This window comes from Acinetobacter venetianus RAG-1 = CIP 110063 (assembly GCF_000368585.1).
Classification (GTDB): Bacteria; Pseudomonadota; Gammaproteobacteria; order Pseudomonadales; family Moraxellaceae; genus Acinetobacter; species Acinetobacter venetianus.
This window is the reverse complement of record NZ_KB849559.1, coordinates 1-57671: the sequence shown is the minus strand read 5'-3', so window position 1 is coordinate 57671 and position 57671 is coordinate 1. Positions and strand designations below refer to the sequence as shown.

Annotated in this window: 56 protein-coding genes, 2 tRNA genes and 3 rRNA genes; 30 read left to right on the top strand and 31 right to left on the bottom strand. The window is 40.1% G+C overall.

Annotation, left to right across the window (positions count from 1 at the left end; genetic code table 11):
• The first annotated feature begins 14 nt into the window (after positions 1 to 14).
• The 3 genes from F959_RS14930 (at position 15) to F959_RS14920 (ending at position 3122) form a co-directional block, all read left to right on the top strand.
• On the top strand, positions 15 to 890 hold the full coding sequence (locus F959_RS14930) for a hypothetical protein (protein WP_004881695.1): 876 nt from the start codon (positions 15 to 17) through the stop codon (positions 888 to 890).
• A 131-nt stretch (positions 891 to 1021) separates the two neighbouring features.
• Positions 1022 to 1402 (top strand): carboxymuconolactone decarboxylase family protein, encoded by a 381-nt coding sequence (locus tag F959_RS14925; protein WP_004881692.1) that lies wholly within the window; start codon positions 1022 to 1024, stop codon positions 1400 to 1402.
• A gap of 208 nt (positions 1403 to 1610) precedes the next feature.
• Entirely contained in the window at positions 1611 to 3122 is a 1512-nt protein-coding gene (locus F959_RS14920; RefSeq protein ID WP_004881690.1) for a hypothetical protein, read from the top strand.
• Positions 3123 to 3220: 98 nt separating this feature from the next.
• On the opposite strand, the gene arsH is transcribed toward F959_RS14920, so the two are convergent.
• From arsH to arsC, 5 genes are read right to left on the bottom strand one after another with little or no spacing between them, the layout of a single operon-like run.
• Positions 3221 to 3940 (bottom strand): arsenical resistance protein ArsH, encoded by a 720-nt coding sequence (gene arsH / locus F959_RS14915; RefSeq protein WP_004881687.1) that lies wholly within the window; start codon positions 3938 to 3940, stop codon positions 3221 to 3223.
• Complete coding sequence (arsB, locus tag F959_RS14910; protein WP_004881685.1) at positions 3927 to 4973, bottom strand: ACR3 family arsenite efflux transporter; 1047 nt, start codon at positions 4971 to 4973, stop codon at positions 3927 to 3929. The genes arsH and arsB overlap by 14 nt, the downstream gene beginning before the upstream one ends.
• Positions 4974 to 4985: 12 nt before the next feature.
• Entirely contained in the window at positions 4986 to 5459 is a 474-nt protein-coding gene (locus tag F959_RS14905; protein WP_004881683.1) for an arsenate reductase ArsC, read from the bottom strand.
• Positions 5460 to 5465: 6 nt separating this feature from the next.
• Positions 5466 to 5786, bottom strand: coding sequence for a metalloregulator ArsR/SmtB family transcription factor (locus F959_RS14900; protein WP_004881679.1), 321 nt, complete (start codon positions 5784 to 5786; stop codon positions 5466 to 5468).
• A gap of 29 nt (positions 5787 to 5815) precedes the next feature.
• Entirely contained in the window at positions 5816 to 6250 is a 435-nt protein-coding gene (gene arsC / locus F959_RS14895) for an arsenate reductase (glutaredoxin) (RefSeq protein WP_004881676.1), read from the bottom strand.
• Positions 6251 to 6504: 254 nt separating this feature from the next.
• On the opposite strand from arsC, the gene F959_RS14890 reads away from it, so the two are divergent.
• Positions 6505 to 7653: an alpha/beta fold hydrolase gene (locus tag F959_RS14890; protein WP_004881674.1), complete on the top strand. Its 1149-nt coding sequence runs from the start codon at positions 6505 to 6507 to the stop codon at positions 7651 to 7653.
• 80 nt (positions 7654 to 7733) lie between these two features.
• On the opposite strand, the gene F959_RS14885 is transcribed toward F959_RS14890, so the two are convergent.
• From F959_RS14885 to F959_RS14870, 4 genes are all read right to left on the bottom strand, one after another.
• Positions 7734 to 9797, bottom strand: a complete 2064-nt coding sequence (locus tag F959_RS14885; protein ID WP_004881673.1) for a putative bifunctional diguanylate cyclase/phosphodiesterase — start codon at positions 9795 to 9797, stop codon at positions 7734 to 7736.
• A 635-nt stretch (positions 9798 to 10432) separates the two neighbouring features.
• Positions 10433 to 11449, bottom strand: a complete 1017-nt coding sequence (gene ilvC, locus F959_RS14880; RefSeq protein ID WP_004881670.1) for a ketol-acid reductoisomerase — start codon at positions 11447 to 11449, stop codon at positions 10433 to 10435.
• 106 nt (positions 11450 to 11555) lie between these two features.
• Positions 11556 to 12047 (bottom strand): acetolactate synthase small subunit, encoded by a 492-nt coding sequence (ilvN, locus tag F959_RS14875; RefSeq protein ID WP_004637892.1) that lies wholly within the window; start codon positions 12045 to 12047, stop codon positions 11556 to 11558.
• Positions 12047 to 13771: an acetolactate synthase 3 large subunit gene (locus F959_RS14870; RefSeq protein WP_004881668.1), complete on the bottom strand. Its 1725-nt coding sequence runs from the start codon at positions 13769 to 13771 to the stop codon at positions 12047 to 12049. Before F959_RS14870 ends, ilvN begins: the two co-directional genes overlap by 1 nt.
• Positions 13772 to 14270: 499 nt before the next feature.
• On the opposite strand from F959_RS14870, the gene F959_RS14865 reads away from it, so the two are divergent.
• From F959_RS14865 to F959_RS14830, 8 genes are all read left to right on the top strand, one after another.
• Positions 14271 to 14627, top strand: a complete 357-nt coding sequence (locus tag F959_RS14865; protein WP_004881665.1) for a DUF4124 domain-containing protein — start codon at positions 14271 to 14273, stop codon at positions 14625 to 14627.
• Between the two features lie 152 nt (positions 14628 to 14779).
• On the top strand, positions 14780 to 17404 hold the full coding sequence (gene leuS / locus F959_RS14860; protein WP_004881663.1) for a leucine--tRNA ligase: 2625 nt from the start codon (positions 14780 to 14782) through the stop codon (positions 17402 to 17404).
• A gap of 155 nt (positions 17405 to 17559) precedes the next feature.
• Positions 17560 to 18069: an LPS-assembly lipoprotein LptE gene (locus F959_RS14855; RefSeq protein ID WP_004881660.1), complete on the top strand. Its 510-nt coding sequence runs from the start codon at positions 17560 to 17562 to the stop codon at positions 18067 to 18069.
• Positions 18070 to 18078: 9 nt separating this feature from the next.
• Positions 18079 to 19074, top strand: a complete 996-nt coding sequence (holA, locus tag F959_RS14850) for a DNA polymerase III subunit delta (RefSeq protein WP_004881658.1) — start codon at positions 18079 to 18081, stop codon at positions 19072 to 19074.
• A gap of 42 nt (positions 19075 to 19116) precedes the next feature.
• The gene (locus tag F959_RS14845) at positions 19117 to 19947 is read left to right on the top strand and encodes an SIR2 family NAD-dependent protein deacylase (RefSeq protein WP_004881657.1); all 831 of its coding nucleotides are present in this window, start codon (positions 19117 to 19119) and stop codon (positions 19945 to 19947) included.
• A 107-nt stretch (positions 19948 to 20054) separates the two neighbouring features.
• Positions 20055 to 21389 carry a MacA family efflux pump subunit gene (locus F959_RS14840; RefSeq protein WP_004881654.1) on the top strand — a complete coding sequence of 445 codons (1335 nt, stop codon included), beginning with the start codon at positions 20055 to 20057 and terminating at the stop codon, positions 21387 to 21389.
• Between the two features lies 1 nt (position 21390).
• Positions 21391 to 23382 carry a MacB family efflux pump subunit gene (locus tag F959_RS14835; protein ID WP_004881653.1) on the top strand — a complete coding sequence of 664 codons (1992 nt, stop codon included), beginning with the start codon at positions 21391 to 21393 and terminating at the stop codon, positions 23380 to 23382.
• Positions 23383 to 23641: 259 nt separating this feature from the next.
• Entirely contained in the window at positions 23642 to 25042 is a 1401-nt protein-coding gene (locus tag F959_RS14830) for an efflux transporter outer membrane subunit (RefSeq protein ID WP_004881651.1), read from the top strand.
• 18 nt (positions 25043 to 25060) lie between these two features.
• Here the strand turns inward: F959_RS14830 and F959_RS14825 are convergent, their stop codons facing one another.
• Positions 25061 to 25477, bottom strand: coding sequence for a hypothetical protein (locus tag F959_RS14825; protein ID WP_004881650.1), 417 nt, complete (start codon positions 25475 to 25477; stop codon positions 25061 to 25063).
• A 349-nt stretch (positions 25478 to 25826) separates the two neighbouring features.
• On the opposite strand from F959_RS14825, the gene F959_RS14820 reads away from it, so the two are divergent.
• Both F959_RS14820 and F959_RS14815 read left to right on the top strand, forming a co-directional pair.
• Positions 25827 to 26645, top strand: a complete 819-nt coding sequence (locus F959_RS14820; protein WP_004881648.1) for a TIR domain-containing protein — start codon at positions 25827 to 25829, stop codon at positions 26643 to 26645.
• Positions 26646 to 26751: 106 nt separating this feature from the next.
• Positions 26752 to 27213: a hypothetical protein gene (locus F959_RS14815; RefSeq protein WP_004881645.1), complete on the top strand. Its 462-nt coding sequence runs from the start codon at positions 26752 to 26754 to the stop codon at positions 27211 to 27213.
• Between the two features lie 194 nt (positions 27214 to 27407).
• Here the strand turns inward: F959_RS14815 and F959_RS14810 are convergent, their stop codons facing one another.
• The 3 genes from F959_RS14810 to orn form a co-directional block, all read right to left on the bottom strand.
• Complete coding sequence (locus tag F959_RS14810) at positions 27408 to 28211, bottom strand: enoyl-ACP reductase FabI (RefSeq protein WP_004881643.1); 804 nt, start codon at positions 28209 to 28211, stop codon at positions 27408 to 27410.
• Between the two features lie 137 nt (positions 28212 to 28348).
• Positions 28349 to 29083: a Bax inhibitor-1/YccA family protein gene (locus F959_RS14805; protein ID WP_004881641.1), complete on the bottom strand. Its 735-nt coding sequence runs from the start codon at positions 29081 to 29083 to the stop codon at positions 28349 to 28351.
• Between the two features lie 132 nt (positions 29084 to 29215).
• Positions 29216 to 29779: an oligoribonuclease gene (orn, locus tag F959_RS14800; protein ID WP_017196965.1), complete on the bottom strand. Its 564-nt coding sequence runs from the start codon at positions 29777 to 29779 to the stop codon at positions 29216 to 29218.
• 124 nt (positions 29780 to 29903) lie between these two features.
• On the opposite strand from orn, the gene rsgA reads away from it, so the two are divergent.
• The 4 genes from rsgA to secB all read left to right on the top strand — a co-directional run bounded on the left by rsgA (position 29904) and on the right by secB (position 32231).
• A complete protein-coding gene (gene rsgA, locus F959_RS14795; RefSeq protein WP_004881637.1) occupies positions 29904 to 30962 on the top strand; it encodes a ribosome small subunit-dependent GTPase A in 1059 nt (352 codons plus the stop codon).
• 94 nt (positions 30963 to 31056) lie between these two features.
• A complete protein-coding gene (locus tag F959_RS14790; protein WP_004881636.1) occupies positions 31057 to 31473 on the top strand; it encodes a rhodanese-like domain-containing protein in 417 nt (138 codons plus the stop codon).
• An 11-nt stretch (positions 31474 to 31484) separates the two neighbouring features.
• A complete protein-coding gene (gene grxC, locus F959_RS14785; protein ID WP_004774456.1) occupies positions 31485 to 31745 on the top strand; it encodes a glutaredoxin 3 in 261 nt (86 codons plus the stop codon).
• A 27-nt stretch (positions 31746 to 31772) separates the two neighbouring features.
• Positions 31773 to 32231: a protein-export chaperone SecB gene (gene secB, locus F959_RS14780; protein WP_004655889.1), complete on the top strand. Its 459-nt coding sequence runs from the start codon at positions 31773 to 31775 to the stop codon at positions 32229 to 32231.
• A gap of 53 nt (positions 32232 to 32284) precedes the next feature.
• Here the strand turns inward: secB and F959_RS14775 are convergent, their stop codons facing one another.
• The 6 genes from F959_RS14775 to coaBC form a co-directional block, all read right to left on the bottom strand.
• Positions 32285 to 32893 (bottom strand): alpha-ketoglutarate-dependent dioxygenase AlkB family protein, encoded by a 609-nt coding sequence (locus F959_RS14775; RefSeq protein WP_004881632.1) that lies wholly within the window; start codon positions 32891 to 32893, stop codon positions 32285 to 32287.
• A complete protein-coding gene (locus F959_RS14770; RefSeq protein ID WP_004881630.1) occupies positions 32880 to 33125 on the bottom strand; it encodes an Ada metal-binding domain-containing protein in 246 nt (81 codons plus the stop codon). Before F959_RS14770 ends, F959_RS14775 begins: the two co-directional genes overlap by 14 nt.
• Before the next feature lie 4 nt (positions 33126 to 33129).
• Positions 33130 to 33867 (bottom strand): 2OG-Fe(II) oxygenase, encoded by a 738-nt coding sequence (locus F959_RS14765; protein ID WP_004881627.1) that lies wholly within the window; start codon positions 33865 to 33867, stop codon positions 33130 to 33132.
• Positions 33854 to 34696, bottom strand: coding sequence for a methylated-DNA--[protein]-cysteine S-methyltransferase (locus F959_RS14760; RefSeq protein WP_004881625.1), 843 nt, complete (start codon positions 34694 to 34696; stop codon positions 33854 to 33856). The genes F959_RS14765 and F959_RS14760 overlap by 14 nt, the downstream gene beginning before the upstream one ends.
• A gap of 166 nt (positions 34697 to 34862) precedes the next feature.
• On the bottom strand, positions 34863 to 35240 hold the full coding sequence (locus tag F959_RS14755) for a cytochrome b562 (RefSeq protein WP_004881623.1): 378 nt from the start codon (positions 35238 to 35240) through the stop codon (positions 34863 to 34865).
• Between the two features lie 148 nt (positions 35241 to 35388).
• Complete coding sequence (gene coaBC / locus F959_RS14750; RefSeq protein ID WP_004881621.1) at positions 35389 to 36642, bottom strand: bifunctional phosphopantothenoylcysteine decarboxylase/phosphopantothenate--cysteine ligase CoaBC; 1254 nt, start codon at positions 36640 to 36642, stop codon at positions 35389 to 35391.
• A 110-nt stretch (positions 36643 to 36752) separates the two neighbouring features.
• Here coaBC and radC point away from each other — a divergent pair, with 110 nt between their 5' ends.
• Genes radC through F959_RS14730 form a run of 4 tightly spaced genes read left to right on the top strand, consistent with a single transcriptional unit; the run spans position 36753 to position 40359 of the window.
• Complete coding sequence (gene radC, locus F959_RS14745) at positions 36753 to 37493, top strand: RadC family protein (protein WP_004881619.1); 741 nt, start codon at positions 36753 to 36755, stop codon at positions 37491 to 37493.
• Positions 37494 to 37531: 38 nt separating this feature from the next.
• Positions 37532 to 38443: a bestrophin family protein gene (locus tag F959_RS14740; protein ID WP_004881618.1), complete on the top strand. Its 912-nt coding sequence runs from the start codon at positions 37532 to 37534 to the stop codon at positions 38441 to 38443.
• Positions 38444 to 38497: 54 nt separating this feature from the next.
• On the top strand, positions 38498 to 39244 hold the full coding sequence (locus F959_RS14735) for a hypothetical protein (protein WP_004881615.1): 747 nt from the start codon (positions 38498 to 38500) through the stop codon (positions 39242 to 39244).
• A gap of 11 nt (positions 39245 to 39255) precedes the next feature.
• Positions 39256 to 40359, top strand: a complete 1104-nt coding sequence (locus F959_RS14730; protein ID WP_004881614.1) for a hypothetical protein — start codon at positions 39256 to 39258, stop codon at positions 40357 to 40359.
• Positions 40360 to 40450: 91 nt separating this feature from the next.
• On the opposite strand, the gene F959_RS14725 is transcribed toward F959_RS14730, so the two are convergent.
• On the bottom strand, positions 40451 to 41314 hold the full coding sequence (locus F959_RS14725) for a PHP domain-containing protein (protein WP_004881612.1): 864 nt from the start codon (positions 41312 to 41314) through the stop codon (positions 40451 to 40453).
• A gap of 45 nt (positions 41315 to 41359) precedes the next feature.
• Between F959_RS14725 and F959_RS14720 the strand changes: the two genes are divergently transcribed.
• From F959_RS14720 to mnmC, 4 genes are read left to right on the top strand one after another with little or no spacing between them, the layout of a single operon-like run.
• Complete coding sequence (locus F959_RS14720) at positions 41360 to 41971, top strand: inner membrane-spanning protein YciB (RefSeq protein WP_004881611.1); 612 nt, start codon at positions 41360 to 41362, stop codon at positions 41969 to 41971.
• A 24-nt stretch (positions 41972 to 41995) separates the two neighbouring features.
• A complete protein-coding gene (locus F959_RS14715; protein WP_004881610.1) occupies positions 41996 to 42298 on the top strand; it encodes a YciI family protein in 303 nt (100 codons plus the stop codon).
• Between the two features lie 3 nt (positions 42299 to 42301).
• On the top strand, positions 42302 to 42763 hold the full coding sequence (locus tag F959_RS14710) for an SH3 domain-containing protein (RefSeq protein WP_004881607.1): 462 nt from the start codon (positions 42302 to 42304) through the stop codon (positions 42761 to 42763).
• An 18-nt stretch (positions 42764 to 42781) separates the two neighbouring features.
• Positions 42782 to 44683, top strand: a complete 1902-nt coding sequence (gene mnmC, locus F959_RS14705; protein WP_004881604.1) for a bifunctional tRNA (5-methylaminomethyl-2-thiouridine)(34)-methyltransferase MnmC2/FAD-dependent 5-carboxymethylaminomethyl-2-thiouridine(34) oxidoreductase MnmC1 — start codon at positions 42782 to 42784, stop codon at positions 44681 to 44683.
• A gap of 78 nt (positions 44684 to 44761) precedes the next feature.
• Here mnmC and F959_RS14700 read toward each other — a convergent pair whose 3' ends face one another.
• Entirely contained in the window at positions 44762 to 45076 is a 315-nt protein-coding gene (locus tag F959_RS14700; RefSeq protein WP_004881603.1) for a rhodanese-like domain-containing protein, read from the bottom strand.
• A 90-nt stretch (positions 45077 to 45166) separates the two neighbouring features.
• On the opposite strand from F959_RS14700, the gene F959_RS14695 reads away from it, so the two are divergent.
• The 3 genes from F959_RS14695 to F959_RS14685 all read left to right on the top strand — a co-directional run bounded on the left by F959_RS14695 (position 45167) and on the right by F959_RS14685 (position 46736).
• Positions 45167 to 45655, top strand: coding sequence for a YajQ family cyclic di-GMP-binding protein (locus tag F959_RS14695; RefSeq protein WP_004881601.1), 489 nt, complete (start codon positions 45167 to 45169; stop codon positions 45653 to 45655).
• 14 nt (positions 45656 to 45669) lie between these two features.
• Positions 45670 to 46167 carry a DUF4442 domain-containing protein gene (locus F959_RS14690; protein WP_004881600.1) on the top strand — a complete coding sequence of 166 codons (498 nt, stop codon included), beginning with the start codon at positions 45670 to 45672 and terminating at the stop codon, positions 46165 to 46167.
• Between the two features lie 71 nt (positions 46168 to 46238).
• On the top strand, positions 46239 to 46736 hold the full coding sequence (locus F959_RS14685; RefSeq protein WP_004881598.1) for a nuclear transport factor 2 family protein: 498 nt from the start codon (positions 46239 to 46241) through the stop codon (positions 46734 to 46736).
• Positions 46737 to 46788: 52 nt separating this feature from the next.
• Here F959_RS14685 and F959_RS14680 read toward each other — a convergent pair whose 3' ends face one another.
• The 4 genes from F959_RS14680 to F959_RS14665 all read right to left on the bottom strand — a co-directional run bounded on the left by F959_RS14680 (position 46789) and on the right by F959_RS14665 (position 49100).
• The gene (locus tag F959_RS14680; protein WP_004881596.1) at positions 46789 to 47268 is read right to left on the bottom strand and encodes a GAF domain-containing protein; all 480 of its coding nucleotides are present in this window, start codon (positions 47266 to 47268) and stop codon (positions 46789 to 46791) included.
• Positions 47269 to 47341: 73 nt separating this feature from the next.
• Entirely contained in the window at positions 47342 to 47764 is a 423-nt protein-coding gene (locus F959_RS14675) for an acyl-CoA thioesterase (RefSeq protein ID WP_004881593.1), read from the bottom strand.
• Between the two features lies 1 nt (position 47765).
• On the bottom strand, positions 47766 to 48203 hold the full coding sequence (gene trxC / locus F959_RS14670) for a thioredoxin TrxC (protein WP_004881592.1): 438 nt from the start codon (positions 48201 to 48203) through the stop codon (positions 47766 to 47768).
• Positions 48204 to 49100, bottom strand: a complete 897-nt coding sequence (locus tag F959_RS14665) for an alpha/beta hydrolase (protein WP_004881591.1) — start codon at positions 49098 to 49100, stop codon at positions 48204 to 48206. It lies immediately after the preceding gene.
• A 123-nt stretch (positions 49101 to 49223) separates the two neighbouring features.
• On the opposite strand from F959_RS14665, the gene F959_RS14660 reads away from it, so the two are divergent.
• Positions 49224 to 49559: a protein tyrosine phosphatase family protein gene (locus F959_RS14660; RefSeq protein ID WP_004881589.1), complete on the top strand. Its 336-nt coding sequence runs from the start codon at positions 49224 to 49226 to the stop codon at positions 49557 to 49559.
• 59 nt (positions 49560 to 49618) lie between these two features.
• On the opposite strand, the gene F959_RS14655 is transcribed toward F959_RS14660, so the two are convergent.
• From F959_RS14655 to F959_RS14630, 6 genes are all read right to left on the bottom strand, one after another.
• On the bottom strand, positions 49619 to 51469 hold the full coding sequence (locus tag F959_RS14655; RefSeq protein WP_004881588.1) for a YfaP family protein: 1851 nt from the start codon (positions 51467 to 51469) through the stop codon (positions 49619 to 49621).
• 714 nt (positions 51470 to 52183) lie between these two features.
• Positions 52184 to 52298 (bottom strand): 5S ribosomal RNA (rrf, locus tag F959_RS14650).
• A gap of 157 nt (positions 52299 to 52455) precedes the next feature.
• Positions 52456 to 55347: ribosomal RNA gene (locus F959_RS14645) — 23S ribosomal RNA — on the bottom strand.
• Between the two features lie 329 nt (positions 55348 to 55676).
• A tRNA-Ala gene (locus F959_RS14640) sits at positions 55677 to 55752 on the bottom strand.
• Between the two features lie 71 nt (positions 55753 to 55823).
• Positions 55824 to 55900: transfer RNA gene (locus tag F959_RS14635), tRNA-Ile, on the bottom strand.
• A gap of 59 nt (positions 55901 to 55959) precedes the next feature.
• Positions 55960 to 57496 (bottom strand): 16S ribosomal RNA (locus F959_RS14630).
• The 16S, 23S and 5S rRNA genes sit together here with 2 tRNA genes alongside, the layout of an rRNA operon.
• Between the last annotated feature and the right edge of the window lie 175 nt (positions 57497 to 57671).

The window sequence follows — 57671 nt, the reverse complement described above, 5'->3', positions numbered from 1 at the left end:
AGGAGGAGAACATCATGTGGATTCAAAAACAAATCAACATTTCACAGCGTTCGTTTCTCTTTAGCATACTGGTTCATGCCCTATTACTATCATTCATATTAAAATCAGCACTTTATATAAAAATAGACACTCCCAAAGAAATGAAAGTAGTTTTAATCCCACTCCCTCAAGCATCTCAAAGTCATAAAGAAAATATCGTTTCTGCTAGTCGTACAGACAAGATAAATCCAACCAACGCTGAACCAAAAGACAATACAGTTGATCACACACTCAATGAAAATCCATCGGACTTGATGGATTCTGACACGAAGGAATTAACCAAACAATTAGACAATGATCCCCTCGCTGAAGCACGATATCGAGCTGAAAAAGCAGTCAAGGATGCAAAGATCATTGCTGATGAATACCGTAAAAATATAAGACCCATTGATGAGCATTCAATTGCTCAACTCGAGGGACTTTTGGAAAATGAAGATCCAAACACCGATCAAATTAATCATTTGTATAAAGTTGAAATTTTAACTGACAAAATAAATGATCAAAAATATGAGGAGCTCATCAATAAAGCAGCAATTTTTGAACCGAATGTAGAAGAAAGCAAATACTTAGTCGAATTAAGAAATAAATTGAATTTGCTTATTGAAGAAGATGTTTTAAAACAAGCAACAAGTGGAAATGCTTCTATCAAATTTACGATTGATCCCGAGAACTTAATCATTGTATTAGAGATTTTTACGACATCAAATGAAACAAAACAACGCTTACGGCGCAAATTAGGCACACTGAACTATGATGCCTTATTTATTAACTCTAATCTAAATGACAGACCATACTCGATATCATTCGAGCTAGATAATCTATTGACGTTAGATCACTTAAACCTGGATTGAAACCTGTCTAAAACGAAGATGATCTCGAATCAAACACCTCAGTCAGATCCACCTCTTTCGCGAATACAATCATTTGATACTATAAAGCACAGTTTATAAACGACTTCCCTTTAACCTATACGAGAAAAATGATGTCACAACAAGATTATGAAAATGGATTGAAAGTACGTACCGAAGTTATGGGCGAGACATTCGTAAAACGAGCACAAGACAATACTGTTCCGTTTACCCAGCCCTTACAAGACTGGATCAATGAACATGCTTGGGGTTCGACATGGCAACGTGAAGGTGTATTACCACGTAAATATCGCTCTCTCATCACCATTGCATTTTTAACGGCATTGAAAAGCCCAACTGAGTTGAAAGGTCATATTCGTGGCGCACTAAACAACGGTGCAAGTGTTGAGGAAATTCAGGAAGTTTTGTTACATAGCTTACCTTATTGTGGCGCACCAGCAACTCAAGAAGCCTTCCGAGCAGCGCTGGAAGTAATTAATGAGTATCAAGCTTAAGCTTAGATACAGCAACCGAATCCAATGCCATTTGTTAAATGCCTAATACGATTGATTAGGCATTTAGCTTTTACACAAAGGGAATTTATATCTAGTTTCAATTAAATATCAGTTTAGCGAGATTAATAAACTTTTTGCCATCTCCTTTCTCCCTGCAAATTACTAAGATGTAGAACATGACGAATAGAAAATGTAGTGGAGTAATGAATTGAGCAAGAAAACACAATCTGATCATCATGGTATACAGTTTCCAATTCCATCAGGAAAGAAGACACCAAGTACAACTCACACTGCTAAACAAATTCTGACCTCAGCACTACGAAGTGTAGATTCACCGTATGTATCCAAACTGATTGCAGAAAAAAACTGGCGCAAAAACTATCCTGTCTATTTTCAGGAATTGGTTGAAGCAGGAATTCAGTCTGTTCAGAATCCGACTCGAATTGCACAACATGGACTGGATACAGCTAAAGCATTATTTAGCTTCCATCGTGATGGCAACAGCGATGCATTAAATCATGCAATGCAAAATATTAAAGAACAGCCTTTTGAAAACTTTATCTTACAAGGTACTGGCAATCCCGAAGTAGAACCTTGGTACATTCCTTATCATGGGAAAAAATTACAAGGTGCTGAACTATTAAAACAAGTTGATTTATGGGAAAAGCAACAAGTTATTGAACCAAGCCATGCTCAGGCTTTACGTTTATTGCAACAACATCCTGAATGGTTTGATTTATCTAAACGGACAATGGTGCTGTTTGGTGCAGGTTCAGAGGCAGGTCCTTTAAGTTGGCTAGCAAAATGGCGTGCGAATATCATCGCAATTGATCTACCGCAAACTGCGATTTGGGAAAAAATCACCAATGTGGTGAAGCAAGGCAATGCAACCTTAATTGCACCACAAACCCAAACTGTCGATGGCGGACAAACACTAGGGGCAAATTTGCTCACCCAAACCCCAGAAGTTGCCAACTGGCTAAATACATTTAGCGAAACACTAGACCTCGCGGGTATCGCCTATTTAGATGGTGAAAAGCATGTTCGTGTATCTATCGCCATGATTAGTATCATGGAACAGGTAAGCCAGCAAAAACCAGATAGCAGCATCATGTTTATGCTGACCCCAACAGATATTTATGCGATTCCAAAATCGGTGGTGCAATCAATTGAGCAAAAAGTTAAACAACGCCCTTTGCTTGAGAAAGTCCTGACCAAATCTATTCACAAAATTTCTCTCACCAACTTCTTTAAAGCCAATTCAGAACAATTAATCGCCTCTGATAATGGACAACAATACGGAATATCAGATTGTATGGTGATCGAGCAAGGACCGAACTATGCCCTTGCGAAAAGATTACAACAATGGTTTGCAATTACTGCACGTGCCCGTGGTCAAAAGGCGGTGATTAATATCGCACCATCAACTACAACCCATTCCGTCACAAAGAATCCTATTCTGAAGGCTGCTTTTTCAGGCGCTGATTTATTTAATGTGGAAACATTTAGTCCTGAAACAACCAATGCAATCATGGCTGCATTGTGGATACATGATTTAAATAATCCTGAAAGTGCCGCAAATCCAGAAAGACCACTCGACCATCCACTCGAACTGATCATGGAAAATGCTAATCACGGCGGCTTGTGGCATGTGCCGTATTTGGCGAGAACTGCACTGCCATTTGCAGCAGCTTATGGCTGGGTCAGAGAAAAGCTCTAACGCTGAGAAATACAAAATAAAAGCGGAAATCCTAACTTAAGATTTCCGCTTTTTTAAAAATGGCTCAATAATCATTATTGAACCATTCACAGTGATATTTACAAACTACGCTGATTGACACGCTTGGACAGTTCCTCAGCGGATTCTTTGCGCTCCGAATAGCGATCTGTAAAATATAGGCTTTGCCCACGCGTCAACAAAGTAAATTTATACAGCTCTTCCATCACATCAACGATTCGATCGTAATAAGAAGATGGTTTCATTCGGCCATCCTCTTCAAACTCTAAAAATGCTTTTGGAATTGACGACTGATTTGGGATGGTAATCATCCGCATCCAACGTCCTAAAATACGCATTTGATTCACGCTATTAAACGACTGCGAACCACCACTCACCTGCATGAGTGCCAAGGTCTTTCCTTGCGTTGCACGAATTGCACCGCCAGCCAGAGGAATCCAATCAATTTGTGACTTAAAAATTGAACTCATCGAACCATGACGTTCTGGCGAACACCACACCATGCCTTCAGACCACGACAATAATTCATGTAACTCTTTAACTTTTGGATGTTCTAAATCTGCATCTTCAGGCAATGGCAATCCTTTCGGGTGAAAGATTTTCACTTCAGCACCTAGATATTGCAAGATACGTCCAGCTTCCAACACAGCCAAACGACTGTATGATCTCTCTCGATTAGAACCATAAAGCAATAAAATACGAGGTGGATGATCAAGCTCTACCGCCTGAATTTGTTTAAATGCAGGTTTTGCTAAAAGCTCTACATCCAAATTTGGCAGATTAGAATCAATTGTGTTCATGTGCAAAATACTTCTTCTTTAACCAAAGCGAAACTGAAACTAATGCAATCAGCACAGGTACTTCAACCAAAGGGCCTATGACTGTTGTGAATGCCACAGGCGAAGCCAAGCCAAATGTTGCAATTGCAACAGCAAGGGCCAACTCAAAATTATTCCCAGCAGCCGTAAAAGATATCGCCGTTGTTCGTGGATAATTATTTCCCATCGACTTACTCATAAAAAAGCTAATAAAGAACATCACCACAAAGTAAATCGTCAATGGAATCGCAATACGCAGCACATCCATCGGCAGGCTTACTACATCAGCACCTTTAAGACTAAACATAGCAACGATAGTAAAAAGTAATGCTGCTAAGCTTAATGGGCTAATTTTCGGTAAGAATTGAGTTTGATACCATTCCGCTCCTTTTGCACTTATCAACACAAACCGTGTGATAAATCCAAGGAAAAATGGAATACCTAAATACACCAACACCGCATGAGTAATGGTCCAGAAATCAACTTGAATAACTTGCCCAGCAATACCAAAGTATGGCGGTAAAAAAGTCAGGAATAACCAAGCATAGGTACTAAAAAATAGAATCTGGAAAATACTATTGAATGCAACAAGAGCCGCGACATATTGGTTATCGCCACATGCTAAGCCATTCCATACCAATACCATCGCAATACAACGCGCTAACCCTATTAAAATTAACCCTGTCATATATTCTGGATAATTGTGTAGAAATACGATAGCCAAGGCGAACATCAATACAGGTGCAATAATCCAGTTTTGTACCAAAGATAAAGTTAGTGTTTTTTTATCTTTAAAAACTTCTGGCAAAGTCGCATAGTCAACTTTCGCCAGCGGTGGATACATCATTAAAATCAGTCCAATCGCAATTGGAAGATTGACCGAGTCATAACTCATCTGATCAAGTGCAATAGATGCCTGAGGAAAAAATACGCCAATTGCTACACCTAAACCCATCGCGATAAAAATCCACAGAGTAAGGTTTCGATCTAAAAAGGATAAACCTGATTTAGCCATATCTGTGTCCGCTTAATCGATGTGAGAAATTTGATTGATTGCATTGATCAATTCTGCTCGCGTCATGGCAGCAGTATTTAAGTCAAACAGTGCATCTAAACGACGATTAATATGATCAACCGTCACGCGGAACGCTTTTAGCTTTTCATCTTTAGGAACATCGAGATGTGAAGGATCAGCCAATCCCCAATGTGCTTTAATTGCTCCACCTAGATATAAAGGACAGGCTTCTTGTGCTGCTGAATCACAAACAGTAATCACTACATCAGGCTGATATTGCTCACAATCGTCTATCGTTTTGCTCCACAAGCCATCAGTAGAAAGGCCTAAACTTACTAATGTCTGAATCGTTAACGGATGGACTTGCCCAGAAGGTTTACTGCCTGCGCTATATGCTTTCCAGCCTTCTGATGCTCGGCTATTGAATAACACTTCAGATAAAATGCTACGGCAACTGTTGCCTGTACACAAAAACAGAAATTTCATAATGTTTTACTCACAATAGCTTTGCGTCGAACATGCTGGCAAAGTGGCTAAATGATTTGGTGAATGCTGTACGAGGACATTTAATATCTCGTAACACCATGCAGGTAATTGAGTCGAAAGACTGTAGTAAACCCACTGCCCTTGACGACGATCTTGCAACAATCCAGAAGAACGCAATAGCGCAAGATGACGCGAAATCTTCGGTTGGCTGAGTTGCAGCTTTTCAGTTAAATCACAAACGCACAGTTCTTTATTTTCAGTCACTAAGGTGACAATACTGAGACGTGTTTCATCAGCCAAACATTTAAAAAAACTCACCTGATCCATATCAAGCCTCTTATTTTTTAATACATTTTTTATTGAATACGCTGCCCATTTTCATCAACCACTTGCTCACCATCTTCTTTGGTGAATACCCCTTGTTGAGCAACCGGCAAAATATCCAATACGATTTCAGATGGCCGGCATAACCGTGTTCCAACTGAAGTCACGACAAATGGGCGATTGATCAAAATTGGATACTGCAACATAAAATCAATCAGTTGCTCATCTGACCAGTCTTCTTGCTCTAAATTCAAATCACGATAAGGATCAACATTGCAGCGAATAGCAGCTCGCACAGACAAATCAGCATCTTGAATCATTTGAATAAGCTCTGCTTTAGACGGTGGCGTTTGCAAATACTCAATAACTGTCGGCTCTACACCTGTATTACGAATCAGCCCCAACGTATTACGTGATGTACCACAGGCAGGGTTATGGTAAATTTTGATAGATTCTGTATTTGACATGATGGTCTTACTAGATAAATTTTTATATACTTATATTCGAATATCCATATATATGCAATATCATATATTCTATTTTTAGAAGTTTCTTATGCCATGCACACATTCAACAAAGTATTCTGAAAACCGAAAGAAAAACTCAAAATCGCGATAATTGATCATTTTGGAAAAGAAGTTAAGCATCTGAGTCACTGAGCTTATGCCTTTTTTCTTCTAATATGCCGCTACTAACATAGCAACCTCAGAGTTTTTGTTCGATGACTCAATTGCCAAAAGTTAAACAAGCTTTGCTTAACTCACTTACTGCTAAAAAAATCTTAAATAGTCGTGCTGGTCAGCAAACACGCCATATTCTCTCAAATGCAACTGACCGTGTCTTGCGCGGTCACCAACTGGCGCTTTCAGGGCAAACACCGTATGACGTGATTTACCAACGTGAAATTATTAGCTTGCGTCACTACAAAACAGAAAATGAAAACAGCAGCTCCAAATATCGCGTTCCACTTGTCATTATTCCGCCTCTTGCAGCAAATACTTTAGTCTTTGATTTATTTCCAGATCGCAGTCTGATCCGTTTCTTTCTCGCTCAGGGCTTTGATGTTTATATGATTGACTGGGGAACACCAAGTCTACGCCAAGCCAAATATAACTTTGGGACCTACATCAAAATCTTCATGCCTGATTTTCTTCAGCAGATTCGTGAACATAGCGGTCAGCAACAACTATCTTTATATGGCTGGAGTTTGGGTGGCGCAATTTCACTATGCTATACATCATTGTTTAAAGATAAAAATATTAAAAACTTAATGATCCTCGCCTCTCCGATCAATACACATAAATCAGGATATATCGGCAAGCTATATCAACGCCTGAATACGCCTGCACAATGGGTTCGGACAAATACCAATTTTAGGATTCGCCAAGTTCCTAGCCGTTTTTTCCACATTCATGGATGGCAGAATACTCTTGGTTTTAAACTTACGGATCCAATTGGTAACTTTAAAAACTATTGGGTTTTATTGAAGAACCTCAACGATCGCCAATTTGTCATTAACCATGCGACATCAAGTTCATTTGTAGACAATATGCTGGCTTACCCTGGTGGTGTGATGCGTGACATCATTCTAAGATTCTGGATTGATAATGAACTCTCAACGGGTGTAGTCAAGTTCGGAGAGCAAACCGCTTATTTCAAAGATATTGATTGCTCTGTACTCGCAATCGGTGGCGATACCGACATCATTGTCACAACTGAGGCCGTTAGACCATTAATAAGCTTGATCAGCAGTGAAGACAAAGAATTTAAAATCGTTCCAGGTGGTCATATGGGCTTGGTTTCAGGTAGCCAAGCACCGCAAACTGTTTGGCCTGTCGTGTCGGAATGGTTAGCTAAACGCTCAGACTAATCAAAAAGCTAAAATAAATAAAAAAGGTTGCTGGTGATTTATCATCTCAGCAACCTTTTTATTTTGAGGTAATTACTTGATTAAGCAAAATGATGATGTTGATTCAATACTAAACTTTCCACATTGACAGGAATACCGAGTAGATAGCCTTGTAATTGATTACAGCCCAAACTTGTCAATATATCTGCTTGCTGTTGCGTTTCTACGCCCTCAGCCGTCACAACGAGACCCAACTTTGCAGCAAGGTGAATAATACTTTCGAGGATTGCCTCTTCTTTAGAGTTCGGCTGTAAATCAGTTAAAAAACCACGATCAATCTTAAGTTCATCAATTGGTAAATCTTTTAAATACAAGAAGCTTGAATAGCCTGTACCGAAATCATCAATCGCGATCTTAATCCCTAACTTACGTAATCGTTCTAAGGTTCGAATGCTCGAATCAATATGATGCATTGCTGTAGATTCGGTAATTTCAAGGATAAGATGTTCAGGCTGAATTTGATATTTTTCTAATAATTTTTCGAGTACACAAAATAGTTTTTTATTTTCGAACTGTAAGGCTGATAAATTCACCGCGATTGGATAAAAGGGACTATTACTCTGCTCCCATTTTTGAATTTGCTGGCAAGCTTGCTCTAGCGCCCAATACCCCATTGGAATAATAAGTCCCGTTTTCTCCGCCCCCTCAATAAACATTTGCGGAGTAAGCAACCCTAAACTTGGATGTTTCCAACGAATTAAAGCTTCAACGCCACAAATTTCATAATTTGCAGTGAACTTAGGTTGATAGAAAAGAACAAATTGCTGTTCCTCAACGGCTTTATATAAATCATTAATCAATTTAGATTGACTACGAACATCTTGCTGATCACTCATCGAATGGAAAATTGTATACGTATTTCTTCCCTGCTCTTTGGATGCAAGCATGGCAACATCAGCATTGATCAACAAATCTTGAACATTGGTTCCATGTTCAGGATACATCGCAATTCCAAGGCTAGCTGAAATATTGATTTCTTTATTTGCAATGAGATAGGTTTCTTGAATGAAATGAAGAATTTCTTCGGCGAGTTGCATCGCTTCATTCATATCTGTGTTTTCAGAAATCAGAACAAACTCATCACCACCAATGCGAAATAACTTCTGAGAGGGTGTTAACTTATCATGTAAGCGATTTGCCATTTTGATCAGGAGCTGATCACCAATATGATGTCCGAAAGCATCATTCACAGATTTAAAGCGATCTAAGTCAATATATAAAAAAGCGGCTTTTTGCTCGCTTAAACGATGATGGCTAAAGATGACTTCTGCGTAATCAGTTAAAAATAAACGGTTCGGTAATTTGGTTAATGAATCATGTAAAGATTGAGCTGCAAGCTCTCTATTGATTCTAGTGAGTTGTAAATTACGTTGTTCTAAGCGAGCTTCAAGCACAGCCACCGCAAATCCGGCAACAAAAACCAAACTCGTAATAAAAATAATGGTGAACAGTAATACACTTTGTTCTGTCTGAGCTGCACTAAGAACTTTTGCGATACTCTCATCAAAAGAGGTTGCGGCCATTCCTGTGTAATGCATACCAACGATGCTCAATGCCATGAGCACTGCAACAATCGCTTTCAGTCCAGTTCGATACTTTACGGCTGTCTTATATTTAAAAACGAATAAAAAGCTAAGCCCAGAACCACAAATCGCGATCAAAATCGAACAGATCACCAGTAACGGATCATAACGCATTTGGTGATGTTCAACAGATAGCGCAAGCATCCCTGTGTAGTGCATCCCCGAAATTCCCAGCCCCATAAAAACTGCGCCAAGAATTAAACGCGGCATCGGTAATGTTGGACGGGTTGTTAACCAAACAGCAAAGATAGAAGCAATAGCACCAACGAGATAAGAAAGTATGGTTAAACTAACGTCAAAATTATAACCTTCTGGCAAGTGGCTAGCCAGCATTCCCACAAAGTGCATTGCCCATATTGCTAATCCTAAGATTAAGCCGCTCGTCACCAAAATGCTTTTTTCAAACTTTTTATAAGCTGCTTTGAAAACGAGTTCTTCCATTGAAACTGCAGCATAACAAGTTGCTACTGCAACCAGAATGGAAACGATGACCAATGTGCTATCGTAATCAACGTGTACCATAAAGGACTTCCATGATTATTCAGTACTTTTTTTTATTTGTTGAGCGAATTGCTCAAAATCAGAACGATCCTTCACACTCAAAAAAGATACAAATTGTGTATTCATAAACTTTCCTTAACAATAACATCATCTAGCATAAGGTCAAGTCTTTTTCACTTTATAAATCAATAGAATAAAAACATATAATCATTTCAAACCAATGAAAAGTATTGTTTTTTTATTACAACTTTTTGACCAAAAGACTTAATTATTTTAGCTAGATATTTTTAAAATTAAACTTCGTATTTTCTTGTTGATTTTAAATTGAACTGCAATATCGAAGAATGCAGCAATCTTGTTGTTTTTGTCACGTTTAAATCGCTTTGATTCGCCATTTAACATTTCTATATTAGGCTTTTTTTTAATCAAAATTGTTATAACTCTGTTATCAAAATAAAAAAGCCTCGTATTCAACGAGGCTTTTTGGGATAAATGAAAACTTAGTTTTTCTCTTTATCAACGATTTTGTTTGCTTGGATCCAAGGCACGAAAAAAATGAAAGCACTGCTTTCATTTTTTGAGGCACGTAACAATAAATACAAAAGACCCACTCAAATAGAGTGGGTCTTAGCATTCAAATCAATTGATTCGAGAAATTAGTTCTTTTCTTTATCAACGATTTTGTTTGCTTGAATCCAAGGCATCATCGCACGTAATTTATTACCTGTAACTTCGATACCGTGAGCAGCATTTTGACGGCGGCGAGCAGTCATAGATGGGTAGTTCAACGCACCTTCTTGAATGAACATCTTCGCATATTCACCAGATTGGATACGTTTCAATGCATTACGCATAGCTTCACGAGACTGTTCGTTGATTACTTCAACACCAGTTACGTATTCACCATATTCAGCATTGTTAGATACTGAATAGTTCATGTCAGCAATACCACCTTCGAACATCAAGTCAACGATGAGTTTAAGCTCATGTAAACATTCGAAGTAAGCCATTTCTGGTGCATAACCAGCTTCAACCAAAGTTTCGAAGCCCATTTTAACCAATTCAACAGCACCACCACAAAGAACTGCTTGCTCACCGAATAAGTCAGTTTCAGTTTCTTCACGGAAAGAAGTTTCGATGATACCAGTACGACCACCACCTACGCCTGATGCGTAAGAAAGCGCAACGTTACGTGCATTACCAGAAGCATCTTGGTGAATTGCGATTAAGTCAGGAACACCTGAACCACGTTGGAATTCTGAACGTACAGTGTGACCTGGTGCTTTAGGCGCAACCATAATTACGTCTAAGTCCTTACGTGGAACAACTTGGTTATAAAGAACAGAGAAACCGTGAGCAAATGCTAACGTTGCACCTTCTTTGATGTTTGGCTCAATTACGTCACGATAAAGCTGAGCTTGGAACTCATCTGGAGTCAAGATCATCACTAAGTCAGCTTGAGCAACAGCAGCTGGAACTTCAGATACTTTAAGACCAGAGTTTTCAGCTTTTTTCCAAGACGTTGAACCAGCACGTAAACCAACAGTTACGTCTACGCCAGAGTCTTTCAAGTTAAGTGCGTGAGCATGACCTTGTGAACCATAACCAATGATCGCAACTTTCTTACCTTGGATGATAGATAAGTCACAGTCTTTATCGTAAAAAATTTGCATCTGTTTTCTCCGCTAAAATTTTTGTCATTTCCCTTGTTGTACAAGGACAGATCTTTTGTAAACTCCCAATTCTTGCATTTCACTATGAAGAATTGGGGACAGCCTATTAAATTGTTAAAACCTTTTCACCGCGCGCGATACCCGATACACCAGAACGTACAACTTCAAGAATTGTGTTCTCTGCAAGCGCATCAATAAAGCCATCGATCTTATCGGTAGTCCCTGCAATCTGAATCGTATATGTAGTCGGTGTAACATCTACGATTTGTGCACGGAAAATATCAGCTGTACGCTTGATTTCCGCACGGGCAGCACCTAAAGCTTTCACTTTGATTAACATCAGCTCACGCTCAATGTGCGCACCTTCAGATAAATCAACTACTTTTACCACTTCAACAAGCTTGTTCAACTGTTTGGTAATTTGCTCGATTTTGTGATCATCGCCATAGGTCGTTAGCGTCAGACGAGATAATGTCTCATCTTCAGTCGGTGCAACATTGAGTGTTTCAATGTTATAGCCACGTTGACTAAATAAACCAACTAAGCGAGAAAGCGCACCTGCTTCGTTCTCAACGAGTACAGAAATAATATGTCTCATTATGTACGCTCCCCTTTACCTAACCACATATCCTTCATTGACTGACCCGCAACCAACATTGGATATACGTGTTCAGTACGGTCTACCATGACATTAATGAATACACATTTATCATTAATTGCCATTGCTTCAGCTAATTTAGATTCCAACTCATCTGCATGGTTAATCTGAATGCCGACGTGACCATATGCTTCCATCAATTTTGCAAAGTCAGGTAATGAGTCAACATATGAACTTGAATGACGTCCTTCATAGTTCATGTCTTGCCATTGTTTTACCATGCCTAAAGCTTGGTTATTTAAGCAAAGAATTTTGACATTCATGCCGTATTGCTTACATGTCGAAAGCTCTTGGATACACATCTGAATCGATGCTTCACCTGTAATACAAACCACTTGTTGATCTGGGCAAGCAAGTTTGGCTGCCATCGCGTACGGTAAACCAACACCCATAGTCCCTAGACCACCTGAGTTGATCCATTGACGAGGACGCTTGTAGGTATAGTACAAAGCACCAAACATTTGGTGTTGACCCACGTCAGACGTGATAATCGCATCACCATTGGTCACTTTGCATAATGCTTCAACAACTTGCTGCGGCTTCATTGAACCATCAGTAGGTGTTTGATATTTCAAACCGTGAACTTTACGCCACTCATTGATTTGAGACCACCATTCAGCAATCGCTTCAGGATTTGGCTTAGACACATTCATTTGTTTGAGTTGTGCCAACATTTCCTGAAGAACAGGCTCTACAGCTCCCACAATTGGGATGTGCGCCATGATTGTTTTAGAAATAGTTGCAGGGTCTACATCAATATGAATGACTTTTGCATTGAGACAGAATTTTGCAGGGTTGTTGGTCACACGGTCATCGAAACGCGCGCCAATCGCTAAAATAACGTCTGCATTATGCATCGTCATGTTCGCTTCATACGTCCCGTGCATCCCTAACATGCCCACGAATTGTGGATCATTACCAGGAAAACCACCTAAGCCCATTAACGTATTTGTTACTGGATAACCTAAAAGGTGAGCAAGTTCTGTTAATAGCTCTGAAGCATTGCCTTGAACAACACCACCACCCGTATAAATAATTGGGCGTTTCGCAGTGATAAGCTCATCAATCGCTTTACGGATTTGACCTGAATGTCCACGTGAAGGTGGCTGATATGAGCGCATTTTCACTTTTTCAGGATATTCGTAGGCAAATTTTTCTGCAGGGTTTGTTGCATCTTTAGGAATATCAACAACAACAGGACCTGGACGACCAGATGAAGCGATATAGAATGCTTTCTTAATAATTGCAGGAATTTCGCTGGCATGACGCACTTGGAAACTGTGTTTTACGATTGGGCGAGAAATACCCACCATATCAGTTTCTTGGAATGCATCTTCGCCAATTAAATGGCTCGCAACCTGACCAGACAAAATCACCATTGGGATTGAGTCCATGTAAGCAGTTGCAATTGGAGTCACTGTGTTTGTTGCACCGGGACCAGAAGTTACAAGAACTACACCAGTTTTGCCAGTTACGCGTGAGTATGCATCTGCCATGTGACCAGCAGCTTGCTCATGACGAACGAGGTAATGGTTGATTTTGTCTTGTTGAAATAGCGCATCATAAATATGTAATACAGCGCCGCCTGGATACCCAAAAACATGCTCTACGCCTTCGTCCGCAAGCGCACGAACGAGCATTTCACCACCAGATAAAAGTTCCAACGTGATTCACCCTAGTGTTTGCACAATTTATGGGAGACATAAATTGTGTTCATTCATTAACTTTTGCACTTCTTATAAGTGTGCGTATTCTACTCGTTTTTGCTGCAATAGGAAAAATTTTCTGAGACTCATCAGCCGTATAAACTTGATGAAATCTCGAATCGAAATATGCTGGGATAAACATATTTCAAAACAGCATTCTCTCGGCTAGAAAGAATGTCCATTGCAAGCCATGACATTTATTCGAAGGGTGATCAAATAAACGCATATAAAACTAAAGCAAGCATTTTTGTTGCTTTCATAAACAATGTCAAGGATAAAGAAAGAGATTTTAACGAATATTTTTTAGCTGTCGTTTTTTTAAGCAAACCGTTCTAATCATAGCAATCCACCCTTTTATCAAAAAACTATTTTCTTTTTTAGTAAAACTCGGCATTGTAGACAGCACATTTATGCACTTTGATCGAATATAGACAAAATTCTCTTGGGGAGATCAAATATGAAATCATCTTATTTAAAAACAATCTTATACACAGCCACGACAACAGCATTATTATTGGGTTCTAGCCATAATTATGCACAGCAGTATTACAAATGGGTGGATGCAAATGGATCGACGCACTACACCGCTACTCCACCACCCAAAGGTGCTAAACGCTTGGATAAAGTTTCGACTTATGGCAGCAATATCCAACGCCCTCCTGTACAAACTCAACCAGAGCAAGGTGATGCAAAACAAGTAAATAACCCTCCACCTGTCAATACAACCACTGTAGCACCAGCAGCATCTAGTTCAGCTCCAAAAGGTGATGCACCACCACCGCCTGCCCCTCCTGCAGCAAACTCTAACTACTAATCCATATCCATTCACTTTTGTTTATTTTCAAGGTGGCGGCTTCTCTACCGCCTTGAAGATAAAATCCCGATCTAATCACTGACATTTCATACGATTTTGCGCTATGCTGTGCGGCAATCTTATTTTTATTTTTTGTTGTATCGCATATCCCTATGACGACTTCTCACATTGACTCCGAATACCAAGCAAGCGCCATTGAGCCTCAAGTTCAACAAGACTGGGACAATCGCAAAGTTTTTAAAGTTGCTGACACTGTAGAGGGCAAACATCGCTATATCCTGTCGATGTTCCCTTATCCAAGTGGAAAGCTGCATATGGGGCATGTGCGTAACTACACTATTGGTGACGTGATCAGCCGTTTTTATCGTTTAAAAGGCGAAACCGTTTTACAGCCAATGGGTTGGGATGCTTTTGGTCTTCCTGCTGAAAATGCAGCGATTGCACACCAAGTGGCACCTGCAAAATGGACATTTGAAAATATCGCTTATATGCGTGACCAATTAAAAAAATTGGGCTTGTCTGTCGATTGGGATCGTGAATTTGCAACCTGTACACCAGAGTATTATCACTGGGAACAATGGTTATTCGTACAGCTTTATAAAAAAGGCTTGATCTATCGTAAGCTTTCAACAGTGAACTGGGATCCTGTAGACCAGACTGTTTTAGCCAATGAGCAAGTTGAAAATGGTCGTGGCTGGCGCTCAGGTGCATTGGTGGAAAAACGCGATATTCCAATGTACTACTTCCGCATCACTGACTATGCACAAGAATTATTAGACGATTTAGACACATTAAAAGATGGTTGGCCACAACAAGTCCTCACCATGCAACGTAACTGGATCGGTCGTTCAACAGGCATGGAAATCACTTTCCCTTCTGCCAATACTGAAATCTATGCAGATGGCTTAACGGTTTATACCACGCGCGCTGATACCTTAATGGGTGTGACGTATGTTGCTGTTGCAGCAGAGCACCCAATGGCTTTGAAAGCAGCTGAGAATAACCCTGAACTGGCCGCATTTATTGAAGAATGCCGCATGGGCTCGGTCGCTGAAGCTGATTTAGCCACTGCTGAAAAGAAAGGCATGGCAACAGGCTTATTTGTTAAACACCCTGTAACGGGTGAAGAACTTCCTGTTTGGATCGCAAACTACGTACTCATGTCTTATGGTTCTGGCGCAGTAATGGCTGTTCCTGCACATGACGAACGTGATTTTGAGTTTGCCAATAAGTTTAACTTGTCTATCAAGCAAGTGATTGATGCCAAAGGCGCTGACGATGCTGAATACTCAGCAACTGAATGGCAAGAATGGTACGGCTCTAAAGAAGGTAAACTCGTAAATTCTGGCGAATTTGACGGCCTTGAATTCCAAGCTGCTTTTGATGCCTTCATTGCAAAATTAGAACCACAGAATTTAGCAAATGCTAAGGTTCAATTCCGTTTACGTGACTGGGGTGTCTCTCGTCAGCGTTATTGGGGTTGCCCGATTCCAATGATCAACTGTAATACTTGTGGACAAGTACCAGTGCCAGAAGATCAATTGCCGGTCGTGTTACCAACTGATGTCGTACCAGATGGTTCAGGTAACCCACTGAATAAAATGCCTGAATTCTACGAAACTAAATGTCCAAGCTGTGGTGGCGATGCACGTCGTGAGACAGATACCTTAGACACATTTGTTGAATCTTCTTGGTACTATGCACGCTATGCTTCTCCTGACTTTACAGGCGGTATGGTAAAACCTGAAGCAGCGCAAAACTGGCTTCCAGTGAACCAATACATCGGTGGTGTTGAACATGCCATCTTGCACTTACTTTATGCACGTTTCTTCCATAAGTTGATGCGTGATGAAGGTGTGGTACAAGGCAACGAACCATTTACTAACTTGTTAACACAAGGCATGGTTTTAGCAGACACCTTCTATCGTGAAGCTGAAAGCGGCAAAAAAACGTGGTTTAACCCTGCTGACATCGAATTAGAGCGTGATGAGAAAGGTCGTATCCTTTCTGCTAAATATTCAGGTGATGGTCAAGAAGTTGTTATCGGTGGACAAGAAAAAATGTCTAAGTCGAAAAACAACGGTATTGATCCACAAGCCATTATTGATCAATACGGCGCAGATACAGCTCGTGTATTCATGATGTTTGCTGCACCACCAGATCAATCATTAGAATGGTCTGATGCAGGTGTTGAAGGTGCAAACCGCTTCTTGAAACGCGTTTGGCGTTTGGCTGCTGGCTTCCTAGAAAATGGCAATCAAACAACGACTATAGACGCTGCGAACTTGTCGAAAGATGCACAAGATCTTCGTCGTAAAACCCATGAAACGATCCAAAAAGTCGGTGATGACATCGAACGTCGCCACGCATTCAATACTGCAATTGCAGCATTGATGGAACTGTTAAATGCTAGCAACAAATTTGAAGCAAAAGATGACAATGATGTGGCTGTTGCTCGTGAAGCGATCACAACATTACTCACTTTACTTGCTCCATTTGCACCACACTTGAGTCAAACACTTTTAGCTCAGTTTGGACAAGATTTAACAACAACGGAGTTCCCTCAAGTTGATGAATCTGCATTGACACGTAATACGCAAACGATTGTTGTACAAGTGAATGGTAAACTTCGTGGTAAGTTAGATGTGGCTGTCGATATATCTAAAGATGATTTATTGGCTTTGGCAAAAGCATTACCAGAAGTGCAACAATTCTTAACTGGCCCGACTAAAAAAGAAATTGTTGTGCCAAATAAACTCGTGAACTTGGTGGTTTAAAAGCTTGTAAGACTCCCTTTAAAGAAGGCAGATTAAAAGCAATAAACAAAACCTCATCAAAGCCCGCTGTCATTCAACGGGCTTTGATTCTAAAATATGGTCAATTTATTTAGTTTAAATCTTCCATGTTTGATGGAATATCATAAGGACAAAGCATGCATTTAGTTCAACGTGTTGCAGCAGTTGTATTAACTTTAGGCCTAAGTGCAGGCTTAGTCGGTTGTGGCTTCCATTTAAAAGGCAGTAATCCAACAGCGACGCCGTTAGTTTATAACAAGCTCACATTGGTATTACCTGACAATACTGATGAACTTGAAAATCGACTTAGCATTTATTTAAGTGCAACAGGCGTACAACTCAGTAACTCCAACGATGCTTATGTACTTCGTATTTTGGATTACACGCCTCGCCGTCAACTTCTGAACGGTAAATTGACAGAAGTATTACTGCGTCTAACGGTCACATTCCAAATCGAAGATCGTCAAGGCAATAAAATCACAGAACCACGGACATTGACTGCTTCTCGTAGTTATCAATACGATGTTGCAACAGTGAACACCGACAACCAACAAGAATCTTATTTAGACAAGATTGTCATTGATGATGTGGCACAACAAATCACACGTCAAATTGCAGCAAACCGTCTACCTAAAGCACAGTCATAATTACAACTTATGAAACTAGATTATGTTCAAGCATTAAAACGTGTAGATGAGGCTCGTGGCGTATGGATTATGCATGGTCAAGAGCCTTTACTTGAACAAAATCTGCTAGATGCTTTTCGTAAAAGCTGGCAACAGCAAGAAGTTGAGCGTCAACGCTATGACATCAGCAGTGTAAATGACTGGAAAAATGTCTTTAATGCATTGAATAGTTTGTCGCTATTTTCTCAACAACTTGCGATTGAAGTACATGGCAATATCAAACCCGATGCAAATGGATTAAAGCTACTTAAAAACTATATTCAACATAATGAACATAACTTACTGTTAATTGTGTTACCAAAACAGGATAGCAGCAGTCTAAAGTCAGCATTTTTCCAAGTCGTTGAAGCGAATGGTGTTGTTGTGCCGCTTACTGCAAACTATCCACAAGATCGTCAACGCATCCTTACCATCGAAGCAGAAAAATTGGGGATCACACTCAACAATGATGCATGGCAATGGTTAATGCAACATCATGAGCATAACCTCCTCGCAGCAAAAAATAGTTTGATGCGCGTTGCGGATACCTTTCCAGATATTAAACAAATTCAAATAGAGCAGCTCTATGCATGTTTACAGGATCAATCGCGCTACACCACCTATGATTTAAGCGATGCATTATTGGCAGGTCATTTGGCTCAATCCGTCAAGATCTACCAATACTTACTTGCCGCGGGTGAACCTGACAGTTTGATCTTATGGACACTCAGTAAAGAAATGCGTTTACTGATGCAACTTTTTGAGCAACCACACAATGCATTACAACTCGGGATTTGGAAAACCAAAGTTTCACAATATCAGCAAGCTTTACGCCGCCTAAACCCTCGGCAATTTCTCACTTGGCCAGAGCTATTATTACGTATCGATGCATCGATTAAAGGTATGTCGAAAGAAAGCGCTGAACATTTAATGCTTCAAGCTGTCAGCGAATTATGTGGAAAAACTTTATTTATCCAATCTGCTTAAAATAAGATCTAAATTCAAGATAATAATAACAAGGTGAAAGCAATGATGTTCGGTCTAAGCCCAGATCAAATTCAGAAAATTAAAGTAGCCTTTCAACGCGCTGACAGCTTAATCATTTCAGCAGGTGCGGGTATGGGAGTGGACTCAGGTTTACCTGATTTTCGAGGCAATCATGGCATGTGGCAAACTTACCCTGAGCTTGGAAAACAACGAATCGACTTTACTGAAATAGCCAATCCTGCCGCTTTTAGACGTCACCCACGTTTAGCATGGGGATTCTACGGACATCGACTCGTACTCTATCGTCAAACTAAACCACATCGAGGATTTACTTTACTCAAGCAATTGGCAGAAACATTACAACTACCCTATTTTATCTTTACCTCAAATGTCGATGGGCAATTTCAAAAAGCGGGCTTTGACTCGGCCAACATCTATGAATGTCATGGCTCAATTCATCATTTACAATGTCTAAAATCTTGCCAGCAAGAGATTTGGTCAGCAGATAATATTTCTCCTGAAATTGATCATCAAGAGTGCCAATGGTTAGGTGAGTTACCGCGCTGCCCTCACTGCGGTCATTTAGCACGCCCTAATATTTTAATGTTTGATGACTATGATTGGTTAAGCCATCGACATCACCTACAAGGTCAGCGTTTGGATCACTTCATCAAAGTACATCGCAATCCGATCGTGATTGAAATCGGTGCAGGTACAGCAATTCCAACTGTACGATATTTCAGTGAGCGCTTTGCACCCAACTTGATTCGGATCAATCCGCGTGAATACACACTTCCACCGCACGGCGGCATTGCACTTGCAAGTAACGCGGAGGCTGGGATCGAAAGTATTTATCAGATATTTATAAAATAAGTATGTGGAAAAATAGAAAATAATTCTCATTCTAGATTAAAAATATTCACGTTTTATCCTTATTTCACTTTTATACTAAGCCCAGTTCTCACTTTTGACCTGTCGCCATGCCAAAAACAACGTCTAAAAAAATACCATCTCGCAAAATTATTATGATCGCTATCGGCGTGCTCATCATTGCAGCACTCGGATGGATGTTCTTTAAACCCAAAGCACAGCAACCACAGTACATTAGCGCAGAGGTCTCTCGTGGCGATATTGAAGATTCAGTATTAGCGACTGGTGTACTTGAAGCAACCAAAATGGTGAGCGTTGGTGCACAGGTGTCTGGTCAGGTGAAGAAAATGTATGTGCAATTGGGTGATCAAGTAAAACAAGGTCAATTGATTGCGCAAATTGATTCGATTCGCCAAGAAAATGATTTAAAAACAGCGGAAGCAAGCATTAAAAATCAACAAGCTCAACTCGCTGTACAACAAGCGAATTTAGCAAAAGTTGAAGCAGAATATAAACGCCAACAAGCGATGTATAGCCAAGATGCAACTTCCCGAGCTGAGCTTGAGACTGCATTGGCAAATTACAAAACCGCTCAAGCGCAAATCGCAGCGATCAATGCACAAATTGAGCAGTCTCGCTTAACACTAGCGACAGCAAAAGAAGACTTGGGTTATACCCGTATCGTTGCACCGATGAATGGAACAATTGTTGCGATCGTGACAGAGGAAGGTCAAACCGTAAACGCCAATCAAACAGCACCGACCATTGTGAAATTAGCGACTTTAGACACTATGACTGTCAAAGCACAAATTTCAGAAGCGGACGTCATGAAAGTTGAAAAAGGTCAAACGGTGTATTTCACAACGTTGGGAAATAGCGAGAAGAAACACTATGCAACCTTGCGCCAAGTAGAGCCAGCTCCCGACTCAATCAATACAGAAAGCACGACGACCAGTTCATCGTCATCGACATCTGCAATTTACTATAACGCTTTATTTGATGTGCCGAATGATGATGGCAAGCTTCGTATTGATATGACTGCACAAGTTTATATTGTATTAGCGGAAGCAAAAAATGCGTTAACCATTCCTGCGGCTGCGATTCAAAGCAAGCGTTCAAATCAAAAACAAAACAGTAAAAATAACGCATCAACTGATACCACACAAAAACCTGAAACTGCAAACGCACAACGTCCAAAACGTTTAGAGTTAACCGATCAAGAAAAAGCACTCGTGTCTCAAGGTAAAGCGACAACAGGCATGGTGCGTGTCTTGCAAGCTGATGGCTCGGCGAAGCCTCAACCTGTTCTGATTGGTCTTAATAACCGCGTGACAGCGCAAGTCCTGAAAGGACTTAAACAAGGTGATCAAGTTGTGATTGCTGATGCGACTGATAGTTCAAATGAATCAGCGAAACGTAGCAATCAACGTGCAATGAGAATGTAATATGACTCAAAATCAAACACATTCATCACAGCCGCTACTTGAGGTCAGCAAACTGACTCGGGAATTCCCTGCGGGTGAAGGTACAGTCCAAATTCTCAAAGGCATTGATTTAAAGATTTATGCAGGTGAATTGGTTGCGATTGTTGGGCAATCAGGATCAGGTAAATCAACCTTAATGAATATCTTGGGCTGTCTGGATAAACCAACAGACGGAAGCTATCTAGTCAGTGGCCGTGAGACGAGACAGCTTGAACCTGACGAACTTGCACAATTACGTCGTGAATATTTTGGCTTTATTTTCCAACGCTATCATTTACTTGGTGATTTAACTGCATCTGGTAACGTTGAAGTTCCAGCGATCTATGCGGGTGTAGAGAGCCATCTACGTCAGGAGCGTTCAGCTGAATTGCTCTCTGAACTTGGGTTAGAAGAGCGTCTACATCATCGTCCAAGCCAACTTTCAGGTGGTCAGCAACAACGTGTTTCGATTGCACGCGCACTGATGAATGGTGGCGATGTGATTCTTGCCGATGAACCCACAGGTGCATTGGATAAGAATAGCGGTATTGAAGTGATGCGTATTTTGCGTGAGCTCAATGCCAAAGGTCATACTATTATTTTAGTCACCCATGATATGAATGTTGCAAAAAATGCGACACGTATTATTGAGATTAGTGACGGTAATATCATCTCAGACCGCGCAAATACACCTGAAAATGATGATGCCGATTTAGAACGTCAAACATTACAAAGAACACCTCAAAAGAAAACCTCTGCATGGCGATCTTTTCTAGATCGCTTGGGTGAAGCATTCCGTATGGCACTGCTTGCCATGAATGCACATCGAATGCGAACCTTTTTGACCATGCTTGGAATCATTATCGGGATCGCCTCTGTGGTTTCCGTTGTTGCGCTCGGTAATGGTTCACAAAAACAGATTTTGGAAAATATCAGCAGTCTCGGAACCAACACCATTACAGTATATCAAGGTCGTGGCTTTGGTGATAACTCAAGAGCATCACAAACCAAGACGCTTGTTCCTGCCGATGGAGAAGCGTTAGCCGAGCAACCCTATGTCGATGGTGTCAGCCCTTCTGTGAATACAAGCGTCACTTTACGCTTTAAAGAAACGGAAGCATCGGCGACCGTCAATGGCGTGAGTTCTGACTTCTTCTATGTTCGAGGCATGACCTTTAAATCTGGGCAAGCTTTTGATAAAGACAGCGTGACTCAACGTGCGCAAGACGTGGTCATTGACACCAATACTGAAAAAACGTTCTTTGCAGATGGAACTAATCCGCTCGGACAAGTGATCTTATTGGGAAGTGTACCGAGTCGTGTCATTGGTGTGATTGATGCTGAAAAAGGCTTTATGGGAAATTCAGATAGCTTAAATGTCTATCTCCCCTATTCAACAGTCATGAGCCGCATGTTAGGCCAGTCTAATGTGCGTAGCATCATTGTTCGTATTAAAGATGAATATCCAAGTAGTGCGGCTGAAAATGCGATTTTGACGTTGCTCGAACAACGCCACGGCGCACAAGATGTCTTCACTCAAAACTCAGACAGTATTCGTGAAACGATTCAACAAACCACTGCAACCATGACACTCCTGATTTCAGCGATTGCGGTGATTTCACTGGTCGTCGGTGGCATCGGTGTAATGAATATTATGTTGGTCTCTGTGACAGAACGTACCCAAGAAATTGGTGTCCGTATGGCGGTCGGTGCTCGACAAAGTGATATTTTGCAGCAGTTCTTGATCGAAGCAATTTTGGTCTGCTTACTGGGTGGTGTACTCGGTGTGCTGCTGTCTTTAGGTATTGGACAAATTATCGGGCATTTTGCCAAGGGCATCATTGAAATGAGTTATTCAACCACATCTATTGTTGCGGCCTTTGTCTGCTCAAGTTTGATCGGTATTGTTTTTGGTTTCTTACCCGCACGAAATGCAGCACAACTCGATCCAGTTGCAGCTTTAGCAAGAGAATAATAGCGAAAAAATCTATCCTAGAAATATGATACTCGTGAACGTCATCCGCAACCTGCGTGGTATCAAAAAATATTGTTTCTGCGATAGATCAAGATAATTGGAAAAATATAACAGGTTTTGCGGATGACAATGGTTTTGCCTACTTTTCCCGAAAGAAAAGTAGGTCGAGCCGAAGGCTGAACCAGAAAATGGATGAGAACTCGATAAGACACCGTTTCGATAATCATGCTCTTTCAAATTATTAAAGGAATGACAAGCAATGTTATTCAAACCAAATAAAATCGTACTTGCCCTATGCCTTAGCACTTCTCTAGCTGGCTGCTCTGCTATTGTCAAAACACCTTACAACGCACCAACTGTACAAGTTCCGCAGCAATACCAATACGATGCGCAAACCAATAAAAGCGTGGCGCTGACAGACCAATGGTGGACATTATTTAATGACACTCAGCTCAACCAGCTGATTGATCAAGTCTTGGCGACAAATAGTGATCTAAGTGTTGCAGGTATCACACTGAAACAAGCCCGCTTACAAGCTGGCTTGGCAGCAAATCAGCAAAGCATCCGCACCAGCTCAAGTGTATCGACAGGTCATAACTATGATCTACGTTCAGGCGATGGCTCAGATCGTGGCTTGTCTGCTAGTGTCGGTGTAAGTTATGAACTCGATTTGTTTGGAAAACTCGCCAATCAAACAGAAGCCAGTCGTTGGGAAGCACTCGCCAGTGCCCAAGACTTACAAGCAACGGCACAAAGTTTGGTAGGAACAACTGCAAAACTGTATTGGCAATTGGGCTACCTCAATGAACGCTATCAAACCGTTCAACAAAACTTAGCATCGACTCAAAAGATTTATAATTTAGTTCAATCACAATATAAAGCGGGTGCAGTTTCTGGCTTAGATCTCACGCAAGCTGAACAATCAGTGCAAAGTCAGAAAGCAAGTTTGAGTCAGATCGAACAACAACGTGTAGAAACACGTACTGCTCTCGCTGTACTGCTACATGAACCTGTACAACAGCTGAATATTCAAGAGCCAGCGAAATTACCGCGTAATGCATTACCTAATATCGCTGTCGGCTTACCCGCAGATATTTTATCTCGCCGCCCTGATTTACAAGCCTCAGAGTTACGTCTTCGTAAAACGTTAGCCAGTAAAGATGCAACCAAAGCCAGTTATTATCCATCGATTAATCTGACTGGAAATTTAGGGTCTTCGAGTACATCTCTGACTCAACTTTTGCAAAATCCAGCACTTACCTTAGGCGCAAGTTTAAGCCTACCCTTTCTTCAATATAATGATATGAAGAAAGATATTGCGATTAGTGATCTTGAATATGAGAAAGCCATTACTCAATATCGTCAAACGTTATACCAAGCATTTGCTGATGTAGAAAATGCGTTATCGAATCGCACTCAACTAGATCAACAAGTTCAGCTTCAACAACGCAATCTTGAATTAGCAGATAAAACTGAGCGACTCACTGAAGTTCGTTATCGTAATGGTGCGATTGCATTAAAGAATTTACTTGATGCACAAGAGACCACACGCAATGCACGACTGAGCTTAGTTGAAACCAAGCAGAATCAGTACAATGCTTATGTGACCCTAATGCAAGCGCTAGGTGGAAGTCCTGTGAAAGAACTACCTGAGCAATAACACACGAGTTGTTATTGCTTACTCACTTACAGTTTTTGGCTCATTTTTAATGAGCTGAGAACTTTTGATGTGATCTTGATCATCAAAAACAACCTCATAAGAAAGTTGTTCTCCATTAAAGTAAACCTCAGTCGGCGAACCAATGATTTCCCATAGACCAATCGTGGCAATATCCGCAGTCGTATGCCATAGCGTACGGCTGACTCTGGCTGCTTTTGAGTAACCCTGTTGGAAAGTATAAATCTCTTTACGTTCTCCATTTACGGTTTCTGATGTGACTGGCGCACCCAATTCAGAAATCACATAATTACGATGTTTTCCAATCTCTAAAACCGTCAAATTCTTTTTACTTGGTTGCTTACTTGCCATGACCGCGGCACAACCTTGCAGTGAAAGTAAAATCACTAAGCCAAAAACAACAGCTATTTTCTTCACGCTTTAAATTACCCCGAAAGCTTAAAATAATATGTTTATCGAAATTCTATTTGAATTTCTGATTAAACGAAAACCAGCATTAATTAGCATATAAGGGATAGGATGACAAATGGTTAATTATACTTGTTGATATATTTTCTATTGATAGATGATTACTTAATTAATTATCACATCAAAGTTTTTATGAAATGATGTTACCCATAGTTTTATGTTGACCTAAATATAGTGATTTTATATGCTGATCAAAATGCAGCTAAATAAGATAAAAAATCCAATTGGTTATAATGCATTTTCATTCTAGTTATACGGTGAGTTTACTGTATAACAGTTAAATATAAAGAGAAGTAAAATGGATAAGCAGAAAGTTATAGAAACCCTTCAACTTTTTAAGAAGAGACTGACTGGAGAGGTTCTAGAAGCATTTGACTCTCGTGGGAAAGAATTCGGAGAAGAACGTTTCAATACTTGGCGACGCAAATTTTCTCAATTTTTAAATGAAAATTTACCTGGCGAAACATCAGTGTTAAATGCAAAACTAACGCATTATGTATTTTTGGCACATCTTGGCGAAAGTGCTGCACAAAAATTTTGGCGAGAAGATGGGGAAACTATGCTTGCCTATATTGATTCTTTAATAATCGACGTAGAAAACGATGAGTATGATCTCAGAGGAACTAGAGATGAAGAAAAGCCTAATATAGTTTTGGATCAGAATGTGAAACGAAAAGATAAAGTTTTTATTGTTCATGGTCATGACGGCAATACAAAAGAACGGACAGCGCGTTTTGTTGAAAAGCTTGGTTTCACAGCGATAATTATTCATGAGCAAGCAAACCGAAGCATGACTATCATCGAAAAAATCGAAACTTACTCTAATGATGTTGGCTTCGCTATCGTTTTATATACACCCGATGATATGGGTAATGTAAAGAGTGAGGCTGAAAGTGGGGAGCTAAAATATAGAGCTCGTCAAAACGTTGTCTTCGAGCATGGTTTTCTGATTGGAAAACTCGGGCGAGAGAATGTTGCACCTTTAGTTGAGGGAGCTATTGAGCTCCCTAACGATATCAGTGGTATAGTCTATATCAATGATAAGGACTGGCAAATTGATATAGCTAAAGAGATGAAGGCGGCTGGTTATGAAATTGATTTCAATAAGCTAATGTAAAAATAGAGAAGCTTGAGATATTAGATTAAGTCTATTCTCTAACGAGAGCGATAAGTTTAACGAGATTAGGGAATTTACCCCTAGTTAGGGGCAATAAAGAAGATATATGAGTGAATTTTTAGTAGGTGTTTTCGCTAGCATAGTAGCTTCAGCAATTATAGCTATCATAGTCAAATGGATTTGGCCAAATTTCAAAGATAAGTGCTTGTATGATGGAATTCGAGTAGCCGGTGCATGGGAGATAACCGAATTACGTAATGGAAAGAATGTTAAAGTAGGTAAAATTAAACTAACCCAGCAAGGCCGCATTGTGAAGGGTACAAGTACCCGAACAAAAACTAGGGATGGGAAAGGATCTGAAAGAAAATTTCATTATCACGGTTTTATCAATGGTAATCAGGTAACTTTGATCTTTGAGGATACTAAGGGTTTAGGCTTTGATACTGGAACGTATGTTTTTATGGTTCAGAATGATGCAAAAACAATGGTCGGCATGGCCACTTTCCATGGAAAGATAGAGAATAAAATCATCTCTGAACCAAGAACTTTAAACAAGGTATTATCTTGACGTACTCAACAAGCACTTCTAGCATGACATCAAAACCTAGATGCTTTGTGTTTCTCCCTGCGTTCGTACATTAACAAAACACTCTAGCTTCGGCCCAATAGAAACAGACGTTATAGTTTTAGAGTTAACCCCTTATCTTCAAAAAACAAAGCCGCTATAAAAGCGGCTTTATTAAATAATTTAGATTAATCTAGTTATTCATCATCCATCATGCTTTGGCTCATACCGACAGTATTAAAACCACCATCGACATACATGATTTCACCTGTAATGCCCGAAGCCCACGGCGAGCAAAGGAACAATGCTGCATTGCCCACTTCTTCAATCGTCACATTACGTTTTAGTGGCGCAATTTTTTCATTGGCATCTAACATTTTACGGAAAGACTTGATGCCTGATGCTGCCAAAGTACGGATTGGACCAGCAGAAATTGCATTTACGCGAATACCGTCTACACCCAAGCTAGAAGCTAAATAACGAACACCCGCTTCTAAAGATGCTTTAGCCATGCCCATTACGTTGTAGTTTGGCATCACACGCTCAGAACCTTGATATGTCAATGTCAACAAACAACCCTGACGTGCTTGTAATAAAGGTTTTGCAGCACGCGCCATCGCAACAAAGCTATACGCGCTAATGTCATGTGCGATTTTAAAACCGTCACGATCTGTCACATCTGTGAAGTCGCCATCTAATGTATGTGCTGGTGCGAAACCAATTGAATGCACAACACCATCTAAACCATCCCAATGTTTCGACAATTCAGCAAATGCACCATCAATTTCTGCATCAACAGCAACATCACAAGGGAAAACCAAAGTTGAACCAAACTGTGCTGCAAAATCATCAACACGTTTTTTCAACTTTTCATTTGGATAAGTAAACGCAAGCTCCGCACCTTCGCGGTGTAATGCAGCAGCAATACCGTAAGCAATTGATAATTTACTTGCAATGCCAGCAATTAAAAAACGTTTACCAGCTAAAAGTCCTTGTGACATCTTATTCTCACTCGAAAAATTTTCACCACATCATGCCAATATTCCAGCAATTTCGGAATTGCATAATCCATCTTTTTTACAATCTTGCATAAAAAAATCGCCTTCAGATGAAGACGATTTTATTTTTAAGCAAAAGCTTAGTCATCACCTTGGATCAGACTCAACAAGCGCATGAATGAGTAATACATCCAAACTAAAGTTGCGAGTAATGCGATACCACATAACCATTCAAATGATTTTGGTGCACGTTGTGCAGCAGCACTTTCAATCAAATCAAAGTCTAAGATCAGATTTAATGAAGCGATTACCGCAACAAAAGCAGCAAAGCCGATACCCAACCAGTTACTTTCAAAAATGTAAGGAATAGTTGAGCCAAAAGCTAAACGTAAAATAATTTGCACCACAAACACCAAAGCAATCGCCAATGTCGCAGAGATCACAATCGATTTAAATTTCTCTGTCGCACGAATCACTTGGAATTTATATAAACCAAATAACACCAATGTCGTAATAAAAGTTGCCAGTAATGCTTGTAATGGCACACCAGGAAACTTCAATTGGAAAATAAAGGAAATGCCACCTAAAAATGCACCTTCAAATAAAGCATAAGGAATCGCTAAAGCAGGTGCAGTATTTGATTTAAAAGTGGTAATTAAAGCCAGAACAAAACTACCAATTGCGCCAACGATTGCAGCGGCATAAGCAATCGAAAGATTTGCCGTCATCGCACAATAGAAAAATAATGCGATGCCTAGACCCGCAGCAATCACGGTTAAAAGGACGGATTTTTGAATCGCCCCTTGGATCGTCATTGGTTCAGCTAAATCACTATAGGTTTCTACCCGAGTTAAAATTGGATTATTACTTTGCATGTATGCTCTCTTTTTATATTTCGCAATAAAACGCTGAGTTTAAGCGATTTTTTAACCAAGCCCAATATTTTTTTACATTCAATAAAAAAGGAGCATCCGCTCCTTTAATTATCAAACAATTAACTTGCTCGATTAGTTTTTGTCGTGATTCATAATAAAGAAATATTCACGATAATATTTTAACTCTGCAATCGAATCACGAATATCATCCATCGCCAAATGCGAGGCATTTTTCTTCAGACCACTCATAATTTCTGGTCTCCAGCGTTTTGCTAACTCTTTTACAGAAGACACATCTAAATTACGGTAATGGAAAAATTGTTCCAACTCAGGCATTAAACGATGTAAGAAACGGCGATCTTGGCAAATCGAGTTACCACACATTGGTGATGATTTTGGATTGACCCATTTTTTTAAGAACTCAAGCGTTTGCTGCTCTGCATCTTGTGAAGATAACTTACTACGACGTACACGCTCAATCAGACCAGATTGACCATGTTGCTTGGTATTCCACTCATCCATTGCGTTTAGAATCAAATCTGATTGATGAACAGCAAGAACAGGACCTTCAGCTAAAATATTAAGATTGTCATCTGTAATAATTGTTGCAATTTCAATAATTTTGTCATTATCGGTATCAAGACCTGTCATTTCTAGGTCGATCCAAATTAATCGTGTATCTGGGGTGCTGCTCATAAATAGCGATTCTAAAGTGCTTAAAAACATCAATAGTAGCAAATTAATTACATCTTGGCTGTAATTCTATAGCGGCTTCGTGCTATTTTTGCGGTCTTCAAAGTGTGGATTTTTTGGGATATGAATGGCTTTAATTCGTAAGCGTCGTTTAACCGAACAGCAGCAACGTCGTATTGAAAAACAGCATAAATCGCGTCAAGACGACATTGATACATCGCAGGATTTGGATGGACTGGTTGTTCAACATTATGGTCGTCAACTCGAAGTACAAGCTTTATCTGTGCCTGAACAACACCCCGAAAAACCACAAGTTGCTGATGGTGAACCAGAACCGTTCTGGAAACCGATTGAATTAGACAGTGTTTGGCGCTGTCACACCCGCACTAACTTAGAATTATTGGTCACAGGTGATCGAGTAAAATGGCAAGCTGATCCGAATACAGGTCTGGGTATCATTACCGCAATCTATCCACGAAAGTCATTGCTGACTCGTCCAGACCGTTATCATAAAGTTAAACCAGTTGCCGCAAACATCAGTCTGATCGTGATTGTATTTGCACCCTTACCAGAACCTGCACCGACATTGATTGATCGCTATCTCGTTGCATGTGCTGACGCAAATATTCCAGCCCTACTGGTGTTGAATAAATCAGACTTGCTCACTGAAAATGACCCGATTCTGACCTTACTCAGTGAATATGAAGCATTGGGTTATGAAACTTTGGTTTGTCATTCACGCGGTGATTTGTCTGCACTCGCAGCACGCTTGGATAATGAAACCGTTGCTTTCGTTGGGCAGTCAGGCGTAGGCAAAAGCTCGCTGATCAATACCATCGTTCCTGATGCAGCACAGAAAACCAATGTCATTTCAGAGAACTCTGCACTTGGGCAACATACCACGACTTCAACACGTTTGATTAAATTTGGAACAAACGGTGCATTGATCGATTCACCCGGAATCCGTGAATTTGGACTCTGGCATCTTAGTTTAGAAAAGGTACGTACAGGTTTTCCTGAGATTGAAGCACATCTTGGACTATGTCAGTACCGTAACTGCACCCATACTCATGAAAAAAATTGTGCGTTGAAACAAGCGGTTGATGCTGGTGAAATTTTACCGCGTCGTTTAGACAGTTATTTACGTCTTATTGATGAAATTCAAGAAGCTCAACAAAAAAGTTAACTTTCTTGATGCTTCACCCTTGAACTAACATTTTTGATCACCATTGAGATAAGTTATACTCAGGATCAATTTTGATTTTAACTTTAGGTGACTTGTGGAACGCTGGTTAGAGTTTATGGGGAATCACCCCTTCTTATTTGGTACGCTTGCCGTATTAATCGTGTTGTTCTTTATTTTAGAAGGGCAACGCAATGGTCGTAAAATCTCGCCGCAATCTCTAGGTATTTTGGTCAAAGCAAAAAATGCAATGTTGATCGATCTACGTGATGGAAAAGATTTCCGCGATGGTCACATCAGTGGCAGCCGCAACATTCCATATAGCCAAATCACAAGTCATATTGATGAATTAAAAGCAAGTGATCGTCCATTGGTCTTTATTTGTAACTTAGGGCAAGTTGCTGGTTCAGCATTGCAGAAAGTCGGTCATAGCGATAGTTATCGTTTAGACGGCGGCATCAGCAACTGGAAAGCACAAGGCTTACCCCTCGTTAAAAGCAAAGCAAAAGCTTAAGGAGCAATAAGATGACAACTCCAAACGTCACAATTTATTCAACACTGTCTTGCCCATACTGTGTACGTGCAAAACAATTACTTGAGCGTAAAGGCGTTGCTTTCAAAGAAATCAACCTTTCAAATGAAGCACCAGAAGTTCGTATTGAGTTAATGCAACGTACCAATCACCGTACAGTGCCTCAAATTTTTATTAAAGATCAATTTATCGGTGGTTTCGATCAACTTTATGCTTTAGAGCGTGAAGGTAAACTCGACCAATTATTAGCTTAACAACACTCCAAGATTTAAGGAAAAACAATGAGCGAAGAACAAGTTCAACCACAACTCGCGTTAGAACGTATTTATACTAAAGACATTTCTTTTGAAGTTCCAGGTGCACAAGTATTTACTAAACAATGGCAACCAGAACTCAATATCAATTTATCTTCTGCGGCGGAAAAAATTGATCCAACACACTATGAAGTGTCTTTAAAAGTTGTGGTTCAAGCAAATAACGAAAATGAAACTGCGTTCATCGTTGATGTAACTCAATCAGGTATCTTCTTGGTTGATGGCGTTGAAGAAGACCGTCTTCCGTACATCTTAGGTGCTTACTGCCCAAATATCTTGTTCCCATTCTTACGTGAAGCGGTGAACGATTTAGTGACTAAGGGTAGCTTCCCTCAATTATTGCTTACACCAATTAACTTTGATGCTGAATTTGAAGCAAATATGCAACGCTTACAAGCGGATGCTGATGCGCAAGGTCAAGCATAATCGTTATTGCGATAGCAGCAAAAAAAGGACTGAATATCAGTCCTTTTTTTATGTCATTCAACAATGGTTCTAAACGTTAAGTTAATGCGTGCAGTGCTGACTTTCTTGGTAGGCGGCAAGCGATGTAACCAATAACTTTGGGTTGTGTCTTTCATCACCAGTAAGCTGCCGTGTTCCAAATACAGTTCAACTTTTTCTTTGGTTTGCTTATGTTTAAATGCAAATTTTCTTTCTGCCCCAAAGCTTAGCGAAGCGATTGCGCCATTTTTCTTAAGATCAATTTCCCCATCACTATGCCAAGCCATCCCCTCCTCACCTGTATGGTAGAGATTGAGAAGACATGAATTAAATGTTTCACCTGACAATTGTTCAACTAAAGCTTTAAGTTCTATTAATGCGTCCGTCCAAGCTAAAGCATATTTATTTACATTCGAATAGGTGTATTCATAGCCACGATCACCGTACCATGCGACCTTTCTTTTCGTGATGATTTGACGACCAAAAATGACTGCTTGATCATTTTCCCATTCAATACTGCGTAACAATACATCAAAGTAATGATCAGCTTGCTGGGATGAGACGACTTTACCGTAGTAATTTACTGTACCGTCATAAGGTAAATGGTTTTGCTTTGAGTCTGCTTCAATATCAAATAATTGCATTTTTCCATTTCTTATATGCTGTTTTCATACAATGCCCGCAAGGTCGATAACCTTGCATTAAAGCTTCACTTTCATCTGTAAAAAAGACACGGTTCGTTTTCATCATGCGCTTACCCGAATGACAAGTCAAAGTGCCATAGATTTTCAATTGACGATTTCCAGCAAAACGAATTTCACCGCGTTTTAGTTTCTGTCGTAAATCGCTCTGCTCTATATCAATATGCTGCCACATCACACTAACTCACAGCATCATGAAAAATAATCCCCAAACTATAACGCTCGCCTTGCAAAACAGTGCTGACACCATGCTTCATATTCACACGATGATAACCACGAGTTCCTTGTTCAGGTTTAAACTGCGTGGTGAAAATCAGAATGTCACCTTGATTGGGTTGTAACACCATTGCTTTAGACTGAGCACGAGGATTTTGCTGCGTTATTACAAACTCACCACCAATGAAATCCTCATTTTGCTGATTTAAAACAATCACCAATTGCAGTGGGAAATACACATCACCATAAATATCTTGATGTAAGGTATTAAAACCCTCTTGCTGATATTTCAATATCAGTGCCGTTGCTTTGGTTTGTTGATGTTGCTGACATTGTTTCAACAACTCTTCATGTGCTTTTGGAAATGGATCACCTAAACCGAGGACATCAAACCACGCATTTGCGACAGGAACTAAAAAAGAATAAATTTCACTTCGGATCTGTTGGATTAAATCTGGCAAAGGATAATTAAAATATTTGTACTCACCTAAGCCAAATCGATAACGCTGCATATTGACAGTTTTACGATATAACGATTCATCTACATACGCATTTCGAAGTGTTTGGCATTGTTGTGCTGAAAGTACATTTTGAATCGTTGCAAAACCGTGCTGATGTAGTTGATCACTGATCTGACTCCAATCAGCAGTCCTAATTTTTTCAATCACACTTTCGATCTGAGCAGATTCAAATTGTGGCATGTGCCTGAACCCCTTCCCAACCGATTAATGCGGTCTTACGTGTTGTTCCCCATTCATATCCTCCAAATACACCCGTAGACTGAATCACACGATGACAGGGAATCAAAAATGCCACAGGATTACGTCCAATTGCCGTGCCTACTGCACGCGCTGCTTTTGGATGATCAATTGCATGTGCTAACTCACCATAGGTCGAAAGTTGCCCCATAGGAATTTTGAGTAAGCTCTGCCAGACCTTGAGTTGAAACGGCGTACCTTTTAAATGCAGTTTAATTTCAGCAAATTGATCTTGATCTTTTTGAAACAGCGCAAGCGCATTTTGCTGAAAATAATCAGTTTGCTCATTAAAAGCCGCTTGAGGAAATTGAGCTTTTAACTGTGCTAATGCTTCACTTGCTCGATCTACAAATGTCAGTGCACAAATCCCTTTATCCGTAGAGGCAATCAGAACTTGCCCAAACAAGGTTTCTGCAAAATGATAATGAATAGTTAAGTTTTGCCCGCCATTTTTATATTCAGCAGGCGTCATGCCTTCAATTTGAATAAATAAATCATGTAATCGACTGGTGCTTGAAAGCCCTGTCTCAAATGTTGCATCCAAGATACTAGTTGTATCCTGTTTTAGAATCTTCTTGGCATATTCAATACTGATATATTGCAAAAACTTTTTCGGACTCGTGCCGACCCATTCAGTAAATAGCCTTTGAAAATGTGCTGGACTCAGATGCACATAAGCTGCCACATCGTCTAACTGCGGTTGCTGTTGAAAATTCTGTTGAATATAGTCAATTGCTTGAGCAATACGCTCGTAGTGTTGTTGCGAGGACATTTCACCACCTCTCATTATTTCTTATTTTACTGTATCAACTTTAGAATTCAGTGAAAATCCGAATCATGCTGAGTCTACATTTTGATTTTCGCGGTATTAAACCAATAAAAAAAGCTGCACTCTTTTGAGTACAGCTTCATGATTGAGAGCATCGACTCTCCATCAATTAATGCATGTAATGTTTATGTCCTTGATCACGTAGTTCAGCAATTTTTTTGGCTTGTTTTTTCGCCTCATCTAACTTGCCAGCTTGAACAAGTACTTTCGCTTTATCAATCTCAACAATAATTTGTTCAAACAAAGCAGGTGAGCTAGTGACTTTATCTGTGGTATTTGGAGCCAACTTATATTGTTTTGAATGAGCCGCTGCGCTACGCATATTATTTAATGCAGCTGTCGCAGCTTGTGGATTAGTTGCCTGATTAAAGGCCTTATAATTTTTACCTAAAGTTTTCATATCATCTTCTAACCCAGCAGCCATAACGGTGCTACTAAATGCAAAACATGACAACATAACGGCGGTGGCTAAAGTTTTTTTAATCATTAGGATATCCCTATCAAAACTGTGGCTATGATTGATTGAACATCATGATTTGAACTCAAATGGACGTTCAAATTTTAAATGCTCTATGCGTTGAGCATACATAAAAAATGCAACGATTTCGTTGCATTTTGATAAAAGAACGATTTAATTATTTTTGCAGCAAAGCATCATGAATTGCTTCAACCAGTTGTTGTGAAATCTCTTGTTTCGATGCTTTTTCTAACTCACGCTTTTCCATATGGTAAGACTGCGCAAAAAATACAGTCATCGCATTTTCATCAGATGCAAAACCGATATCTGGGCGAGACACGTCATTGCAAGCAATCATATCGAGTTTCTTGGCAACCAGTTTTCCAGCAGCATATTGCTCAACATTTTGTGTTTCAGCAGCAAAACCCACCATGAATGGACGTTCTTGCTGTTGCGCAATCGTTGCGACAATATCTGGATTCTTCACCAATGAAACTGCAAGCTCATCACCTGCTTTTTTGATTTTATGCTCAGCTACTTCGGCAACACGATAATCTGCTACAGCAGCTGTCGCAATGAAGATGTCACAACCTTGTTTGAGTTGATCCATACTCACATCAAGCATTTGCATTGCAGACTTCACATTGATTCGTTCTACACCATTTGGAGTATCCAAACTCACAGGCCCAGCAACTAAAGTGACTTTTGCACCCGCGGCATAACATGCTGCTGCCAAAGAAAAACCCATTTTCCCTGTACTGTGATTAGAAATATATCGAACAGGGTCAATTGCTTCACGCGTTGGACCAGCCGTAATGGTCACACGTTTACCCGCTAACAAACCAAATTTCTCTGCAATCGCACGTTGTGCTTTGTGGAAATAAGCAGCCACTTGACGCGCAATATCTTCAGGTTCAGGCATACGGCCTAAACCCACATCACCACAGGCTTGCTCACCTGCATCAGGCATGATGACATGCACACCATCCTCAACAAGTGTTTGTAAATTACGTTGTGTTGCTTTAGCTGCCCACATTTGCTGATTCATGGCAGGTGCAACCCACACAGGCGCTTTGGTCGCAAGATACAAGGTGCTTAATAAATCATCCGCCAAACCATTGGCAAATTTTGCAATCGTGTCACAGCTTGCAGGCGCAACTAAAATCAAATCAGCCCAACGCGCCAATTCAATATGCCCCATTCCCGCTTCAGCTTCAGGATCTAGCAATTCTGTATGTACAGGATTTCCAGAAAGTGCTTGGAAAGTTAAAGGCGTAATAAAAGCTTGTGCGCCATGTGTCATGACCACGCGGACATCAAAACCATAATCTTTTAGACGACGAACTAAAATGGCACTTTTATAGGCAGCAATACCACCTGTAACCGCTAATATAATGTTTTTATGGGGAATAACACTTAGATCAAAGCTCACAAACAGTTTACCTTTCTGTTGCAGTGGCGCTCACAATATCATTAAATACCCGCATACCCAAGCAGTGTGCTTGGAAAAATCATCACCATAAAAAAATTATGTGAATAAAAATGAATCAACAGATAAAACAATCCATCAAAGCATGGCCAGAACAAGAACGACCAAGAGAACGTTTACTGCTTCAAGGGGCACAGAGTTTGTCGGATGCAGAATTACTTGCGATCTTTCTTCGCTCAGGCTCCAAGCAACACTCCGCTGTCGAACTAGCGCGAATCCTTATTCAACATTTTGGTGGTCTCAACCCCATCTTTGATGCATCACTTGAAGAGTTATCACAATTTAATGGTATTGCTTCAACCAAGTATTCTCAACTCATGGCCGTCAAAGAACTTGGACGGCGATATCTCAACAATTATTTTCATCAACAACGCTTATGCCTGAATACATCAACATTAGTATTAGACTATTTACGTTATGAGCTGCAAGGTGAAAAGCAAGAGGTCTTCGCAGTCTTGTGTCTCGATGCAGAACTCCGAAAACTACATTTTAAAAAACTATTTTTTGGATCGCAGCACAGTTGTAGTGTTTCAATTAATCAAACCCTGCGTTATGTATTGCAACAACAAGCAAGTCAAATTGTGATTGCTCACAATCACCCCTATGGAATTGCACAACCATCACCTGAAGATATTTATCAGACCCAACAGCTTAAACAAGCCTGCAAGTTGCTCGAAATACACCTGATTGATCACTTTATAATTTCACCCGATTCGCATTTTTCCTTTTCTGAACAACAACTGCTCACACCTATGAAAATCAAGCAATCTGGTCTTGACAAAGCTCAAATCTGACCTGAACATCAACACATAAAATTAATGATTCAAAAAACATGATTGTCCGCGACCAGCCAAGTATTTTTAAAGTTCTATTTTCATGGCGCGGGACGATTTTACCCAAAATTTTGCCGTCTTTAGGCTTTGTCATGTTGATCTCTGCCATCATTGGTGGCGTTGAATATATCAATCTATTTCGCTTTCCAGAAATACCATTGGTTGGATTTACTTTAATTGGTGTCGTTCTTTCAATTTTTCTCGGCTTTAAAAATACAGCCTGCTATGAACGCTGGTGGGAAGCACGAAAATTGTGGGGAATTTTGATCGCGACAGCACGTCATTTTGACCGAGATTGCCGTATTCTCTCGCAAGGTCGACGTGAGCGTATTATTCAACATGTCATTGTTTTTGCAAATGTGTTGCGAGATCGTTTACGCCATCAAACTGTGAATCCAACCGAACTCACTGAAACCAGTGGCTTAAGCCAACAAGCACTGACTCAGCTTTATCAGCAACATAATGCGCCTCAATATACGCTGAGCTTGATTCAATGGGAGTTGCTGCAAGCACTTAAAGAAGGTGAAATCACAGATATCATTTATACGCAAATGAACCAGCACGTTGCGGCATTAAGTGAGATGCAAACAGGCTGTGACCGTATTGCCAATACACCTATTCCTTTTGCATATTCAGTTTTGCTGAATCGCACCGTTTACTTCTTTTGTGTGATGTTACCATTCAGTTTAGGTTCTCTACTCGGTTTAGTGACACCTCTCTTAGTTGGTATTTTAGCTTATACATTCTTAGGCTTAGATGCACTCAGCACTGAAATTGAAGAACCTTTTGGGACGCAGAGTAATGACTTACCTTTAGACGCAATGGTTCGTTCAATTGAAATTGAATTATTGGGTACATTAGGTCGCCCGACACCACCACCAATTCAAGCACAAGATCATAATTTGTTGTAAATTATAATTTTTTCACTTATATTGACGAAAAATTAGAATAATCTGTCTATTTAAATGAAAATATTATCTAAATTTACTCGTCTTCCTTTTATTCCTGAGATCAACAAACCCTCCTTTATAATCAATCTCCTGCTTATTATTTGTATTATATCTTTCTTTTATGTAATCATCTTCGGTAAAAAAACTCCAATAATTATCTTTACACTGATTATTCAACAATTCATCTTAATTTATGCGCCGCGCAAGATGATAGCCAAAGATTTATTTTTTAGAAATTTTATTGAATTTCGTGGTGAAATTATTCAATGCTTTCTTTCTGAACAATACAATTACACGGCGGAAATACAAATCGTTAGCCAAGAAAAAATTCATCAAGATTTATCAGACAATTTTTTAATACTTACACCGAATGAAACAAAAAAACATTTATATCAACGACTACGTACTCATCAACGTCAGGTACAAAAATTTTCATTAGATGATTTTATAGAACAGCCTGTTATCTTTCGCTCTTTTCAGCATAGTGCATTTATTTTTGATCTAGGTATCACACTGACAGATCAATTAGCTCGTGAAGTTACTTTCTTCTTTTATCATCTTGAATACTTTAATCAACAAGGTAAAAAGCAAACTTTAAAATATAAAAGAATTGACCAGGTGAAACATCATATTAATTTTAAAGATAGAAGTCATATCATAAAACTCATTTTCCATAAGACTGAATTTACATTTATATGTGACAAAATACAGTTTAAGAGACTTCGCCAATTCCTATATTCATCTGATATTTCCTTTCTATAGAGGGTAAGTTTATGAAAAAATACCTTATTAAAAGAAAAGAAATTCTTTCACGTTTGAGTTATATACAAGGGAATAAAAAATATTATTTATTTTCCTGGCTATTCTTCTCCTGTTTTATTGTGATTTTTCCAATTCTGATTCGAGTATTTGATTATCTGATACAACAAAAATCACTGCCATCGCTTTGGTCAGATCACAATATGTATTTTCAAATTTTCACTTTTCTTGTGATATATAGCGCTCTATTTTTACTACAACCTCGACTTTTAGAGTCTGTTCTACCTTTTTTCATTGCAAAATGGGGAATAAATTCTGAGCTTTCACAAGATTTAGCCCAATCCCATTATGTAACAGATACAGCCCAGCTTTTAAAAATTGAAAATATTGCAGCGACTCGTTTAGTTCCTACACATCAACAGCTTTATTTACGTTTAGAACAACAGCAAATGGAAGCATGGTTTACAGTTTATACAGGGCTACTTTGGGCAACACCACATTTGTATCTGGATTTAAAATTAACTGAACATTGCATAGGGCAAAAATTAGAAATTTGTTATTTACCTCAATCTAAAATAATTATCCAACTCTTTGCACAACGAAGTCTCCAACAAGACTTAGCTTATAGCAGAATACTAAAGCGTTTAATACAACCTTTAACGTCAGAAAAACTTGATCACATTCCATCAAAACAACAATATGCACTATTAAGTTGTCAGCAAATTAAAGCTAAACCAGTACAAATATCTCAGAGAATATTCCAGCTTAATATTAAAACAATACATCAAGGCAATATAACGATTTGCAGTAATAAACCTCACTTTGATTTATTTTATCTAATCTTACAGCAACGTTATCGACTTCCAAACTTGACGCAAATTCAACAACGTCTTTCATTATCTTCAAAAGTAGTTGTTTTATATGATCTTCCAGCACAACTTCGTTATATGCGTTTAGTACTCTTTACCTTGTCAGGCCTATTGTTGCTTTTATTTTTTTTCAATATTTTTTCTGCCATTTGTATGATTCTTGCTATTTTTCTCTTTATCGCAGCACTACTCACTCCATTGGTTAAGTCCCCATACCACTTAAAAATCCTAAAAGATGAAGAATATTAGGAAAAACCATGAAACATCCATTGAATGCCCCATAAAACAATCAAGAATAAAACCACTATTAAGTAAAGTTCTCATTTTTTCATTAATTTGCTTATCTAAAACATTCCCAAATCCCTTTTTGCCCTTCTTTCACTCTTGGTGTTTGACCCAATTTAATCCAAGGCATATTGTCACCATGAAAATCACTACCAATCGAAACGGCGAGATCAAATTGCTCTATCATACGGTCTACCATTTGTCGTGTTGACGCAGGCTCTATACTTGGAGGTAACTCCACGGCATCCCCACCTAATGATGCAAATAACTCAATCAAATAACGAATGTTGGTCGCAGATAAATCATAACGTGTTGGATGCGCTAACACCGCAAGCCCTTGACTTGCATGGATCACCTCAATGGTTTCTTTAAGCCCAATACCCTCAAACTTTACAAACGCCTTTTTGCCTTCTTTCAAGAAACGATCAAATGCCTGTTGAGGACGACTGACAATATTTTTTTCCACCAGTGTTTTTGCAATGTGAGTCCGCGTTACTCGATCAGCATGTCCATCTACTTTAGCCACCACATCTGGATAAATATCAAAACCTATACATTTTTCTAATAGTCCACAAATCACTTTTGCACGTTCTGCACGAATCTTTTTTTGATTTTCTAACATCGCTTTGATCGGTGTCTCATCTTGCATATTAAGTGCAACAATATGCACACCATAACTTTTTTTAGTATTTGGGCGTGACCACTGACTTGATATTTCTACACCCGAAACGATTTTGATATCAGGTGTTTGAACCTGTTCAAGCACATAACGCTGAGCGCGTTCTAAGCCATCCATAGTATCGTGATCAGTAATCGCCAAAAGATCAATTTTTAGATCAACAGCTGCCTGCACCAATTGTTCTGGTGAAAACGTCCCATCAGAAATGAGGGTATGTGTATGTAAATCGACACCGAACATGGTTTGTATTATGCTATCTGACCTATTTCATCTCCGTACTGTAACATGAAAGCGTTGCTCGACTACCTTCCGCTGATTATCTTCTTTTATTTTTATAAAACCACTGACCCTAAAGATAGTCATCATCCACTATTAGAACTTGTCGGTAGTGCGGGAAATACGGATCAAAACCACATTCTAGTTGCAACCTGTGCATTGTTGATCTCAACTTTGGTGGTTTATGGCTGCCTATTCTTTTTCCAAAAGTTTAAATTGGAAAAAATGCAGTGGTTTATTGTCGTAATGTCGGTCGTTTTTGGTGGAATTACCTTAGTTTTCAGTGATGTTACCTATATCAAAATGAAAGCAGTCATTATCAATGTCGGTATCGGAATAGGTTTCTTAGTTACTCCTTTATTTAATAAAGAGCGAATGCCAATCATCCAAAAGTTATTAGGTTCATTGCTGGAACTCAGCCCACAAGGTTGGATGCGTTTAAACTGGGCCTGGTGTGGACAGTTCTTTTTGTTAGCTGCTTTACACTTCTTCTTTGGTTTCGTATTTATGCAGGGTAAATATTGGGGTGAATTCACAGCTTTCGGCGATATTATCGTTTCTATCAGTTACCTAGCTGTTATACTATTTTGCTTAAGAAAGTATTTTAAAACCACTGACTAGATCTTGAATCATTGAGCTACTGCTATGCCATATTTTGTGCTGACTTGTACTGATCATGAAGGTACTTTAGAGAAACGTTTAGCGACCCGTCCTCAACATGTAGACCGTCTGCAAAAATTAGATGATGAAGGTCGTTTAATTGCTGCTGGTGCACATCCTAAAGACCCAAATGACCCTCAGGCTGGCTTTCTCGGTAGTACAATTATTGTCGAATTCGATGATCGTACAGCTCTCGATGCTTGGATTGAGGAAGAGCCATTTTTAAAAGAAGGAATTTACTCACATATTGAAGTAAAACCTTTTAACAAAGCTTTTCCAAAAGGTTGATCTATGCAAATCGCAGTTAAAAGCTTATTTGCTTTATGTTTACTCAGTTCTGCAACATGGGCTGTCGAACCAACAGCACCCACCACAACACCAGTTGCATCAGTTAATACGACGCAACCCAAACCAAGTTCGACGACAGCTCCGATTATAAGCAACACCGTTGCTAAACCGTTAACTGCGGAGCAAATTGCTAAAGCGAAACAACAGCAAGAAACCAAAGTTAAAGCATTGATTCAAGATCAAAATAATCGTTTAAAGCAATTGGAACATGCCAATCTTGAAGCTCTGGCTCAGAATCAAGAATTACAGTTGAAAAATGATAATTTAACGGTTCAAGTTCAAGTTCTACAAAGTGAACGCAGTGCGCAAATGTTCTTATATGGCGCGATGACGATTGCAGTTGGTGTCATTCTTGGTTTCTTTATCGCAAGCTATGTTTATACCAAACGCCGTCGCCAGTGGTAAAACTCAATATTTTCATCTATGTCACATTCATCAAAACTACAAACAGCTGAACTCGATTGGGAACTCGTCGATGGTATTGAAGTTCCCATTTCAAAACAATTTGGCGATGTTTATTTTTCCAAAGATAACGGTTTACTTGAAACACGCCATGTCTTTCTAAATGGCAATGATCTCAGCGAACGTCTTTCCCAACTCAAAGATTTTGAATACTTCTGTGTAGGTGAAACAGGCTTTGGGACAGGCTTAAATATTCTGACCTTATGGCAGCTTTGGCAACAAATTCGCCCGGACAATCACAGCCATTTGCATGCGATCAGCGTTGAAAAGTTTCCGCTGAGTAAAGCAGACCTTATCCGAGCACTGAATGTTTGGCCAGAACTTAAACCTTTGGCTGACAAACTCATACAACAATATCCTTTGCCGATTGCGGGTTGTCATCGTCTGAGCTTTCCTGAAGAGCGGTTTAGCATTGATTTATGGCTTGGTGATGCACAAGATATTTTCCCAAGTATTCCCAAAACACAATCTGTAAATGCATGGTTTCTCGATGGTTTCGCCCCTTCTTGCAATCCAGATATGTGGCAAGAAAATGTACTCAATCATATTGTCCGCTTATCTGACTACGGCACTACTTTTGCCTCTTTTAGTGTTGCAGGTGTGCTCAAGCGTGGACTGAAACAACATGGGATTCAAATCAGTCGTCCGCGTGGTTTCGGGCATAAACGAGAAATGCTGAAAGCTATTTGGTTAGCACCAACCGAAACTGAAACCACCGATTCAAATGCAATTGGTAGTGATCAAATTTCGTTAGAGGAAATACCAAACAAAACCCAACGTAAGATCGCCATTATAGGCGCAGGAATCGCAGGTTTAACGACTGGATTGGCATTTGCTCAGCGTGGACATCAAGTGACTATCTACGAGCAAAATGAACCACTTTCAGGTGCATCAGGTAATCCGCTTGCGCTGCTCAATCCCAAACTATGTCCTATTGAACAAGCGCATGAACATCTTATGACACTGAGTTGGCAACAAGCTTTGAAATTTTATTCAAGTTTTAAAGCGTTTCGCTCGATTCAAGTTCATCAACTCGCTTTAAAAAATGCTGATGAATTGCTTGGTTTAGCGGAGCAATATCCAGAAGATGTATTATCAATACATGCAACAGATGAAATCACGCTGCAATCTGAGTTTCCAAGTTTAAACTTACACCATGCGGGCGCTGTTTCTCCACACCAGCTCCGAGATGAAATTTTAAAACATCCGAATATTCAGTTGGTGATTGCTCAAATTTCAGCTGTGAAAGAAATGAACTCACACACTGAGCTTTGGCAAGATCAACAGCTCATTGCAACAGCCGATGATGTGATTGTGTGTTGTGCCAAGCAAAGTGCTGAGCTTTTCGAAGATTATCCAGTATTAAAACCCATTCGAGGACAAGTCAGTTGGGTTGAAAATGTGGAACAGCCTTTAGCGTTAGATGAAGCCTATAGTTATGGCGGTTACTGTATGCAGCTCAATCCGTCTCAATTAATTTTAGGCGCATCATTTTATCCCAATCGAGATGATGCTGAAGTACTCGCTGAAGATCATGTGCACAACTACGAACTTATCCACAGTGTCTTTCCTGATTATGCAGAAAAACTTCCATCCGTAGAAAAATGGCAAGGACGAGCTTCTGTTCGTGCTCAGAGTCTGGACTATTTTCCACTCGTAGGAAAAATGAAAAATCATAAACAGACTTATACTTTTGCAGGCTTGGGATCAAAGGGTTTTTTATTCGCACCATTATGCAGTGAAGTATTAGCAGCATTAGTGCTTGGTGAGCTTTGCCCAATACCACAAACATTGCTAAACAAGTTAAGTCCAGAGAGATTTCAAAAGAAAGTGAAAGCGAAGAAACCGTATTATTCAGGCTAAATTGTTATTTTCATTTTTTACTATTTTCATACTTCTTGATTTGCCAAAATACAGATGTATTTTGGCAAATTCTAATGCTTAAGCGCCTTGCTCTAATGGCAAGCCAGCATCACGCGCAGCGCGTGTGCCTCCCATCAATACAACGTATTCACGAGAAGCATCAAAACTATCTAACAATTCCGCAGCACGTGGTGCTTTACTACCACCGCCACACAGAATATAAATCGGCTGATCCGCTGCAACTTGAGTCAAACTATCCGACGTAATCTCGGCAATTGGGCGATTCACCGCCCCTTTGACATGAGCCTCAGTGTAGGCTTTAGTATCGCGGACATCCCAAATGACTGCGCCTTCTGGGAACTCAAATGTTGTAATTTCTTGTTTACGGATCATTGCGCACTCCTTTGATGTAAACAACACTTGGCAAATGAAGAAAACCCCCTTAGCATCTCAAATATTCTTTCCCTTTGTAAAGGTCTAACCATGCCTTCTTTTGATATTGTTTCTGAATTAGAGTTATTTGAAGTCAATCATGCGGTACAAAACACGCAAAAAGAGATTGGCACACGCTTTGACTTCCGTGGACAAGACGTTTCGATCGAGTTAAATGAAAAAAATAAAGAAATCAAAATCTCAACTGAAAGTGACTTCCAATGTGAACAAGTCTATACCATGCTCGAAAATCATTTTTATAAGCGTAAAATTGATGTGCAAGCACTTGATCCACAAAAAGCGTCAGCTTCAGGCAAAAATGTTGTTCAAGTCATCAAACTTAAAGACGGTCTTGACTCAGATACTGCAAAAAAAATTAATAAAGCCATTAAAGAAAGTGGCATCAAAGCGCAATCTTCTATTCAAGGAGACAAAATCCGTGTCACAGATAAAAAGCGCGATACTTTACAGCAAGTCATGAACTTTTTACGTGAACAACAATTTGGTCTACCACTCCAATTCAATAATTTCAAAGACTAAGATTTAGGTTCGCTATGGCAAAAGATAACCGTCTTTACACGTTGGTTAAAACCACTTCTAAATTTCCAAAAGGCATTCGTAGCACACTTTGGAGCAAAGCTTTTGGACGTGTTGTTCCAATGGTTGGCACTGCAAATATTCGCTACTTAGAAGTGGATAAAGATCATGTCACTGTTCGTATTGAAAACCAACGCAATATGCAAAACCATATTAAAGGTGTTCATGCAGCGGCAATGGCTTTATTAGCTGAGACAGCAACAGGTTTTTTAACAGGTCTACATATTCCTGATGATCGTATCTTATTGATTAAATCATTACATGTAGACTACTTAAAAGTTGCACAAGGCGGTTTGACGGCTACAGCAACATTATCAGCAGATCAACAAAAGTTTATTGCTGATAATGAAAAAGGCGAGTTATTGATCCCAGTCACTGTGATTGATGATTCAGCGAATGAACCAATTCACTGTCAAATGCTTTGGGCTTGGTTACCTAAACGAAAAAAATCATAACTGATCTAAACTACAGTTAGGTCGTTATTATGCTCAAGATACAGAATCATTTTGTATCTTGAGTTGATACCATGAAAAAAATACTTGCTGTTCCAACAATTCTAAGCATTCTTACGCTAACGGCTTGTACTAACATGCCTTTATCACATAATTCAAATCAACAAAGCTCTTCCACGCGATCCAATAGCAATCTTGCAGAACAGAATAAAAAAATTGTGATTGATTTTTACGAAGGTGTTTTCTTAAAACATCAAGTTAAAATATATGCCGATCAATATATCGGTGATCAATATATTCAACACAATCCCAATGTACCTGATGGTAAAGCGCCTTTTGTGAATTTTTTTACTCAAAAGTTTCAAAATAACCCTCAAGCAAAAAACACGATCAAACGAGCAATTGCTGAGGGAAATTTAGTGGCGCTACATGTTCATTCAACAGAAAACGAACAAGATCGAGGTAGAGCAATTATTGACATTTTCAGAGTAGAAAATGGAAAAATTGTGGAACATTGGGATGTTATCCAAACGATTCCAGAAAAGAGCCAAAACGCCAATACGATGTTCTAATAAGTAGAATTTTAAAAGCTCAAACTGAATTGGGCTTTTATGAGAATGTTAGTCAAATAAAGTTTTCAATCATAGCAATCAATTGTTTGAGGTATTTGGCATCCACTTCATCAAACTGATTTAATTCACTACTATCAATATCAAGTACACCCAAGCATTCACCATTTTTCATGATCGGCAACACAATCTCTGAACGTGATGCGGAACTACATGCGATATGCCCAGGAAACTGATCTACATCAGGCACAATAATCACTTGCTGTTGCTGCCATGCACTACCACAAACACCACGCCCGATTGCTATACGGGTACAAGCAATCGGCCCTTGAAATGGGCCTAAGACCAACTCATTGTCTTTAACAAGATAAAAACCGATCCAAAACCAATCAAATTGCTGTTTTAAAGCAGCACAAATATTGGCTAAATTTGCGATTACATCAGTTTCATCTTCAATAATTGCCTGAATCTGAGGAATGATACTTTGATATTGCTCAGCTTTTTGACCTTGTTGCAAAATCAATTCTTCAGCCATTGAACCGTCTTCTCTAAAATATGATGGAAATATCAACGTAAATTCAACTAAGAACTCACGTCTTGATTATGATCTAACTTGACTGAGTGGCTAAAAAGGCCTGTCTAATTTCTTCACTGATTACGCGCTTATTCCCTTTTACATCAACTGCAACAAAGGTAAAAACACCTTCTGTGATACGAACTGGTTCTCGAGAGTTATCATGACTGATCCAAACTTCAATTTGAACCTGAACAGAAGTATTCCCTACTTTTAAAATTTTAGTATAAGAACTAATGACATTGCCCACTTTTACAGGAACCAAAAAGCTCATCTGATTAATAGCAATTGTTGCACAGCGACCTTTCGTTAAACGTTCAACGTGAATCGCACCCGCCAAATCCATCTGCGATACAATCCAACCACCAAATACATCACCACTCCAATTTGTATCAGCTGGCATCGCAATATTTTGAAGAGATAACGTCCCTTCTGGATGGTTCACACGTTCCGTCATTTTAATTTCCTTTGTGCTGTTGCAGCTGCTGATCTAACCATTGCTGTAATTCAGGTGTACGTAATGCACCACTTACTCGAGCCAATTCATTGGTTTTATTCATTAATACCAGAGTCGGAATACTGCGAACATTAAATGCAGCACTCAATCGAGGATTCGCCTCTGTATCAATTTTTGCAAAAATCACATATGGGTTTTGTTTTGCAACTTGATGGAAATGTGGAGCCATCATTTTACAAGGACCACACCATTCAGCCCATAAATCAATTAAAACAGGTAGATCAGTATTGCTAATAAAATGACTAAAATTTTGCTCGTTTAATTCAATCGGTTCATGTGGCAATAGCGGTTGATGACATTGTCCACAATTAGGATTTACGGCAAGTTTTTCTTCTGGCACACGATTTTTTGCACCACATGATGTACAGACAATAATCATTTACATCACTCCTATATGTTGATGTAAAAATTCTAATTGGGTTGTGACTGCTTTTTCAAACCAACTCCCATGATAAATATCGAAATGCTTCATATCCCACTCATGATAGCTCACAAAAGGAGCAATATTTGTAGCTGCCTCTCGACTTGAAGCAATTGGGATCAAAGAATCTTGTTTTGCAGCAATAAATAAGACAGGAATATTAATTTTTCTAACAAATTGAATCGGACGATAACGCATTAAATTAAAGAAAACACGTGCAGGGACTTCCCCACTCCAATAATAATCAGGATTTACAATAGAGTGATAACCATAATAGCTATCAGATGTAGGTAAAAAACAGAGTTTATACTGATCGACGACTGGGAGTGTTTTAGGCGCTAAGCCCATTTTGGACCCCATATAATCCTGACTTGAACGTTTCAAAGCTTCAGGATAACGTTGTAAGGGGTATAACTTTGCAGTTTCAGCACCATCTACATATGGCACTTGAACCATGACCGCCTGAATATTCTTTAAGTCGGTAGCTAAGCTCAATGCATAGCCACCACTCAATGAGGTTCCCCAAAGAATAATACGTCGACTATCAATTAATTTACAATTTGATGCATACTGGACAATTGTTTTCCAATCATCTAATTGAGAGCTTAAAGACACTAATTCACGTGGTTTACCAGTGCTCCCCCCCCAATAACGATAATCAAATAAGATCACAGCATAACCCGCATGAGCAAACCTTTGTGCATATTGAATGAGCTTAAACTGACGTAATCCAGCAAACCCATGAGCCATAACTATTACAGCTGGCTTTATAGTCGTTTTCGGAAGGTAAAAGTCAGCAGCAATCGTTTCATCACCACTAGGAACATACAAAGGCTCGACTGTATAGGTTTGCATGCGCGCTCCGTTGCGTTATCTTTTTGCTTATCATCGTTTATTTACTATAGACATTTAAACTCAAGATTAAGCTTAATGCTATGATAGAGCATAAAATGTTTTGTTTATTTTTGGAGTGACAAGATGTCAGAGAATGTTGGTTTTGCAGGTCAAATTGGTCCAGAACATGTAGAACAAGTTGTAGAAAAAGGCTTTAAATCTATTATCAATAACCGTCCAGACATGGAAGGTGGTTCAGAACAACCAACAAGTGCTCAAATTGAAGAATCTGCTCGTGGGGCTGGTCTAGATTATGTTTATCAGCCGGTTGTTGCTGGACAAATTACTGAACTCGATGTCCGCACATTTGCAAACCACTATAATGAATTGCCAAAACCAATCCTTATGTTCTGTCGTACTGGCAACCGTTCGAATAATTTATATCAGTTAGCCAAACAGATGGATTTACTGGATGATTAATAAGATTATGATCTAAAATAAAAAAACGGCTCGAAAGCCGTTTTTTATTACTAGTAAAATCAGTTTACTACTTCACTTGGAACACAATATGAAGGAGTCTGTTGAGGTCTTTTCAAAGAGATTTCACTATCAAGCCATTGTCTAACAGGAATCACACTAATATTACAATTCGAATCAACTCTTAAAGTAAATACATGCCAATAATTTTTATTAATCATATTCACTGATTCGCCACTATTAGGGACAAATAGTTCCGAACCAGTAGGAGTATTTAATTCAACTCGAGTCGGTGAATCTGTTATTCCTGGATCATAAGTACCTGAATAGTTATGAACTACATAATAATAATCACCAACCATCAAACGTCGTATAGTTACAATCTCAGGGCCAAAGCTACTTGTATCATCCACATCTAAATAAGCATATGGTGCTGATGATAAACTACCTTTACTACCATAGTAAACTAATGAACCATTAGGAGCTAAAAGATGTGAGTCAATATCATTTGGTAATGAACCCCAAGTTAACTTCACCGTTACATTGTTTGATAAATTAGTCATTTCCAAACATGGTGACATAGCGTAACTATTAGCAGCTGTTGTTATCTTATTAGAATTACTAATCGACCTTCCTAATTGTCCAGCAACTACAGCTGTCGAGTTAGCTCGTGCAGAGATTGTGAACTCACCATTACTATTCGTTATCGCAGTTGAATAGCCAGAATAATCTACACCTTCTAATGAGATAGGCACATTTTGCAAACGATAACCATTTCCATCAGCCAGACAGCCCGTTACCTCTACAGTTTGATATACAGTAGCGGCACTGACTGCACCAAATTGACTAGTACTGCCAGTGTAATATTTTCCATCTGTAGATAAGGTCAAAATATTTGAACCATCTTTTACCCAATAGCCTTCTTCAACATCATATATATATAGCGGTGTTGTAGCAGGCAATGTTGTGCTTCTCGTAACAACTGGAATACTAACAGTAGCTACATTACCAGTTTTTAAAGTTACCTCATTATCTGCGCTATCTACGGCATTAATGATCATAGCTCCAAAACTTTCGATTAATTGTCTCTGTCCACTACTATCAACTGTTGTCAACTCACCAGGTAGTTGATGTATATCTAGTATAGAGTTAATTGGAGCAATTTTTATTGAAACATTCCCATTAATAGATTGACTATCGGTACGGGCTAAGCTATTAGCAAAAACATCAACTTTGGCGATGGAATTACTCAAGCTTACACTGGCATTTGTCGAAGGGCTAAAGCTACCAGCTAACTTTAATGGAAGTAATTGAATATTAATGTTACTTGGCTGTCCAGTAATCGTATTAACGACTATTGACTGTTGTGCAAATCCTTGACTATTTATGTTGAAAAGGACTTTTTCACTATTTGTAATATTACTTAGAGTTACATCACCATTAGCGCCTGTAGTCTTTGTTTCTGTACCAACTTGAATTTGGGTATTAGCTAAGACTGAACCAGTCTCACCATTAAAAACTCGCGCTATTACGGTACTATTTTCAGCGGATAGAGGAGTTATCCTAATAGTCTGTGTAGCAGTTGTTTGTCCTGCCCCTACAACAACATCAGCATTAGTCACTTGATAGCCATTTGCGGTTACAGTAGCAGAATGCGTTTTACCACTTTCTAATCTAAATGTAACAATACCTTGTTCATTTGCTATCATCTCTGACTCACCAATTTTAACAATGGCAGCTGGAATCGCAAAACCCGTGACATCTCGTATAGTAATAGTAACTGTTGCTATTTGTGCTACAACTGTACCATTATTTCCATTTTCCTTCCCATAATATCCATCCCCTCCACAGCTTGCCAATAAAACAGATACAGCAATTGCAGACAACTTTAATATAAGTTGTTTTTTATTCATGACCACTCCTTTATATCCCCATCTAATACCATTATGAAATTAATTTTTTTCATTATAAAAATGGCTTTTATGTAACCATACTATTAATTTTATGTAAACATTTTTTATCTTAATAAAATTAGCGCTAAAGTGAATCAAATCATTTTTCTATCAAAAAATGAGAATTTGATAAAATTTAAATAAAGGTCTTAAGAAGTTAGGTATTTTAACAAGTATGGTAACTCCCTTATACAAAACTAAAAATAGATACTATTCCCGTTCACAAGTTACAGAAGTAAATTTAGATAGGTCATTTGCTTTTTTTGCCTTGGATTTAACTGGCTCAAATACAGTTAAATTTACCCATATTTTGTACGGTTAATTAATACTGCTTATATCAAATTGAGTAAGAAATCCCTGCTCAATGCAAAAAAGTATTTCTTTTCAATGGCACTCGTTATACAAAACATTCCATTCATCAAAAGTAGAAATATATTTATATTAATAGGTTTCTTCTTTCTTTAATAAACATTAATAGATATTGAAAAATAAAAAGATAGTCAAAACTAGCAAGTACTAAATAAAGTTTTTAACTATTACTTTTTGAGTAAGTAAATTATTTACCACAAATTGGAAATAAAAATTAATTGGTAATATGCAATCATATAATTAAAATAAATATAGCAATAAAAAACACCCCCTCTGCATTAGCGGAGGGGGTGTTTTAGATTTAAAAGCTGGCGATGACTTACTCTCACATGGCAAGTGCCACACTACCATCAGCGCTAAGAGGTTTCACTTCTGAGTTCGGGAAGGGATCAGGTGGTTCACTCTTGCTATTGTCGCCAGCAAACTGTTTTGGCTTTCGGTGGTCTTACGTTTTGCCACTTAGTACCGAAAGAGTTATTAACGGATTAGTTAATTGGGTCTGTATTGTAACTAGTTTCTTCACTAAATCAAGTTATGTATTGAATTTATCTTGAATACAACAACTGTTTGGGTGTTGTATAGTCAAGCCTCACGAGCAATTAGTATTGGTCAGCTTCATACGTCACCGTACTTCCACACCCAACCTATCAACGTCCTAGTCTCGAACGGCTCTTTAGAGGAATAAATTCCTAGGGAAATCTTATCTTGAGGTAGGCTTCCCGCTTAGATGCTTTCAGCGGTTATCCCTTCCGAACATAGCTACCCGGCGATGCGACTGGCGTCACAACCGGTACACCAGAGGTTCGTCCACTCTGGTCCTCTCGTACTAGGAGCAGATCCTCTCAAATTTCCAGCGCCCACGGTAGATAGGGACCGAACTGTCTCACGACGTTCTAAACCCAGCTCGCGTACCTCTTTAAATGGCGAACAGCCATACCCTTGGGACCTGCTTCAGCCCCAGGATGAGATGAGCCGACATCGAGGTGCCAAACACCGCCGTCGATATGAACTCTTGGGCGGTATCAGCCTGTTATCCCCAGAGTACCTTTTATCCGTTGAGCGATGGCCCTTCCATACAGAACCACCGGATCACTAAGACCTACTTTCGTACCTGCTCGACTTGTGGGTCTCGCAGTTAAGCGCGCTTTTGCCTTTATACTCTACGCGTGATTTCCGACCACGCTGAGCGCACCTTCGTACTCCTCCGTTACTCTTTAGGAGGAGACCGCCCCAGTCAAACTACCCACCAGACATGGTCCTCGCCCCGGATTACGGGGCAGAGTTAGAACCTCAACATTACCAGGGTGGTATTTCAAGGACGGCTCCATTGGAACTAGCGTTCCAACTTCAAAGCCTCCCACCTATCCTACACAAGTAAGGTCAAAGTTCAATGTCAAGCTGCAGTAAAGGTTCACGGGGTCTTTCCGTCTAGCCGCGGGTACACTGCATCTTCACAGCGATTTCGATTTCACTGAGCCTCTGCTGGAGACAGCGCCGCCATCATTATGCCATTCGTGCAGGTCGGAACTTACCCGACAAGGAATTTCGCTACCTTAGGACCGTTATAGTTACGGCCGCCGTTTACTGGGGCTTCGATCAAGAGCTTCGCTTACGCTAACCCCATCAATTAACCTTCCAGCACCGGGCAGGCATCACACCCTATACGTCCACTTTCGTGTTTGCAGAGTGCTATGTTTTTAATAAACAGTTGCAGCGGCCTGGTTTCTGCGGCTGCCAACCGCTCAGGGAGCAAGTCCCATCACCGTCAGCAGCGTACCTTCTCCCGAAGTTACGGTACCATTTTGCCTAGTTCCTTCAGCAGAGTTCTCTCAAGCGCTTTGGTCTACTCGACCTGACCACCTGTGTCGGTTTCGGGTACGATTCCTGTGTAACTGAAGCTTAGAGACTTTTCCTGGAAGCATGGTATCAGCCACTTCACTGTACAAGTACAGCTTGCTATCGACTCTCAGCATAGAGCACCCCGGATTTGCCTAAGATGCATGCCTACTGTCTTCCACCTGGACAACCAACGCCAGGCTGACTTAACCTTCTCCGTCCTCTCATCGCATTACACAGAAGTATTGGAATATTAACCAATTTCCCATCGACTACGCCTCTCGGCCTCGCCTTAGGGGTCGACTCACCCAGCCCCGATTAACGTTGGACTGGAACCCTTGGTCTTTCAGCGAACGGGTTTTTCACCCGTTTTGTCGTTACTCACGTCAGCATTCGCACTTCTGATACCTCCAGCATACTTCTCAATACACCTTCATCGGCTTACAGAACGCTCCCCTACCACGTATACTAAGTATACATCCGCAGCTTCGGCACATAGTTTTAGCCCCGTTACATCTTCCGCGCAGGCCGACTCGACTAGTGAGCTATTACGCTTTCTTTAAAGGGTGGCTGCTTCTAAGCCAACCTCCTAGCTGTCTATGCCTTCCCACATCGTTTCCCACTTAACTATGATTTTGGGGCCTTAGCTGGCGGTCTGGATTGTTTTCCTCTTGACTACGGACGTTAGCACCCGCAGTCTGTCTCCCGGATAGTACTCATTGGTATTCGGAGTTTGCATCGGTTTGGTAAGTCGGGATGACCCCCTAGCCGAAACAGTGCTCTACCCCCAATGGTATTCGTCCGAGGCGCTACCTAAATAGCTTTCGGGGAGAACCAGCTATCACCAGGCTTGATTAGCCTTTCACCCCTATCCACAAGTCATCCCCTGGCTTTTCAACGACAGTGGGTTCGGTCCTCCAGTTAGTGTTACCCAACCTTCAACCTGCTCATGGATAGATCGCCTGGTTTCGGGTCTACACCCAGCAACTAAACGCCCTATTAAGACTCGATTTCTCTACGGCTCCCCTATTCGGTTAACCTCGCTACTGAATGTAAGTCGCTGACCCATTATACAAAAGGTACGCAGTCACACCACGAAGGTGCTCCCACTGCTTGTATGCATGCGGTTTCAGGATCTATTTCACTCCCCTCACAGGGGTTCTTTTCGCCTTTCCCTCACGGTACTGGTTCACTATCGGTCAGTCAGGAGTATTTAGCCTTGGAGGATGGTCCCCCCATATTCAGACAAGGTTTCACGTGCCTCGCCCTACTCGTCATCATTGTGTGTGCCCTTTCGTGTACGGGAATATCACCCTCTACGTTCGCACTTCCCAGAGCGTTCCACTAGAACACACACAACTTAATGGGCTGCTCCCCGTTCGCTCGCCGCTACTAAGGGAATCTCAATTGATTTCTTTTCCTAAGGGTACTGAGATGTTTCACTTCCCCTCGTTCGCTTCAATAACCTATGTATTCAGTTATTGATACCCGCCTTATAGCGGGTGGGTTCCCCCATTCAGAAATCTCCGGATCAAAGGATATTTGCCGCCTCCCCGGAGCTTTTCGCAGGCTATCACGTCTTTCATCGCCTCTGACTGCCAAGGCATCCACCACATGCACTTAATTACTTGACTATACAACCCCAAACAGTCGTTAACACATACAAGTGAGTGTTACCGTTGCAAACTTAATTGCTACTATTCGTTGTCTGTGAACTTAATCACCATACAGCTTCAATCTAAATTCATATACCAAAACGCTTGATTCAGTGTTTTTGCTAGTTCTCAATTTCATTCTTTCGAATGAATTGAGTGAACAATTTATTTCAGACTCAATTCTACTAATCTGTTAATGATTAACTACCACCTCGTCGGTGCGTAGTAAACTGTGATAAATCACAGAAGTTAATAAGCTTTCAACTTACTAAGTTCTGTAATCTTTAGCCCGTACTCCGTAAAGTACGTGGTGGAGACTAGGAGAGTCGAACTCCTGACCTCCTGCGTGCAAAGCAGGCGCTCTACCAACTAAGCTAAGTCCCCAGCTTACAATCATAATGAACGACATATCTTCTCATCTAGCAGCTTGTGATTATTTATCACTTCGTCAGTAGTGGTGGGTCTGACAAGACTTGAACTTGTGACCCCACGCTTATCAAGCGTGTGCTCTAACCAACTGAGCTACAGACCCTCAGATACATCTTCGAAGAACAACTTGTTGTGGATTCTTACCAGTCACCAATCTTTCGTTAAGGAGGTGATCCAGCCGCAGGTTCCCCTACGGCTACCTTGTTACGACTTCACCCCAGTCATCGGCCACACCGTGGTAAGCGTCCTCCTTGCGGTTAGACTACCTACTTCTGGTGCAACAAACTCCCATGGTGTGACGGGCGGTGTGTACAAGGCCCGGGAACGTATTCACCGCGGCATTCTGATCCGCGATTACTAGCGATTCCGACTTCATGGAGTCGAGTTGCAGACTCCAATCCGGACTACGATCGGCTTTTTGAGATTAGCATCCTATCGCTAGGTAGCAACCCTTTGTACCGACCATTGTAGCACGTGTGTAGCCCTGGCCGTAAGGGCCATGATGACTTGACGTCGTCCCCGCCTTCCTCCAGTTTGTCACTGGCAGTATCCTTAAAGTTCCCATCCGAAATGCTGGCAAGTAAGGAAAAGGGTTGCGCTCGTTGCGGGACTTAACCCAACATCTCACGACACGAGCTGACGACAGCCATGCAGCACCTGTATCTAGATTCCCGAAGGCACCAATCCATCTCTGGAAAGTTTCTAGTATGTCAAGGCCAGGTAAGGTTCTTCGCGTTGCATCGAATTAAACCACATGCTCCACCGCTTGTGCGGGCCCCCGTCAATTCATTTGAGTTTTAGTCTTGCGACCGTACTCCCCAGGCGGTCTACTTATCGCGTTAGCTGCGCCACTAAAGCCTCAAAGGCCCCAACGGCTAGTAGACATCGTTTACGGCATGGACTACCAGGGTATCTAATCCTGTTTGCTCCCCATGCTTTCGTACCTCAGCGTCAGTATTAGGCCAGATGGCTGCCTTCGCCATCGGTATTCCTCCAGATCTCTACGCATTTCACCGCTACACCTGGAATTCTACCATCCTCTCCCATACTCTAGCCATCCAGTATCGAATGCAATTCCCAAGTTAAGCTCGGGGATTTCACATTTGACTTAAATGGCCGCCTACGCACGCTTTACGCCCAGTAAATCCGATTAACGCTCGCACCCTCTGTATTACCGCGGCTGCTGGCACAGAGTTAGCCGGTGCTTATTCTGCGAGTAACGTCCACTATCCAGTAGTATTAATACTAGTAGCCTCCTCCTCGCTTAAAGTGCTTTACAACCATAAGGCCTTCTTCACACACGCGGCATGGCTGGATCAGGGTTCCCCCCATTGTCCAATATTCCCCACTGCTGCCTCCCGTAGGAGTCTGGGCCGTGTCTCAGTCCCAGTGTGGCGGATCATCCTCTCAGACCCGCTACAGATCGTCGCCTTGGTAGGCCTTTACCCCACCAACTAGCTAATCCGACTTAGGCTCATCTATTAGCGCAAGGCCCGAAGGTCCCCTGCTTTCTCCCGTAGGACGTATGCGGTATTAGCATTCCTTTCGGAATGTTGTCCCCCACTAATAGGCAGATTCCTAAGCATTACTCCCCCGTCCGCCGCTAGGTCCAGTAGCAAGCTACCTTTCCCCGCTCGACTTGCATGTGTTAAGCCTGCCGCCAGCGTTCAATCTGAGCCATGATCAAACTCTTCAGTTAAAATCATTTTGCACCTTAGTTAAGACAAGGTGCTAATTCTGGCTCATCAATTACTGACAAAAAATTTGCTCAAATAAACTTCGAGAAATTTCTACCAATTATCAATGATAATATATATCGATTGATCAACTAGTAAAAATCCACACAAGTTGTTCTTCTATTCTCTTAATGATCT

Bases quoted from the DNA above. Each gene is read 5' to 3' on its own strand.
- F959_RS14695 (WP_004881601.1), top strand. From the start codon at position 45,167: ATGCCTTCTTTTGATATTGTTTCTGAATTAGAGTTATTTGAAGTCAAT.
- F959_RS14730 (WP_004881614.1), top strand. From the start codon at position 39,256: ATGAAAAAATACCTTATTAAAAGAAAAGAAATTCTTTCACGTTTGAGT.
- F959_RS14805 (WP_004881641.1), bottom strand. From the start codon at position 29,083: ATGCAAAGTAATAATCCAATTTTAACTCGGGTAGAAACCTATAGTGAT.
- F959_RS14755 (WP_004881623.1), bottom strand. From the start codon at position 35,240: ATGATTAAAAAAACTTTAGCCACCGCCGTTATGTTGTCATGTTTTGCA.
- F959_RS14905 (WP_004881683.1), bottom strand. From the start codon at position 5,459: ATGAAATTTCTGTTTTTGTGTACAGGCAACAGTTGCCGTAGCATTTTA.
- F959_RS14830 (WP_004881651.1), top strand. From the start codon at position 23,642: ATGTTATTCAAACCAAATAAAATCGTACTTGCCCTATGCCTTAGCACT.
- F959_RS14890 (WP_004881674.1), top strand. From the start codon at position 6,505: ATGACTCAATTGCCAAAAGTTAAACAAGCTTTGCTTAACTCACTTACT.
- mnmC (WP_004881604.1), top strand. From the start codon at position 42,782: ATGTCACATTCATCAAAACTACAAACAGCTGAACTCGATTGGGAACTC.
- F959_RS14690 (WP_004881600.1), top strand. From the start codon at position 45,670: ATGGCAAAAGATAACCGTCTTTACACGTTGGTTAAAACCACTTCTAAA.
- F959_RS14710 (WP_004881607.1), top strand. From the start codon at position 42,302: ATGCAAATCGCAGTTAAAAGCTTATTTGCTTTATGTTTACTCAGTTCT.
- F959_RS14660 (WP_004881589.1), top strand. From the start codon at position 49,224: ATGTCAGAGAATGTTGGTTTTGCAGGTCAAATTGGTCCAGAACATGTA.
- holA (WP_004881658.1), top strand. From the start codon at position 18,079: ATGAAACTAGATTATGTTCAAGCATTAAAACGTGTAGATGAGGCTCGT.
- F959_RS14735 (WP_004881615.1), top strand. From the start codon at position 38,498: ATGAAAATATTATCTAAATTTACTCGTCTTCCTTTTATTCCTGAGATC.
- leuS (WP_004881663.1), top strand. From the start codon at position 14,780: ATGACGACTTCTCACATTGACTCCGAATACCAAGCAAGCGCCATTGAG.
- arsB (WP_004881685.1), bottom strand. From the start codon at position 4,973: ATGGCTAAATCAGGTTTATCCTTTTTAGATCGAAACCTTACTCTGTGG.
- F959_RS14715 (WP_004881610.1), top strand. From the start codon at position 41,996: ATGCCATATTTTGTGCTGACTTGTACTGATCATGAAGGTACTTTAGAG.
- F959_RS14685 (WP_004881598.1), top strand. From the start codon at position 46,239: ATGAAAAAAATACTTGCTGTTCCAACAATTCTAAGCATTCTTACGCTA.
- F959_RS14775 (WP_004881632.1), bottom strand. From the start codon at position 32,893: ATGCAATTATTTGATATTGAAGCAGACTCAAAGCAAAACCATTTACCT.
- F959_RS14815 (WP_004881645.1), top strand. From the start codon at position 26,752: ATGAGTGAATTTTTAGTAGGTGTTTTCGCTAGCATAGTAGCTTCAGCA.
- F959_RS14900 (WP_004881679.1), bottom strand. From the start codon at position 5,786: ATGGATCAGGTGAGTTTTTTTAAATGTTTGGCTGATGAAACACGTCTC.
- F959_RS14655 (WP_004881588.1), bottom strand. From the start codon at position 51,469: ATGAATAAAAAACAACTTATATTAAAGTTGTCTGCAATTGCTGTATCT.
- grxC (WP_004774456.1), top strand. From the start codon at position 31,485: ATGACAACTCCAAACGTCACAATTTATTCAACACTGTCTTGCCCATAC.
- orn (WP_017196965.1), bottom strand. From the start codon at position 29,779: ATGAGCAGCACCCCAGATACACGATTAATTTGGATCGACCTAGAAATG.
- F959_RS14885 (WP_004881673.1), bottom strand. From the start codon at position 9,797: ATGGTACACGTTGATTACGATAGCACATTGGTCATCGTTTCCATTCTG.
- F959_RS14760 (WP_004881625.1), bottom strand. From the start codon at position 34,696: ATGTCCTCGCAACAACACTACGAGCGTATTGCTCAAGCAATTGACTAT.
- F959_RS14810 (WP_004881643.1), bottom strand. From the start codon at position 28,211: ATGTCACAAGGACTTTTAGCTGGTAAACGTTTTTTAATTGCTGGCATT.
- arsH (WP_004881687.1), bottom strand. From the start codon at position 3,940: ATGAACACAATTGATTCTAATCTGCCAAATTTGGATGTAGAGCTTTTA.
- F959_RS14765 (WP_004881627.1), bottom strand. From the start codon at position 33,867: ATGCCACAATTTGAATCTGCTCAGATCGAAAGTGTGATTGAAAAAATT.
- F959_RS14665 (WP_004881591.1), bottom strand. From the start codon at position 49,100: ATGCAAACCTATACAGTCGAGCCTTTGTATGTTCCTAGTGGTGATGAA.
- radC (WP_004881619.1), top strand. From the start codon at position 36,753: ATGAATCAACAGATAAAACAATCCATCAAAGCATGGCCAGAACAAGAA.
- F959_RS14700 (WP_004881603.1), bottom strand. From the start codon at position 45,076: ATGATCCGTAAACAAGAAATTACAACATTTGAGTTCCCAGAAGGCGCA.
- F959_RS14740 (WP_004881618.1), top strand. From the start codon at position 37,532: ATGATTGTCCGCGACCAGCCAAGTATTTTTAAAGTTCTATTTTCATGG.
- F959_RS14840 (WP_004881654.1), top strand. From the start codon at position 20,055: ATGCCAAAAACAACGTCTAAAAAAATACCATCTCGCAAAATTATTATG.
- F959_RS14675 (WP_004881593.1), bottom strand. From the start codon at position 47,764: ATGACGGAACGTGTGAACCATCCAGAAGGGACGTTATCTCTTCAAAAT.
- rsgA (WP_004881637.1), top strand. From the start codon at position 29,904: ATGGCTTTAATTCGTAAGCGTCGTTTAACCGAACAGCAGCAACGTCGT.
- F959_RS14725 (WP_004881612.1), bottom strand. From the start codon at position 41,314: ATGTTCGGTGTCGATTTACATACACATACCCTCATTTCTGATGGGACG.
- F959_RS14835 (WP_004881653.1), top strand. From the start codon at position 21,391: ATGACTCAAAATCAAACACATTCATCACAGCCGCTACTTGAGGTCAGC.
- F959_RS14845 (WP_004881657.1), top strand. From the start codon at position 19,117: ATGATGTTCGGTCTAAGCCCAGATCAAATTCAGAAAATTAAAGTAGCC.
- F959_RS14855 (WP_004881660.1), top strand. From the start codon at position 17,560: ATGCATTTAGTTCAACGTGTTGCAGCAGTTGTATTAACTTTAGGCCTA.
- ilvC (WP_004881670.1), bottom strand. From the start codon at position 11,449: ATGCAAATTTTTTACGATAAAGACTGTGACTTATCTATCATCCAAGGT.
- arsC (WP_004881676.1), bottom strand. From the start codon at position 6,250: ATGTCAAATACAGAATCTATCAAAATTTACCATAACCCTGCCTGTGGT.
- ilvN (WP_004637892.1), bottom strand. From the start codon at position 12,047: ATGAGACATATTATTTCTGTACTCGTTGAGAACGAAGCAGGTGCGCTT.
- trxC (WP_004881592.1), bottom strand. From the start codon at position 48,203: ATGATTATTGTCTGTACATCATGTGGTGCAAAAAATCGTGTGCCAGAA.
- F959_RS14865 (WP_004881665.1), top strand. From the start codon at position 14,271: ATGAAATCATCTTATTTAAAAACAATCTTATACACAGCCACGACAACA.
- F959_RS14820 (WP_004881648.1), top strand. From the start codon at position 25,827: ATGGATAAGCAGAAAGTTATAGAAACCCTTCAACTTTTTAAGAAGAGA.
- secB (WP_004655889.1), top strand. From the start codon at position 31,773: ATGAGCGAAGAACAAGTTCAACCACAACTCGCGTTAGAACGTATTTAT.
- F959_RS14770 (WP_004881630.1), bottom strand. From the start codon at position 33,125: ATGTGGCAGCATATTGATATAGAGCAGAGCGATTTACGACAGAAACTA.
- F959_RS14930 (WP_004881695.1), top strand. From the start codon at position 15: ATGTGGATTCAAAAACAAATCAACATTTCACAGCGTTCGTTTCTCTTT.
- F959_RS14680 (WP_004881596.1), bottom strand. From the start codon at position 47,268: ATGGCTGAAGAATTGATTTTGCAACAAGGTCAAAAAGCTGAGCAATAT.
- F959_RS14720 (WP_004881611.1), top strand. From the start codon at position 41,360: ATGAAAGCGTTGCTCGACTACCTTCCGCTGATTATCTTCTTTTATTTT.
- F959_RS14925 (WP_004881692.1), top strand. From the start codon at position 1,022: ATGTCACAACAAGATTATGAAAATGGATTGAAAGTACGTACCGAAGTT.